Genomic DNA, 55856 nt, shown 5'->3' on the forward strand with positions numbered 1-55856 from the left:
GTCGAGGAAGACGAGTGATAGGTGCGGCCGAACGAGACCCAGCCCAGGTCGAAGTCCGGCTCCGGGCGCATCTTGTCGCCCGAAGCCGGGTCGCAGCCGCCGTCCGGGCAGTCGAGCACTAGCGGGCGGCTGACATAGGCCATCGGCTGCAGGCCGCCGGCGCAGGCTTGTTCGGCGGCGTCCCAGCTCATCGCGACGGTGTTGGGGCAATGCACGTCGCGGCTGCGCTTGATCGACTGGTTCTGGTTCGCGTTCGGACCACAGACACCGTTGAAATTCTTGATGACGTATGCCGCGTTGTACTCGCGCGTCTCGATCGCGCTGGTCTTGTCGTCGACCCAGGTCAGGTCGACCTCCCAACTCGGCGCCAGATTGATCACGGTGTTCGGCGTGCAACCGTCGTCCAGGCTCAACTGGTCCAATCGCTGCCGGATCTGGTCGACCACGCCTTCCAGAGTCGGCCCCGGAGTGTAGTCGGGGTCACTCAAGTGCTCGTAGGTCCACGGCTCGGTGGCCGGAGGGGTCGGTTCGATGCCGTAGTAATAGGCGGTGCGGTCCGGTAGGTGGACCTGACTGACGACCTGGAAGCTCAGCGGGCCGTAGGACGAATACGGCGCAAACAAGGCCTCGATGTCCTGCTGGATCTCGCGCTCGGTCAGGCGCGGGCCCTGGCTGGTCCAGGTGCTGGTCCATTGCTTGCCGGCTTCCTGGGCCTGGGCCGTGCCGCCGAGGGCGGCGGCGGTCAGCAGCAGGCCGGTCAGCCAGGTGCGCGGCACGGCGCCGCGCGGCGGTAGGTTCGGGTGCTTCGTTCCATCGATGGGGGGCATGCGTCGGTTCCTTGGACGGTTCATGCGTGGCGGCCGCGGGGACGGCCAGGGGGAAGATCGAAACGGCGGACACGGCCACGGCGCGCCGCGCGCGGCTCGAACGCGGGCGGCCGCAGTCGCGGCAATGGGCGGCAAAGACGGGAGCGACGCAAGCGCGGGCGATGAACGGCGGGCGTCGAGAGAGCGGGCGGCAAATCCATTTGCGCAGTTCCGGGTTGTTGCGCCTAGCCTAACCAAACGCTTCGCGGAATATGCGACGGCGACTGAATGGGTTTTGGAAGCACGCTGGCGATCACAAATCCCGAGCGAGGCCCCGGCGGCGCCGCCCCGCGGCGCAGCCGGCGCCGGCCGCCGTCCGGGCGCCAGAGCTTCGCGCCGCCGCGCCCGGGCTTCATCGCCGCCACCCCGCCTTCGTCGCCGCCCCGCTTCCGCTCCTACGCCGCGGCACTATGCTGCGCCCATCCCGTTCCGGCGCCATCTCCGTGATCCGAAGCTTCTTCTTCATCCTGCGCCTGGCCTTGGCCTGGGCCGGCCTGTTCCTGCTGATGGCCTTGTTCGCCTCGGTGACCCCGGGGCTGCAGTATCAGGACTCGACCCCGCTGTTCCTGATCTGCGCGCTAGTGGTGGCCTACGTGGTCACCGGCGCCTTCAGCCATGTGCGCCGGGTGCGGCTGATCGCCGGCCATATCGACCGCGGCGCGCTGCACAACCGCCAGCGGCGCGAGATCGAGGTGCCGTTCGAGGCCGGCGAAACCTTCGACCTGCTCGACGCGGCGATCCGCGAGCTGCCGCGGGTGGAGGAGATCGAAAGCGCGCGCGACAGCCTGCAGGTACGGGCCAAGGTGCGCCGGCACAACCTGTACGGCCGCGACCGCGAAGTCCGCGACCTCACCGGCCTGCGCGGTCATGGCCGCAACCAGATCCAGGCTACGGTGACCCCGGGCGAGGACAGCGGGCGGATCATCCTGATCTGCGAGCCGGAGGCCGGCGCCTGGAGCGACTGGTTCCGGGTCGACGGCGGCACCAACCTGGAGAACGCCGAGGCCATCGTCCGCGCCATCACCCGGCGCATCGCCGAGCGCCGCCGCAACGAACGCGCCGCGGTCACCCGCACGGTCACCGAGAAGGAACTGGCGGTGGCCAAACTGAGCCTGCTGCACGCCCAGGTCGAACCGCACTTCCTCTACAACACCCTGGCCAGCGCCCAGTACCTGACCCGCAACGACCCCGCCAAGGCCGACGAAATGCTCGGCCACCTGATCGATTTCCTGCGCAAATCTTTGCCGCGCACCGAGGACGCGCTGTCGACCCTGGGCGAGGAACTGGACCGCTCGCGCGCTTACCTGGAGATCCTCAAGCTGCGCATGGGCGCACGCCTGGAACTGCAGATCGACGTGCCCGACGAACTGCGCGCCATGCCGTTTCCGCCGATGATGCTGCAGACCCTGGTCGAGAACGCGATCAAGCACGGCCTGGAACCCAAGCCCGGCGGCGGCACGGTGTGGATCCTGGCGCGGCGCCAAGAGCAACGCGCGGCGATCACCGTCGCCGACGACGGCTTGGGCTTCAACGCCGCCAACAGCGGCACCGGCATCGGCCTGCGCAACGTGCGCGAGCGCCTGCAACTGGTCTACGGCGACGATGCGCAACTGGCCGTGGTCGCCAATTTCCCGCAAGGCGTCGCCGCCACCCTGAGCGTACCGCTGGCACGGCAAGAGGACACCGCCCATGGCTAAGCCCGCCTTCACCGCGCTGGTCGCCGAAGACGAAGCGCTGCTGCGCCAGGCCCTGGTCGAGGCGCTGGGCCAGGCCTGGCCGCAGTTGCGCATCGTCGCCCAATGCGAAGACGGCGCCGAGGCCCTGGAGGCCTTGGCCGAGCATCGCCCCGACGTCGCATTCCTGGACATCCGCATGCCCGGCCTGACCGGCGTCGACGTCGCCGGCGCCGCCGCCGACGTCAGCCCGCAGACCCGGATCGTGTTCGTCACCGCCTACGACCAGTACGCGATCGACGCCTTCGAGCATGGGGCGATCGACTACCTGCTCAAGCCGGTGACCCCGGAGCGGCTGGCGGTGACCGTGCAGCGGCTACAACAGCAGTCGGGCACCGCCGCCGACAGCGAGGCGATCGCCGAACTGAGCCAGCGCCTGGGCACGCAGCGCAGCAAGCCCGAAGCACCGGCGCTGACCTGGATCACCGCCAGCGCCGGCCGCGAGACCCGGCTCATCCTGGTCGACGACGTGATCTATTTCCGCGCCGACAACAAATACACCACGGTGGTGACCGCCGACGGCGAAGCGGTGCTGCGCAAGCCGATCCGCGAGCTGCTGGAAGTGCTGGACGCCAGCCTGTTCAAACAGATCCATCGCTCGACCATCGTCAATCTGAAAGCGATCGCCTCGATCGTGCGCGACGACAGCGGCAAAGGCACGGTGCGCCTGCGCCAGCGCAGCGAGACGCTCAGCGTCAGCCAGCCGTTCATGGCGCTGTTCCGGGCCATGTGACGGCGGCGACGCGGGCGCCGGTCGCGCGTGCGCAGGCGATGCCCTGCGCGCGAGGCAAGACTTCCCCACTCCAAGGACGATCTCATGCGCAACCTCATGGCCTTGATCTACTACCTGCTCGCGCTGTTCGGCTGCAGCGGCGGCGGCCAGACCGTGGCCCACCGGGTCAGCGTCGACGGCAAGATCGCGATCGACAGCCAGGTGCGCAGCACCGGCGAGATCAGCCGTTTCGAATGCGCCGCCAGCCGCAGCGGCCAATGCCATTACAGCCTGTTCGTCGCCGCGGCCGCGCCCGAACGCTTCGCCGTGGCGGTCGGCGAGCGGCGCGAAATCGTCGGCCTGGCGCCGGGCTTCGGAGTCTGCGCCAGCTTCGACCCGGCGCCGCTGGACCGCGACTGCCGGCCTGCGACCGACTGAGCGCGCCGCGGCGGCAGCGGCGCAGGCGGGTGTGCGCGACTGCGCAGGCAGCCGTCGTGCGACGCGGCCAGACTCGGGCCATGCGCCGGTCGGCGCGGCCCACGTCACCGCATCGGACTCCCCATGTCGCTCTCCTGGCGATCCAAGCTGATCCACCCGCAAGCGCGCTCAGGAGCGGCGCGATTGCGGCAGGTTCGAGCGCGGGGTCTTGGTCGCTGGCTTGACGATCTGCGGCTCTTCGCCGTCGCTCAACGCGCGCAGGCGAACCGAAACGAAATTGCCGTCGCCGAGCAGATCCAGGCTTGCGCTCGGATTGCGCATCAGCTCCTCGCGCTGCAGAAAGGTTTCCTGTCCCGGCGCCGGCGGGAAGCGTTTACTGCACAGCTTCGAGTTCAACCTCAGCACGCTGGTGCCCGACATCCGCCACGGATAACCGGGCACCAGGCGGCTGACGATCGCGCTGTCGAGCCCGACGGTGATGGTTCCGCCTTCGATCGTCCGACACCGGCCGACCGCTATATCGAAAAGCTGCATGCATGACCTCAATGCGTAACTACCGTAAGCACGCTGTTCAAGCGCGCGCTGGCGAGCAGGAAGCGCAACCTGGCTTCGATCGCGTGCAGGTTGGCCAACCGCGGCGATGCGCGCAACGAATACACCACCGCACGCTTGCCGAGCATGGCGCGATAGTCGCGACCGACAGAGATGTTGGTCGTTCCGCTCGCCTCCATCCAGATCCGGCGCAGCTCGATCGGACCTACCGATTGATCGCGGCATAAGGTGAAGTGGAACCACTCCACGTGTTCTTCCATAGCGCTTCTCCACAATCTTCGTTCGAGTATGCGCGCTGAAACGGATGAACGGGCGAAACGAAATAAACCTAGCTATTCGATGAATATGCGCGTATGGTCGATCCGCGACCCGGCAACCGCGATCCATCGACGGCATCGCCCGTCCCTGCCTGACACGGCGCTACAGCGCCATACGAGGCGTTCTTTGCCGCTCTGCACCCGACTTATCGACGTGCCGATCGGCGACGTCGTCTATCGCATTCGCGCCCTGAAGGATCGCCAGCAGTTCCACGACCCCGATCGGACAGCCGAACGCGCCGGCGTTCCCGCTGCGCTGTGGAGCCTGTTCGGACAGTTGTGGCCGGCGGGCGTCGAATTGGCCAGGGAGAGCCTGTCGTATCGGATCGACGGCAGACGGATCCTGGAAATAGGTTGCGGCCTGGGGCTGTCCAGTTTGGTACTGAAGCAACGCGGCGCCGACATCACCGCGAGCGACCGTCATCCGCTCGCCAACGAATTCCTGACCCACAACGCCCGCCTCAACGGACTGAAGCCGATTCCTTACAACGACCTCGCCTGGGAGCGCCCGGAAGACCGCGCCATCGGCAAGTTCGACCTGATCGTCGGCAGCGACGTGCTTTACGAACGCGACCACATCGCAGCGCTGCTCAATCTGATCCGAAACTACGCGACGCCCGAGGCCGAGGTGCTGATTTCCGATCCCGGTCGCGGACAATGCGGCCCGTTTGCCGCTTCGATGTTCGGCGTCGGCTTCACCTTGAGCTCGCGCGGCTACGACATCCCTCACGAACACCGCCGCAATGCCGGACGGATGATGCGGTTCGAGCGCTGAGCGCGGCGTCCTCACCGGCGATCGGCGCGCACCGAACCGGCGCCATGCCGAAATGCGCCGACGGCAAGGCCTAGCGTCCGCCGACGGCGGCGCCGTCCCGGTCCGCGGCGCGTACCGTCACACGGCCGATCCAGTTGCGCGCTCGGCGCGCCAGGCGCGCTGCCTGCGATTCGCCGTCCAGGTCGGATGCGGAGCGCTGCAGCAAGGCCGGGTCCACGGCGTGGAAGGTGTTGACGTTGACCACCGCGTACAGGCGTCCATCGATCTCGCTGGTCGCCACCGGCACCACCCCGCAAATCGCGCAGACATGGAAGTCGGCGGTACGGGTGGCGAAGGCATAGCGCGAGAGACGCTGCGGATCGCGCACGGTCACCTCCAGACTCCCGCTCGGGCAGGCGGTCCACACGCCACCGTGCTTGACGCAGAAACTGCAGGTGCAGGCACGGGCCGGGATCGCGTCCGGCTCCGGCGTCCAGTCCAGGGTGTAGCGGAGGTTGCCGCAATGGCAGGCGCCGTCGATGAGCATGCTGGTGGCCTCGCGGTATCGGCACAGATCAGGTCGGCACAGATTAGCGCGTGCGCCCTGACCGCTCATTCGCCGCGCGCGTCGGCCGACCGGCTTTGCGCGCGCCGGTCCACGCGCCGCCACGGGAGGCGCGCCAGCGCCGACGCCGCAGGACGGGCATCGGCCCGTGGCGGCGTCCGCGCACGGCGAAAATGGCGGCCGCCGGCTGCCGCCGCCCGCCCGGCGCGCCTCAGTCGGTGCCCTGGCCGCGGCCGAACTCGCCCGGCCCGGCGGGAGCGTTCGGCGCCTGCAGGGCGAACACGCAGTCGAAGAATGGCTGCACCTCGCTCCAACTGCGCTTTTCGTCGCGCGCGCGCAGCAAAGCCCGGCCGACCTCGACCACGTTGCCCTTCTCTTCGAAGCGAAGCAGGAACGCCGTACGGGTATCGGCCTGGGCATGGCGGCCGTGGTCCTGGCGGTTATAGGCATGGAACTCCAGGATCGCGCCCGGCGCCGCCACCCGGTCGGCGCCGATCGCGCACTGGCGCAGGCCGCTGGCTTCTTCGCGCTCGACATGGCCGGCCGCATAGCTGTCCTGCAACGCATGCAGCAGCGAACCGAAGGCCACGTCCTGGTAATAGCGGCGCAGGCCGCCGCTGGCGCCCTGGGTGTAAAGATCGAGCACGCGCCATTCGCTCTGGCCGAAGGCTTGCTGGATCGGCGCAATGGGCGAGTCCTTCAGCCGCGTATCCAGATTGTATTCGCCCTGCGCGGTGCGCCAGGCGAACTCCATCCAGCCCATCAGCTTGGCCTTGGTATCGGCCGCGGTCTCGCCGTCGCGGCTGGCCATGGCGTGGAGGAACTGCAAATCGCCGAAATGGCTGCGGTACAACATCGCATCGCCGGGACCGTAGCGTTTGCCGGCCGCTGCCCCCTTGTTGGCGTCGGCGAACAGACTGCCCCAGCACAGGGGCTGGGTCTCGAAGCGAATGGTTTGATCCGTCTTGCAACGCATGCCGCGGGCCTGCCTGGCGGTCATGCGGAACGGAGGATCGTCGTTCCAGCGCACTCCGGCCAACACCGGACCCGGCGCGTCCAAGGCGTCGCGACCGGCGCAATCGCCGTTGCAGCCGTAGATGCGGTTGGTGATTTCCTCGTGCACCGGCTCGGTGAAGGCGACCATCGACCATTGCGCGACCTGTCGTTCGAGAATGATCCAACTGCTGCTGCCGATGCCGGCCAGACGCCGTTCTTCCGCGGTCGAATGGGTCGCCAGCTTGTGCCCCCAAGCCGGCGCCGTCGTCGCCAGCAGCGCGACCGCGCCCCAGCCTCGCATGCTTGCCGCGATCGTCCTTGCCATTCGGCCCCCTGTCGACCGTGATTGCCGGGCGGCTTGCGCCGCCGCCATGTTGTCGCGGGCGCTACGACCGAGGAACGGTGTGCGCTCACGACGACGTAAACGTCGCAGGGCGATGGAAGCGGCCATGGGGTACACCCGCGGTCGGCAGGGGGGCGACAACAAGCTCCCCGCCCCCTTTTGAAGGGGAACAGTATTGTGGCTACCCGTTAGAAAGAGCCCCCTTCGGAAAAGGGGGCTGCGCGCTGCGCCAAATCGAAGCCGGTTCGAAAACCGGCGCGCGGGGGATTTGCTTTGGCTTTGGGCTTGGCTTTGGCCCCACACCGATAGAACTAGGAGCAATCCCCTAGCCCCCTGCTTCAAGGGGGGCAATGCGTTGCGGGCCCGATCGGCCGTCGGGCTCGATGGCTTACTGGCACTGCACCGTGTCGCTGGCCTGGGCGCGGTAGGCGGCCCACATCGCGTCGGCGAAGTCGTCGCCGTAGTAGCCGTCGTCGCGGCCGGCGCCGTGCAGGGCCGGCCAGCGTCCGATGCCGTCGCTCGGGTTGGAATCGAGCGCGCCGCTGCCGCGCGGCTGGTAGGGGTCGGGCTGGGTCCAGGCGCCGTGGTTCACCCAGCGGTCGGCGTAGAGCAGGATCCGGGTGTCGGTCCACACGCAGCGCAGCGACGGCATCAGCCGCAACGCCAGCGCCGCTGCCTTGTAGCCCTTGGCGGTGCAGCAGAACTGGTAGTAGCCGGCCGGCTCCTGGCCGCCGTCGATGTAGCCGTAGGGGTCGCGGCAGTCGCGCGTGCTGGCGCCGGTGTTCTGGTTCTCCCAATACTCGTCGATCGTGCACGGACTGCCGAACAGCACCTGGCCGCTGCCGGCGCCGATGCTCAGCTGCCCGTCCTCCTGGTAGGTGTCGTTCTGGAAGTCGCGCACGCGCGCGGCCATCGCCGCATCGTCCAGCAACAGGGAGCCGAGCGTCAGCACCAGCTTGCGGCCGTGGCGGTGGCCGCCGTCGGCGTAGAAATGCAGGCCGCCGGCCATCGCCGCGTCCAGGTCCAGCGCGTACTGGGCGAAATGCATCGCCAGTTGCCGGCGCTGGGCGTCGTCGTCGCGCACCATCAGCCGCAGCGCGGCCGAAGCGGTGTCGATGGCGATCTGCGCGCCGTAGTCGGGCATGTTCTGCTTGGGATGGATCTGGTCGGCCGACCAGCCGATCTGATGATCGAGCTGGACCCGGCGGAAGCGCTGGGTCACCGTGCTCAGTGCCGGCATGCTCAGCAGCGGCGCGTAGGCCGGCAGTCGGTCCATGCGCAGGCGCGCCACCGGAATCAACGGTTTCTTGGTGCCGAAGTACGGCGGCCGGAACAGGCCGCGGCCGTTGTCGGCCGGCGGCGCCGCGAGCACGGTCAGCACCGCCGCGGTTTCCAGCGAGGTCTTTTCGTCGCCGCTGCGCGAGATCGCCTTGACGATGGACTGGTTCGGCGCGGCCGAGTACGGCAGCACCGGCACCAGGCGCGCGTCGTAGCCGTAGGCGGTGCGGTCGAAGCCATGGCGGCTGACGCTGGTCGGATTGACTTCGAAGCCGTTGCGGCCGCTGCTGAAGCCCGGCGCGATCGACATGATCCGCACCCGGCCCTGGCTGTCGCCGGCCGGCGCCACCCAATAGTCGCCGTTGGCGAACTGGCCGCAGGGATAAGCGCGGTCGAAGGCGAAGGTGATGCCGTACTGCTTCACGCTGCTGCACAGCGCGGGCGGTTCGGCGGCGACGACGGCGACGCGGCTATCGGCAGGCGCGGACGCGGCGGCCGCGCTGGCGGCGGCGCCGAACGAGACCGAGGTCGCGCCGGCGGCAGTCTCTAGGGCGGCACTCGCTTCGGCCTCAGGCGCGGGCGCGGCGTCGGGACGCGGACAGCCGCTCAGCAGCAGGACGCCGGCGAACAACGCGGCGGCGGACAAGCGCCGCCTCGCCGAGGCGAGGACGATGGGTTGGGAACGGTGGCGATTCACGGAATCTCTCTCCTGGGAACACGTCGCCGAGATCGGCGGACGCGCTATCGGAGTGCAGAACCGTCACCGCCGGCGCTGCGCCGGCCACAGAATCACAAAGCCGGAACAATCTGCCGCGCCGGCGCCGAGCCAATCGCCGGCCAATCGTCGACCGGGTCACGCCGGCACAAATCCATTACAAGCCGACGACGCGCGGCTCAGGCCGCATCGACGTCGTCCAGGCGCACGATCGCTTCCAACCCGCCGCCGTCGCGGTTGCGCAGGCTCAGGCGCGCCCCGGCCGAGGCCGCGAGCTGCTGGGCGATCGCCAGGCCCAGGCCGGTACCGCCGCTGTCGCGGTTGCGCGAGCCTTCCAGGCGATAAAACGGCTGCATCACCTGTTCGAGCTGGTCCGGCGGAATGCCGGGGCCGCGATCGGCGACCCGCAGCACCGCCGTGCCGCCGTCGCGGCCCAGCTCGAGTTCGGCGCTGCCGGCGTAGGCCAGCGCGTTGTCGATCAGGTTGGCGACAATCCGCCGCAAGGCGTGCGGGCGGGTGACCAACAGCCGCTCGCTGCGGCCGCTCAGGGCGACCGGACGGCCGGTGTCCTGGTAGTCGTAGACCAGGCTCTGCAGGAACGCGTCCAGGTCGATCCGCAGCGGCGCCTCGGCGGCGCCGTGGGCGCTGCGCGCATAGGCGATGCCTTCGCGCACCAGCCGCTCCATTTCGCCCAGGTCGTCCAGAGTCTTGTCGCGCTGCGGCCCCTCGTCCAGCGCCTCGCAGCGCAGTTTCATGCGGGTGATCGGGGTCTGCAGGTCGTGCGAAATCGAGGCCAGGATCTGCAGCCGCTCCTGGGTGTATTGGGCGATGCGGTCCTGCATGGCGTTGAACGCGGCCGCCGCGCTGACCACCTCGACCGGTCCGGTTTCGCGCAGGCGCGGCCCCTGCCCGGCCGGGCTCAACGACTCGGCCGCGCGCGCCAGCTGCGCCAGCGGCCGCGTCGCCAGGCGCACCGCACCCCAGGTGCACAGCAGCAACAATGCCAACTGCACCGCCAGCACGTAGGGCAGCCAGAGCGCGATCGGCATCGCCGAGGGCTGCACCTGCACGGTCAGGCTTTCGCCGTCGCTCAGGCGCAGATGGATCTGGAACCGCTCCGGCTCGGCCGACACCGCATTGGCCCGCACCGGATAGCGCGGCCCCAGCGCGGCGCCGACCCGGGCCACGAACTCGCGCGCGGTGTCGCTGGCCAGCGGCCCGCCGCTCTGCCCGGGTCCGAGCAGGTAGTGGAAGGTGCGGCGCTTGAGCAACGGCAGCCAGCTCGCGCGCTCCTGCGCCGGCACCCGGTCCAGGATCGCGACCGCGACGGTCACGTCCCGCTCCAGGTTGCTCATCAGCATCGAGGTCGCGGCCTGGTAGCGCTCGTAGAACAACAGCGCGAACGACAGCGCGTGCGCGGTCAACAGCCCGGCGAACAGCACCAGGTACAGCCGCGCCGCGATCGTGCGCGGCAGCAGCCGCCAGCCGCGCGGCGCCGGCGCGTTCACGCCTCACCGCCGATCAGCTCGACCGGCATGCTGAACACATAGCCTTCGCTGCGCACTGTCTTGATGTAGGCCGGCTCGCGCGCGTCGTCCTGCAGCCGCTGGCGCACCCGGCTGACCAGCAGATCGATGGAGCGGTCGAAATGCTCGGCGTCGCGGCCCTGGGTGAGGCTCAACAGCTGATCGCGGCTGAGCACCCGTTGCGGATGGTCGAGGAACACCCGCAACAGGCGGAACTCGGCCCCGCTCAGCGCCACCGCGGTGCCGTCGGGATCGAGCAGATGACGCGCGGTGGTGTCCAGCCGCCAACGGCCGAAGCCGATCAGGCGCGCGGCCTCGCTGATCTGCAGATTCGGCGGCAGCATGCGGGTGCGGCGCAGCACCGCGTTGATCCGCGCGAGCAGCTCGCGCGCGGCGAAGGGCTTGACCAGATAGTCGTCGGCGCCCATCTCCAGGCCGACGATGCGGTCGGTAGGGTCGTCGCGCGCGGTCAGCATCAACACCGGCACCGCGCGGTGCTTGCCGGCGCGCAGGTTGCGGCACAGCACCAGTCCGTCCTCGCCGGGCATCATCAGGTCGAGCACGATCAGGTCGACCGCATCGGCGTCCAGCGCCGCGCGCATCTCGCGGCCGTCGGCGGCGACGCTGGCGCGCAACCCGTTCTTGCGCAGATAGTCGGCGACCATCTGGCGGATCTCGCGGTCGTCGTCGACGACCAGGATGTGATCTACGTGATCCATGCGAGCAACCCTGGAAGTCCTGACGACGGCGCGATTGCCGTTGCGATTATGCCGCGCGCCGCCGCGGCCGTCTCACCCGCGCGCCAGCAGCTCGCGGATCTTGGCGTCGGTGACGTCGTAGTCGCCTTCGCCGATATGGCGGTAGACCACCCGCCCCTGCCGGTCGATCAGGTACAGGGCCGGCCAGAACCGGTTGCGGTACGCGTTCCAGGTCCGGTAGTCGTTGTCCAGCGCGACCGGATACTCGATGCCGTAGCGCTTCACCGCCGCTTGGACGTTGCCGGGTACGCGTTCGGCCTCGTACTCGGGCGTGTGCACGCCGACCACGGTCAGGCCGAGATCGCGGTAGCGCCGATGCCAGTCGTTGACGTGCGGCGTCACCCGGATGCAGTTGACGCAGGCGTAGGTCCAGAACTCGACCAGCACCACCCGGCCGCGCAGTCCCGCCAGGGTCAACGGCGGGCTGTTGATCCAGCGCTCGATGCCGACGAACTCCGGCGCCGGCGTCGGGCGCGCCGGCTCGGCCTGGGCGTCGCCGCGGCAGGCGACCAGCAGCAGGCTCGCCGCGGTCGCCAGCGCCGCCACGGCGGTACGCATCCCATATCGCGGGGCCGGCATGGCTCAGCCCTCCTCGTGCGCAGCCGCCTGCGGCGGGCGTTTGCCGGCGGCTTCGAGAATGAGCTCGGCCACCGCGCCCGGATGCGCCAGCGGCGCGGCGTGGCTGCCGGCGATCGAGCGCAGTTCGGCGCCGATGCGCCGGGCGGTGGCGGTCTGCAACTGCGATGCGATCATCCGGTCCTGGCGGGCGACCAGATACCAGCTCGGCCGTCCCTTCCACGCGGCGTGGGCGACGGTGTCGTCGAAAGCCCGTGCATGGATCGGCAACTGGGCGCGGAACAGCTCGCGCGCGGTGCGTGGCTTCAAGTCCTGGGCGAAGTCTCGCAGCATGCCCTGCTCGTCGATCCGCAGCACGCCGTCGTCGGCGACCAGGTGCGCCAGCCCGGGCGGCGTCGGATAGCCGCGGCCCTGCCCGGCCGTGTTCTGGCCGACGTCGGGCGCGAATGCGGCGACATAGACCAGCGCCGCGACCTTGGCGTCGTCGCCGGCCTCGGTGATGACCGTGCCGCCCCAGGAATGCCCGACCAGGACCACCGGCCCCGGCGCGGCCTGCAGTGCGCGCCGGGTCGCTTCGGCATCGTCGTGCAGCGAGGTCAAGGGCAGGCGCACGCTGACGGTGCGCAGGCCGCGCGCCTGCAGCCGCTTGGCCACCTGGGCCCAGCTGTCCGCATCGGCGAAGGCGCCGTGGACCAGGATCGCGGTGGCGGCGGGCGCCGGCGCCTCGGCGGCGGCAGCGGCGGGCGCGAGGCCGGCACAGGCCAGGGCCAGGCCGAGCACGAGTGCGCCTTGCCGGACGGAAGCGAAAGCGGCGAAGACAGAGCGGTTCATGCTTGAGACTCCAGGTTCGTGGACAGAGGGGACGGCGCGCGGCGCTGCCGCGCCAGGCGGCGCTTGTCGGCTTGCGCCCATTTGCCGACCGCGCGCACCGCGGCGGCGGCGCACAACAGCGCGAACGGCAGCGCGTACAAGGCGTTCATCGGAATGCGCTTGAAGTACGAGAGAGCGAAGATCAGGGCGATGGTCCACACGCCGGCGGTGTGCAGCCGCTTCCAGGCCTGCGCGCTCATGCGCTTGGCCAGGGCATGGAACGAGGTCGCGCTGAGCAGAACGATGAAGGCGTAGCCGATCGAGCCGGGCACGTTGGCCAGCGCGCTGCGGCCGGGCCAGAAGCCCGGATCCAGCTGGCCCAGGCGAACGATCGCGATCGCGTGCACCAGGTGCGAGAACGCGAACGCCAGTCCCAGATAGCGCCGCTCGCGCAACAGCGCGCGAGTCAGTTGGTTCGGCACCAGGCTAACCAGCGACGAGGCGACGAACACGCTCAGGAACAGGGCGAACGAGCTGCGCGCGGTGGCGCGGATCACCGAGCGGACACCGGCGACCGGGTCGGAATGCGCCGCCAGCAGCGCGGCGGACATCAGCAGGACCAGCAGCGCCAGGGCGAAAAACAACGGCCAGCCTTGCAGTCGGAATCCGGATCGGGTTGCGGTCATGACAGAGCTCCTTGAGTGTCGGTAGCGGCGAAAATCACGCCGGCGGCGCGCAGCTGCCGCAGCAGGTCCAGGCCTTGTTCCTGCCAGCGGCGCAGATCGGCGGCATCGCTCAGCCCGGCCTCGGCAGCGAGCGCGGCCAGGTGCCGGCGGCCGCTGGCGCGGCGCTGCGCGATCGCGTTCAACAAGCGATAGGCCGGCGCGGCGAGGCCGGCGAAGCGCACCTCGTGTCCGCGGTCGCGATAGACCAGCAAGGTGGTCGGCTGCGCCGGCGCCTGCGCCGGCAGGAACGCCGGGCCCAGTTCGGCGACCGGCCAGCGGTAGCCCAGTACCCGCGCCAGGGGCGACAGCTGCGGCACGCCGTCGAGCAGATCGGCCTGCGGATCGTCGTCGGGGACGACGGCGTCGCTGAGCGCCAGTTCCTGCTCGATCCATTCGTAATGCGCGAGTTCGGCCAACCAGGCCGGCCACTCGCCGTGCTCGGGCAGGGACCGGATGTAATCGACGAACTCCGCGGCCAGTTGCGGAAACAACGGCGTCCGCGCGCGATGTCCGGCATAGAAACCGCGCACCAGCGCGGTCCAGCGCGGCGCCGGCAAGCTCTGGCGCAGCACCGGGAAGCTGCCGGCCAGCAGGCCTTCGACGGCGTTGAAGAACAACTCGCGGTAGACCCGCAGCCGGCGCGGTTCCAGCCCCGGCGGTGGCGGATTCGCCACCGGGTCGCGCAAGTACCGGGCCAGGGCCCACTGTTGTCGCTGCAGGCGCGCGCTCATCAGGCGGCCTCCGCGACGACCGCGTGGGTGCGCTGCAGGGCGCGGATGCGCTGGGTTTCCTGCAGCAACTCGGCCAGCGGCGGCAGATTGAAATCGCGCTCGAGCAAGGTCGGACGCACGCCGAAGCGGCGGTAGGCCTGGTCCAGCAGAGTCCAGGCGTCCTCGCGCACCGCCGCGCCGTGGGTGTCGATCTTCAGTCCCTCGGCATCGTCGTAGTGGCCGGCGACGTGGTACGAGGCGATCCGCTCGCCCGGCAGCCGGTCCAGGAATTCGCCGACCGCGTAGCCGTGGTTGTGCGCGTTGACGCTGAGGTTGTTGAGGTCCAGCAGCAGATCGCAGTCGGCCTCGGCCAGCACCGCGGCGATGAAGTCCGCCTCGCTCAGCGCTTGGTACGGCGCGGCGTAGTAGGACACGTTCTCGACCGCGATGCGCCGGCCCAGCGCGTCCTGGGCCTGGCGGATGCGCGCGGCGACATGGCCGATCGCTTCCTCGGTGAACGGAATCGGCATCAGGTCGTAGAGATGGCCGTCGTCGGCGCAATAGCTCAGGTGTTCGCTGTACAAGCCGACCCGGTGGCGGTCGAGGAATTCGCGGGTGCGGCGCAGCAACTGCGTGTCCAGCGGCGCGGTGCCGCCCAGCGACAGCGACAGACCGTGCGCGCTCAAGGGAAAACGCGAGCACAGCTCGGCCAGGGCTTCGCCGTAGCGGCCGCCGACGCCGATCCAGTTGTCCGGCGCGCATTCCAGGAAGTCGACCGCGCCGGCGTCCATCGCCAGCAGTTCCGGCAGTAGGCCGCGGCGCAGGCCGAGGCCGGCCGAGCGGGCATCGAGTGCAGTGTCCATCGCAAGTCCTCGGGTTTGTCGCCGCGCGACCCGTGCCGGGCACGGGTCGCGCGACGCTGGGGTTTGCCGCGCTCAGCGGCCGTTGGCGGGCTGCTTGGCGAACAGGCCGGCCGGCATCGGCTTGCCGTTGGCGGCGTAGGTGGCCTTGAGGAACTCGTAGGCCTCGGCTTCGGAAATGAAGCCGTCGCGGTCGCGGTCGATCTTGGCGAAGTCGGCGCCGCGCTGCGGCGCCACGGCGAGGAACTCGGCGCGCGAAACCCGGCCATCGCCGCTACGGTCGGTCTTGGCGAACGAGGCGTCGCCGCACTTGCCCTCGCCGCACTTGCCTTCGGCCTGCGCGGCCTTGGCGCCGGCCTTGCCGCCGCCGCATTTGCCTTCGCCGCACTTGCCCTCGGCCTGCGCGGCCTTGGCGCCGGCCTTGCTGCCGCCGCACTTGCCTTCGCCGCACTTGCCCTCGGCGCCGGCGTGGGCGGCGCCGAGCAGATAGCCCTGCGCCAGCGGCTGCATGGCGAAGGCGGAGCCGCCGAACAAGCCGGTCAGCGCGGTCGCGGCAAGGGCGATGCCGAGCACGCCGGTGGACGCGCGCTTGGCGTGCAGGTCGGAACGGGGCGAGTCGGTATCGGGTTTGCGGGTTTCGGAACGGGCCATGGGATTGCTCCAGTGGAAGCACGGGCGCGCCGTGCGGGAGTCGCTGTTGCGACGGGATCGGGGATGGGGGATGGGCGGAAGCGGGGCGCGCTTCAGGGAGAGGCGGCGGCGAGCGGTTGCGGGCGCCGCAAGCGGCTCTGCGCCAGCAGGACCAGGCCCAGGACGGCCACCGTGGCGCCGAAGGCCGGCAACAAGGGCGCGGTCGACAGGCCTATCGCCAGCGCGGTCCAAGCCCAGGCATTGCGGTCGGCGGCGACCGCGGCCGGTGCGCGGCGTGCGAGCAGCGCGTCCAGGCTGAGCCGGCCGGCGCCGTTGAGGATCAATGGCAGCAGCATCGCCAGGTACAGCAGCGGCAACTTGTAGTTGCCGTAACCCGCGTCGCTGATCGCGTAGCCGCGCCACAGCTCGGCCAGGCTGTCCCAGTGCTGCGGCCAGTGCACCGCGCCGATCGCGACCAGGGTCAGCACCCACAACGCCGCGGCGGCGTAGCGCGTGCCCAGGCCCAGCAGCAGGGCCACGCTGGCGCCGAGCTCCAGGCCGGTCGCCAGATGCCAGTTGAGGTCGGCGCCCAGCCAGGAAAACGGCGGCGGGAAGCGTCCGCTCAGTTCGGCGAACCAGTTCTGCCCGTGCAGCTTCTCGCGTCCGGCTTCGAAGAACTCCCAGGCCAGCAGGGCGCGCAGGCCCAGCGGCGCCAGCCAGCGGCCGACCGCGTCGATGCGGGCCAGGAACGGTGCGCGCGAGGAAGAATCGGGGACGGTCGCGATTGCGGACATGGCGGGCTCCTGGGCGTTGGCGGCTGCGTTTCGGAGCCGCCATTTCGCCCGTGCCCGGTATCCGCACCGTGTCGCCGGGAGCGTGTTTTTGTATCCGGATCCCGGCGCGGGGGGCCGTGGATACATTGCGATACAAACCGGCGCCGGCCACGCCGCAACGGCCGGCGATGCCGCGAGGCTTTGATCCCCGGCTAGCGTTTCGTTAGCGCTGTGCGCAGCCGTCTTTGATCCTTGGCTAACGCGGGCCGGCCTAGGCTGGTCGTGCCGGAGCAGACGCAACCGAAGTCCGGTGCGACTGCGCAACACCCCGGTAGCAGGTCCAGCCCTCGGGCGAGCCAGTCGCCGAGTCAGCGCTCGCCCGTCGCTGGCCTGCTTGGCGGGCCGTGCGGTCCGCCCCGCTTCACTCGCGGCCGCTCAGTAGCCCCGCACCGCTCCGGCCGCACGCCGCGGCGCCGGCGTATCCCTCAGTCACCGCCCGTCCCCAGGAGTCGACCGACGATGGGTATCGACAGCATCATGACCCCCAACCCGGTTTGCGCGCAGCCGGACACCTCCCTGCGCACCGTCGCGCGGATGATGCGCGATCACGACGTCGGCGAGATTCCGATCGTCGACCAGGACCGTCGCCCGCTCGGCGTGGTCACCGACCGCGACATCGTCGTGCGCCTGGTCGCCTCCGGCCAGGACCCGACCCAGATCGCGGCCAGCGACTGCATGACCAGCCCGGCGATCACCCTGGAAGCCGATGCCGAACTCAAGCAGTGCGCCGACCTGATGATGCGCGAACGCATCCGCCGGGTGCCGATCGTCGACGGCGACGGCCGCTTGTGCGGCATCGTCGCCCTCGCCGATCTGGAACGGCGGCAGGAACTGCGCTCCTTGAATACCGAGGTGATGCGCAGCGTGTCGCAGCCGCACTGAGCGCAGTCGCATCGATCGCAGTTGCATCGACCCCAGCGCCACCGCGGCCGGCGGCGCGACGGCCGCGCGCAGGCGCCGCTAGCGGAAGTGGTTAAGCAGAAAACTCTCGGTGGCCTCGATCAGCGCATCGACCTGGCGTGGGCTCTTGCTCAGATTGAACATCCGGTCCATCGGCAGCACCAGCAGTTCGCCTTCGCCGCCGTGGTAGCGGATCAGGCTTTCGGCCAGGGCCGGTTGCGGCGCGCCGATTTCGTCGCGGGTGCCCACGGCGACCATCAGCGGGCCGCCGTAACGGGCGATTTCGGCCGGCGGCGACAGGGTGAACAGGCTGACGAAAAACGGCTGCTTCAAGGCGATGGTGCGCCCGACCGCCAGATCGATGGTGGTCGGCGCCTCCGCGCCGGCCAGGCCCTGGCGGATCTTGTCGCGGCCGAAACGCTGGATGAAGGCCGCGCCGACGTCGACGTCCGGGTTCCACAGCGCCAGGCCGTCGAGCGGATAACGGCTGCGCGCGGCCACCGCGGTCGCGACCGCGCCGCCCATGCCCCAGCCGACCACCGCCATGCGCTGCGGATCGATCTTGCCGGTGCCGGCCAGATACTCCAGCGCCTGCACCCCGTCGATCACGTACGCGTCCAGGCTGCCGTCGGCGAACTGGCCGTCGCTGTCGCCGTTGTAGCGATAGTCGATGCGCAGGCTGGCGATGCCGCGCTCGGCCCAGCGCTGCGCGGCGCGCGCGTACACGCCTTCCTTGACCGCGCCGCCGCGGCGTTCGTCGCGATTGCCGGCGAACTCGGGCAACAGCAACACCACCGGCGGATTGCGGCCGCGCTCCGGCAGGCTCAGGGTGGCCGCGACCTTGCGCCCGGCGACGACGAAGGTCACCGGCAGCTCGCCGGCCCAGGCCGGCCACGCGGCGACGGCCAACAAGGCGGCAAGCGCGGTGCGGAGCGAGGGCTTGGGCATGGACGCGGTTTCCAGATTTCGGCGGAGACCGGCCGCCGCAGCGGACCGGTGTGGACGCGATCGCGCCCCGGCATCGGCGACGCCCCCTCGCAGCGCCGAATGCGCGGGGATTGTAACGGTGCCGGCGGCGGAGCGCCCGATGCGATCGCACACGCGCCCTGCGCCGCCGCCCGATGTTCCGCGCGGCGGCGCGGCCGCATCGGGTTCGCCCCCGCTCCCCGCCGCTTGGTCCCGGTGCGCTTCACGCCGGGCCACCGAGGGTGCAGGCTGCGGCGTTGCGACCCGGTCGGGCACCGCACCGGCCGGGTCCGCGTTTCCGACGCTAACGGCAACGCGCGTACAGTGCCTGCGAGCACCGCATCGCCCTCCCACACCCAGGCCGCATGAGCATCGAAATCCGCCCCGCCCGCTGGCCCCAAGACCTGGACCTCGTCCGCGAGTTGTTCCGCGAATACGCGCACAGCCTGGACGTGGACCTGGCGTTCCAGGACTTCGAGCGGGAACTGGCCGGCCTGCCCGGCAAGTACGCGCCGCCGCAAGGCGAAGTGCTGATCGCCTGGCGCGACGGCCAGGCCCTGGGCTGCATCGGCCTGCGCCCGCTGGCCGGCGGCGACGCCGAGATGAAGCGCCTGTACGTGCGCCCGCAGGCGCGCGGCGAGCAACTGGGCCGGCGCCTGGCCGAGCTCGTCTGCGCGCGGGCGCGCGCCGCCGGCTACGCGCGCCTGTGCCTGGACACGCTGCCGAGCATGGCGCCCGCGCAAGCGCTGTACCGCTCGCTGGGATTCGCGCCGATCGCGCCGTACGCGTTCAACCCGGTGCCGGGCACGCTGTTCCTCGCCCTGGCCTTGCAGGACGGCGCGCCCGCGCCGGCGCCCGAGGCCGGCGCGGGGAAGGACTGATCAGCGCCTGGCCTGGCGTTCGATCGAGTCGGTCACCAAGGCCGCCAGCGCATCGGCCTGGACGTCGTTGAAGATGTCGTTGTGGCTGCGCGAGACCGTGTCGCGGCCGGCGATCACCCACACCGGCTCGCGGGTCTGTTTCAGGCATTCCGCGTCGTTGGCGCCGCGCGCGGTGATCAGGAAACCGGCGCGGCCGGCCGCCACCTTCGCCGGCACGGTGCGCTGGCAGCCGCGCCAGTCGGTCTGCGGACAAGGAGCGCCGACGCCGCAGATTTCCGCGGTGTGGGTCTGCTTCGACTCGCTGAACCCTATCGGTGTGCCCTTGAACGCGAGCCGATGCAGGAACCCGACCGCGGTGTCGCCCTGCGCCTGCAGCACCACCAGCTTGCGATGGCTGCGGTCGAGGAATTCGAGCTGGCGCTTGCTGTAGGCGGTGTCGGCTGCGCTGCCTTCGAGCTGGATCAGCGCCGAGCGTTGCGCCGCCAAGGCCTGCGTGAGGTCGTACCGAAGGCCGTCGAACTCCAGTTCGGACACCGCCGGGTTGAGCATGATGTATTCCGAACCGTCCAGCGCCGGGCCGCTCAGGTTCAGGCGCATGGCCTGGAACAGCGCCGAGCCGCCGAGGCTGTGGCCGATGATCACCAGCGGCCGCGCCGACTGCTGCGCCTGCAGTTCCTGCAACAAGGCCACGATCTCCTTCAGCCCATTGCGCCCGACTTCGGTGGAGGCGCGCTTGCGCGGCCAGATGGTCGGAAAGTCCAGCCATTGCGCCGGCAGGCGCAGGTCGTACTCGTCGCCGCGCCAGCCGACGTATAACCCGTCGACGCTGTCGACCGGTACGCCGGCTTCGCCGAGCCGGCGTTCGAGCTTGGCCAGGAAACCGGTGAAATCGCGCAGGTTGCGGTCGTCCTCGCTGGCGTCGTGGTGCCAGCCGTTGACGAACACCACGATCGGCTCGCGGGTCGACTCGTCGCCGAGCCAATGGCGCAGGCGCTCGCGCTGCTCGGGATGGAACAGGTTGCCCTTCTCGCTGATCTCGATCGTCATCAGCTGCGAGCGGCTGCCGACCTGCCTGGCGTCGTGCACGCCCCAATAAGCCTGGTCGGGATAGGTGACGCAGCCCGCGCCGGCCAGGCCGCCCAGGATGCCCAGGGCCGCCGCGATGATTCGTGCTTTCATGTTTCCCCCGTAGGCCGCTGCGCGGCCGCTTGCCGACGTCCTCGTCCGGCCTGTGCGGCGACGATGCGCAGCCCAGGCTCGATATCGCTAACGTGCGCGCGGTGCGGGAGCGGACAATGGGCTGTGCGGTGGCCACGCCGCGCGCGGGCATCGACGCCGGCCTCGGCGGCGTTCGCCGCGCAACGCGAGCCGGTTCGAAGCGCTCCGGCAGGCCGGCGCCCACGCGCACGCAAGGCGCGCGGCGCCGGGCGCGGCGGATCAGCGCGGCGCCTGCTCCAGCTCGGCGCTCTTGCGCTCGAACTCTTTCACCACCGGATCGTCCGAGCCGTAGTGCTTGGCCAGGAAGGCGCGCAGCGCCTCGCGGTACTCGGCGCGGAAGGTCGGATTGCCGGGGCTGGCGGCCAGTTGCGCCGCGGCCTGGTCGACCGCGGCGCGGTCCTCGATCAGCGCCTGCCGCGCGCCGTAATCGGACCGATCGGACAGGATGACGATATTGCGCTCGAAACCCGGCACGTACTTGGCGACGAAGCGCTCGCCCTGGGGCGGGATCAGGATCGCGTTGCGGACCGGATGGATCGCGGCCGACAAGGTGTCGAAGGCGAGCTCGACCTCGCGCCCGTCGGCGGTCCGCAGCACCGCCGCATAGGCGTAGACCGGGCTGTTGTTGAGCTTGGCGCTGGTGCGCTGGCTGCCGGTCACCACCGCCGAGCCCTCGGTGCCGACTGCATTGAGGAACCAGGCATTGAGGTAGCGGCCGGCGAACAGATTGGCCTGGGCCAGCAGCAGGAAGGCGATGCTGATCCCGCCCCACCAGCCGCGGCCGCGCCGGCGCCCCCACAGCCAGCCCAGCCCCAGCCCCAGCCCGCACAGCAGCACGAAGGCCCAGAACGGGTGGTGGGTGAGGAAGTACAGGACAGCGGACAGGACGGCCATGCGGGGATTTCCGAATCGACTTCCCCGCGCCGGCGCCGGCGCGGGCTGGCGGCTTTGTAACGCGCTGCGCCTGCGCATGCAATGCCGCCCGCAGCCTGCCGGGCGCTGGCGGGGCAAGCCGCGGTCGCGCGCTCGCACCAAAAGCCCCTGGCTCCGCGATAGCAGCCGCGCAAGCCGCGACCGCGCCAGCCCGCACCGTCAACGCCGCTCGTCCCATAGCTCCGAGGTAGGAGCGGCGCAAGCCGCGACCACGCCGCCTTGCATCGGCAACGCCTCGCGCCACGCAATCCACCGCGAGCGGGAGCCCCGCAAACCGCGACCGCGCCATCCATCCCGGCTCGCCACGCTGCGGCGTTCGACACCCCGGTCCGGCCGTCCTCCGCCCCTCCCCGCTCAACCTGTCGAGATGACGAATGTCGATTGCCGCAACCGCCGGACCGTTCTAACGTGGTCCGTCCCGATCGCCCGACGACCCACCGCCCGGCGTCCCGCACGCCGCAGTCCCCTCCGCCCGCGCATGCCCGCGTCCTCGCCCACCGCCGTCCAGATGCTGCAACGGGCGCCCTGCGCCGCGTTGCGTCCGTTCGTGCAGCGCCTGCTGCTGATCGAATGCACCGAGTCGGTGCAAGACACGCATCTGCCCGATACCGCCTCGGCGCTGGCGTTCTCGTTCCGCGAGCGTTGCCTGCTCGAAGACGGCGACGCCGTTCCGGCCGTCGCTTTTACCGGCCTGTACGACCGCCTGCGCGCCCACCGCCATCCGCGCGGCCATGCCGTGGCCTTGGCCAAATTCACCCCGGTCGGCGCCGCGGCCCTGCTGCGCCCGCCGCAGCACGAGTTCGCCGGCGCCACCGTCGCCCTGGACGATCTGTTGGAGAACGACCGGGACGCGCGGCGCTTGAACCAGCGGCTGGCCGCCGCGCCGAACCACGCCGCGCGCCTGGACCGGCTCGAAGCCTATCTGCTGCAGCGCCTGGGCCAGGCCCGGGCCGACCCGCTGATCGGCGCCGCGGTGGCCTGGTTGCAACGCGCTCCGGCCGACGCGCGCATCGACGCCCTGAGCCGGCATATCGGCCTCAGCCAGAGCGCTTTGGAGCGCCGCTTCCGGCGCATCGTCGGCGTGGCGCCGAAGAAGTACGCGACCCTGCTGCGGCTGGAACGGATCCTGGGCCGCTACCGCCCGGGCGCCGACCTGGCCGAACTCGCGCACGCCGCCGGCTACTACGACCAGGCCCATTTCAACCACGACTTCCGCCGCGCGGTCGGCTGCTCGCCCGGCGCGTACTTCGGTACCGCCTGAGTGCGCCGCCTCCGGCGCGGCGGATCCTCGCCCGGCGGATCCTCGCTCGGCTGAGACTCGCCGGCCGAACCAGGCGAGCCGTTTGAGCGAGCCGCTTCAAGCGAGGTTCGTCGGCGGGCTTTTCGGGCGAATCGTCTCTGATGAGCCGGCCGCCTCGGTCGCAGTCGCCACCCAAGCGGCGCCGCGCGCCGAATTTTTACAAGACCCCCGCGCCCGCCGGAATCACAGTACCTCGCGCAGCCGCAGCGCATTCGACCCGACCGAGAGCGAGCGAACGGCAGCGTATGCAACCTTCATCGCAGGCGCCGCATCACAGTTCTCGACCGCCCCATGCGGCCACCGCCTCACCAGGAGCACGCCCCATGAATACCTATGTCCTGCTGTTCCGCCGCAACCGCCAACAGCCGCTCGCCCCTACCGACGAACTGCGCCTGAAGCAGAGCGTCGCCTTCTGGGTCGAGCAGAAGATCGACGCCGGCCACCGCCTCGTCCCGCATTCGCTCAGCCCCGAAGGGCATCACGCCGGTCCGCATTCCGACATCGTCCGCAGCGACGACCTCATGGTCTCCGGCCTGCTGTTCTTCGTCGCCGACAGCTACGAACAGGCCGTGCGCGTGGCCGACTCGCACCCGGCGACGGACTTCGGCTTCAGCGTGGAAATGCGGGCCTGGTCGACGCCGAACCGGGCGGCGGTGGCGGCGGCTAACGCGGCTTGAGGGCTGCGAGCGGCGGACGCGGCGCGCTGAGGGCGGCCGCGTTCGCGGCTAGCCTCGTCTTATTTAGGTTCGATCAAGCTTGGCTGGCGCTTCCGCTCCGCGATCGCCGCAACTCTTCGCTACAAAGAATCCGGACCTGGAGCGAGCTCGGCGCGCCAAAGCTGACGCGACGGGTCTGGATTCAGATAGAAAGCCAAACCTTGGCGGTACTTGAGCTTCGAAATCATCTTGTCGGCGAGAAGCGGCCTGACGCCGTGCGAAAGGACTTCCGTGGATGCGTCCACCACCGCAAACCAATCGGCGAAAGCCGAAACCAGTATTTCCATCCGGGAACTGTTAACGGCTAGCGACGGGTACGGAATCATGTCGTCGAATGCCTCCATCACCAGCCATGGCTTATCGCATGAGATCGAGTACAAGCCATCTTCGGCGTTGATGTCCATGGAACTTACGCCGTCCCCAAGCGCGCCATGAGCCAGCTTCGACAAGATCTCCGCCCCCATGTCGAACGACACGACGATCTTGGCGTGATTTCGCCTTACGTACGAGATCGCCAGGGAATTCATTATATTCAGTGCTCTATGTGGAAAGGCACAGCTGTCGCGTGGCGGACCTTGGCCGACGCCGCCTCGGGGCCGGGTCCGACCGCAGCACAACGCAGATAGAGTTGATCAGCCCGAGCGCGAGCGGACGAGATGCCCCTGGGACGGTCACGTTTGGCGGCACTTCCTGCCCTCCTGGGTCGGGCGCTAAAGACTACTTCAAGCCTTCGTTGGCGCAGACGTAGCACCAACGCCGAAAGCCGCTATCGTAATTTCGGCTATAGCCTCAGATAAATCGTTGTGCGGCAATAAAAAACCTGCCCAGCAAAAATAAGCATTGCGACTTACCAAACAATCTACAAGACATCAGCATCCGAGCAGATAAGCCGGATCTCCCCAACGCCACCAAAATCGACCAGGGCGCGAATCTCGGAGCTCGGCAATCGCTCAAATTCAGCCGCCCAAACAAGTGGCGTTCCGGCCACAATTTTCCCGAAGTCCAACCGAATAGCTAGCTCGTGCACCCAGCTAAACCTCACACTCCGCAAACTCCCATCGCTCGCCTGCAACGTATTTAATACGAGATCCCGACCGGAATTCTCCCAGACCACCCCGTGGAGCTGCGCGTCACACCAGCCCCTCGTGAAATCATCTTCAGTCATTACCTACTTGCCCTACTGGTTTACTCCCAAGAGCTGATTCGGCCCAGGCTGCCCTACGGCAATGTGATGACCGATAATTTTCGCCACTTTCAAGCATGAGATCGGCGACGACATACCCTTCGAAAGCCGCGAGGCCGCACGTTTGACTTCCCTTGAGGATGTCGAGCTATTCCACAACCACAACCACATTCGCATTAGCCCATCCATGCGGATCAAGTGCAGATAAATTCCGCTCGCCGCGTGCTATCGAAGCGAACTCGATCCAACTCGATGGACCCGACGGCGGGTCCTCGCGGATGGTTCGACCAAGACTCCAGCAGCCGCTTCGACTCAAGAAGATCATGGCCCACAAAGAAGACCGAATAGGTTTGCGAGTATTCATCGGCCTCATCGTCGAACGGGCTATCAAAAATCCAGAACCCCGCCCCCTGCTCGCTAGCAAGAATTAGCCGAGGCACATCATAGAATTCTCGATAAGCAACTACCTTCAGCAAAATTCCACGTGGAATCTTCACTTGATCCTTTCCTCCTTCGGCACAGGGTTTGGCTGTGGAGGTCCGAATGAACTGACGCGCCCCCCTTCCGTAATGTTCACGTGACTCCCATTGACTGTACCAGAGCGAGTTGGTTCTGGAGCCACCTCCACAGTGCCTCCATTTGCTCTGACTTCTCCTGCTGTTGTCGGCCGAATGGTGCCATGTGGAACCCCAGCCGCAGCCTCCTCGATCGCCCCCCCCTTGAGACCCAGAAAACTTAGTTCCTGGCTCCGGCATATCACCCTGTCCGCCACGAACAATCACACCGCCGTCGGGAACGTCGCCTGGGGCATGTGGGCCAATCGCACCTCCACTTTCTTCACCTCCATCGGGCTGATTGTATTGCACCGGCACACCCGGGGGTTGACTCAGCATACGCGAGCCAATGTACGCCGCAGTCGCCGCTATCGCGGCTTTTACCGCTGTACGACAGGCGGAACTCTTAGCGCAGAGAAGCCCACCAGTCACAACAATTGGCACAGCTAACGCCTGCCCCATCCTTCCATCAGGGTCAGTAAATCCGAATGGATTGTTATTGGCGTACCAGTATCGGTTGAAGTTTCCGCCGGCACTTACATCGGCAGCCACCGGGTCAACAGAAAGAAATCTACCAATAGCTTCATCGTAGTAGCGCTGCTGCATATAAGTCAGCCCCGACCCGCCATCCATGACGTGCCCGGTATAGCCGACGCCGTCGTAGTTGGGCTTGCCGATCGCCGCGCCGTAGGGCTCCCAGTCGGTACGTTCGATCACCGCGTCCGCGGCGTCCGTGACCGCTGCCGGACTTCCGAGGGCATCGGTGTGCTGGTAGCGCACGATAGCGGGCGTGCCGGCCCAGTCGGTTTCGCGGATAGCCAAAAGCGAGCTGCCGAGGTAGTAATGCTCCAGCGCCTTCTTCGGGCTACCGGCCTCGGTGTAGATCATCTGCCCCGCTTTGTTGTACATCGACAGACGATTGACCACCGCCCAGTCGTCACGCATGGACAGTACGCGGCGACCCAGCGCGTCGTAGCGATAGGCTTCTTTTCCGAATACATGGCGTAGACGATTGCCGTAGTCGAACGCGTAAACCTGACCGTTCTTGTTCTCCAGGTTGCCCTGCACGTCGTAGCCCAGGCCGATCACGCTGGCGCCGCTGGCGTTCTGGATATTGGTCAGTCGGTTGCGGGGGTCGTAGTAATAGCGATGATCCTTCACCCCGCCCAGGGACCAGGACTTGATGTTGTCCAGGGCGTCGTACTTGAAGCGATGCCAGCAGTCGCCGCCGAAGCTGCAGGAACCGGCCGCGGTCAGGCGATCGAGGTCGTCGTAGGCCATCCAGCGGCCGTAGGTCTCGCCGCGGGCGAGATCGAGGATCTCGATGACGTTGCCGTTGGGGTCGTAACGGGTCTGCAGATCCAGCGCGCCGGCGTCGGTGCTGCGCAGCGGCAATTGGCGCGCATTCTGGGTCATCGCGTGGACGATGCCGTTGCCGTAGGTGAACTGCGAGACCGCTCCGTTCGGGTAGTAGCGGACGTTGCTGGCGTAAGTCTGGCCGGTCGTGGCGACCTGCCTTGGCTGCCCCAGGGCGTTGGGGGCGTAGTCGATGACCGTGCCGGTGGGGTAGCTGTGCCAGCGCAGGTGACCATCGGGCTCGTAGCCGTAACCGCTGGACCAGGTGTACCAGCCGGGCTGGGCCTGCGCCTCGGCGGTCAGATTGCGCCGCTTGTCGTAGTTGTAGCTGTTGACGACCGTGCCTTGCCCGGCGCCCTCGTTGCTGGTGGTCACGGTCTTGGCCAGACCGTCGGGGTAGTACTCCCAGCTCTGGTTGCCGCGGCCGTCCGGGAAGCTGAGCGTCTGCAGTCGGTTGCGTCCGTCATAGCTGCGGGTCACCGCGCGTCCGGACGCGGCCGCTTCGCTGCGATTGCACGACGCGGAATCCGGCATGACTGATGATCAAAAATAAGCGCTCCGATCTAGACTCTAGTCAGCGCTCTTCCGCGACATCTCGCGATCCTCAAGGAGTTCGGAGCTTACCTGCCTGACCAATTGCAAGAACTCTTGCAGCGGAACACTTACGGGCACAATTGGCTCGCGGAGTGTCGAAAAAAAATCCAATACCAACTCGACAGACTCGCAATTAATTCGACAAATTATCTGCCCTTCATAACAAATCTCGGCCGCCAAATACTCAAAATCGACCGGAGAAACAAAATCAACAGAAAAACCACTCATTTATCGATCCTCCTGGGATCCAAAAACGTATTAAAAGAGCCATCGGGATTGAATCGGATCCCATGCCCATCCTTTCCAATTCGATACTCAAAACCACCTCCACTAAGTTCAGATCTCCGAGCGTTAGGGCTGGTCAGCACCTCATTTGCTACCGCCCGCGCTTGTTCATTCTTCTGAGCTATAGTGCCAACAGGCTCCTTAAAGTGTTTCGATCGTTGTGCATGTTGCGTGAGTTTGCGAGCACCGACGGTCAATCCGTTCTTGAACGGCTTATCTACTGACCTAACCAATCTAGAAATTCTTGACGCAGCTTGCCTAGCAGTGAACTTCGCCAATCCACTTACAGGCGCAGCAAAATCCTCACCCGGGAAAGATACGGATTGGATCTCTCCACTCCCATGGGGTGCGACGTAGTACGGGTTACAACCACAGAAGATTGCCACCCATAGTCCGCCATCGTTCCTTTGATAATCTACACTCGGACTAGCACTCCCAAAAACTTGTCGGCCGTCGGGATCTACATATCTATAAGGATTGTTATTTCCGTACCAATAGCGGGAGAAATTCTCACCAGAGCTGGAGTTCACACCCACTGGATCAACAGACAAAAAGCGTCCAACACCAGAATCGTAATACCGTTGCTGCATATAAGTCAGCCCCGACCCGCCATCCATGACGTGCCCGGTATAGCCGACGCCGTCATAGTTGGGCTTGCCGATCGCCGCGCCGTAGGGCTCCCAGTCGGTACGTTCGATCACCGCGCCCGCGGCGTCCGTGACCGCTACCGGACTTCCGAGGGCGTCGGTGTGCTGGTAGCGCACGATCGCAGGCGTGCCGGCCCAGTCGGTTTCGCGGATCGCCAGCAGCGAGTTGCCGAGGTAGACATGCTCCAGCGCCTTTTTCGGGCTGCCGGCCTCGGTGTAGATCATCTGCCCGGCCTTGTTGTACATCGACAGCCGATTGGTCGTGCTCCAGTCGTCGCGCGCCGACTGCACGCGCCGGCCCAGGGCGTCGTAGCGGTAGATCTCCTTGCCCAGCACCCGGCGCAGGCGGTTGCCGTAGTCGAACGCGTAAACCTGACCGTTCTTGTTCTCCAGGTTGCCCTGCACGTCGTAGCCCAGCCCGATCACGCTGGCGCCGCTGGCGTTCTGGATGTTGGTCAGCCGGTTGCTGGGGTCGTAGTAGTAGCGCTGGTCCTTGACCCCGCCCAGCGACCAGGTCTTGATGTTGTCCAGCGAGTCATAGCTGAAGCGGTGCCAGCAATCGCCGCCGAAGCTGCAGGAGCCGGCGGTAGACAGGCGATCCAGGTCGTCGTAGGACATCCAGCGGCTGTACGTATCGCCGCGCGCCTTGTCGAGGATCTCGACCACGTTGCCGTTCGGGTCGTAGCGGGTTTGCAGATCCAACGCCCCGCCGTCTGTGCTGCGAGCCGGCAGCTGACGCGCGTTCTGGCTCATCGTGTGGACGATGCCGTTGCCGTAGGCGAACTGCGAGATCGCGCCATTGGGGTAGTACTTTACGTTGCTGGCGAAGACCTGCGCCGCCGAAGCGACCTGGCGGGGCTGGCCCAGTGCGTTGGGCGCGTAGTCGAGCACCGTGCCGGTCGGGTAGCTGTGCCAACGCAGATTGCCGTGGCCGTCGTAGGCGTAGCCGCTGGACCAGGTGTACCAGCCCGGCTGCGACTGGGCCTCGCCGGTCAGGTTGCGGCGCTTGTCGTAGACGTAGGTATTGACGACATTGCCCTGCCCTTGGCCCTCGTTGCCGGTGGTCACCGTCTTGGGCAGGCCGTCGGGGAAGTACTCCCAGGTCTGGTTGCCGCGACCGTCCGGGAACGACAGCTGGTACAGCCTATTGCGCCCGTCGTAGCTGCGGTCGACGCGGCGGCCGGACTGGTAGGCCTCCATGTAGTTGCAGTTGCCCGCATCCGCCATGTTCAGGCCGCTGGCCGACCACTCCACATTGCCGGCGGCGTCGTAGGCGCTGACGGTCGCGCCGGTTTCCGGCTCGATGGTCTTGCACAATTGCTGATGCTGGTCGTAGACGAAGCGGCGGGTGACGCTGACCGGCCCGGGAATGGAGTGGTTGCCGGAACCGTTGAGCAGGTTATTGGCGAGTCCGTAGGGCGAAATACCGTAGATATACAGTTGCTTGTTCGGATGGGCCGCCGTGACCTGCGGGGACAGCGGAAAATTGAACCTGTAGGCCGTGCCCTGGGCGCGGCAGGCCGCGGCGACCGCCGGCTCGCTGGAACGATCGGCACGCATCGAACCCAGGAATACGCCGCCCTGCCCATACGGACCGCGAGCGTAGACATGTATGTCGATGGGCGCGTCCCGGCCGGTGGTGCAGGCCCAACCGAGCACGTCGTAGTTACCGCCGCCGCCGACGGCGACGGTGTCTATCGTGCCGATGACCTGGGTTTGCTCGACGTTGACCGGCACGCCCTGGTAGGTGGTGGCGGTCTTGCCGTTGTTGTCCGTCGCCCGGGCCGTGATCGTGTACTGCCCCGCCGCGCTGGTGGACCAGTTGAGGTTGAAAGGCGCCTGAGTGCTGGTTCCGACCGACTGCCCATTGGCGAAGTACTCGATCGACACGATATGGCCGTCGCTGTCGCTGGCGTTGGCCGACAAGGGAACCACGGCAGGGGTGATGTACGGCCCGCCCGGCACGGGGTTCATGGCGACCTGGGGCGGTATATCGCCGGGCACCATCACCACGACCGACAGATACGACTCGTTCATCGCATGGTTGTGGACGTCGGTCGCCGTAGTCTTGAGCGTGTGGTTGCCCTGTCCCAGGGTCACCTGATAGGGCGCGACGGAGCAGCCCGACGTCCGCAGGAGATTGCCGTTGAGGTACAGATTGACGGTCTTGGGAAAATGATCGTCGTCGCTGACGCACTGGATCGAAACATTCAGCGTGGCCGGCGCATAGAACGGCGGCTCCCTGTCCAGGTAGATCAGGGCTTCGCCGGCGACCGCGCCGCAGGAAGAAACCAACGCCAAGCCGGCCAACAGGTACCGGCGCCAATCGAATTCGAACATCCCCATCCCCTTTGCGTCCTCGAGCGCAGCAGCGCCTGCTTTTCCTGTGCAAATCCCGAATCGGTCGAGCCGCATCAAGGCGGACCGCTGCGTTGGATCTCCGTGGGCTTGCCGAACACGTCGCGGCGGATATAGGTGGTGACATCCATGGGCTGCGCCACCTGCACCGGCAATTCGTAGGAAGGAGCGTCGTAGGCCTGATACCGGGTCAGGGTCGACAAACCGCGTGGGTTGGTGACTTTCTGCTGCATGCCCGGCAGGTATTCGGTGACGGTGCGCAAGACGCCGTGTTCGGAATCCTGGCGAACCTCGGTGACCCGCCCCAGGGCGTCGTAAACGGAGGTGGTTCCAGGCACTACCGAATCGAAGTACGCGATGCCGTCGACGAAGGGATTGCGCGGATACGACGCGAAGGTGACCCGGCCGTCGTGGTCGTAGCGCTTCATGCTCCAGCGCGTGGTCGCCTGCGGGTTGGAGAGGTCCTCCTCCTGTTCGGCGACCGGCCGCCACAAGGCATCGAAATAGGTCGATTTCCTGCGATTGCCGGTGGTCGAGGTATGCCGCCAGTGGCCGGCCGGCAGGCCGTATTCGGAGCCGTTGACCGGCTCGAAGCTCAGAACGGTGTCGTGCCAGACGGTGCTGTCGCCGGTCGGATAGACGATCCGGCTCAGGCGTCCCATCGCGTCGTAGTCGTAATTGGTCGTGTAGCCGTTCTCGTCGGTCGCCGACCGGATCCAGCCGTTGTCGTCCACCGCGGCCGATTCGGTGCTGCCGTCCTGGTAGCGGATGCCCTGCGGCAGGCCGCGCTTCCAGTTCGAGAACGTGGTGACGTTGTTCTTGCCGTCGGCGGCGGTGGCGATGGTGCCGTCGCCGTTGTAGGTCAGAGCTTGCTGCAGCTTGCCGAAGGCATAGCCGCGCAGCGGCAGGTCGGTGGCGCCGTCGAACTCGGTGCGCGAGGTTTCCACGCCGTTGGTGGTCGCACGCTTGGTTTGCCCGAGCACCCAACGGGCCATGCCGTCGTGGAATTCGGTGGTTTCGCTCTTGGCGTAACCCAGGCCATTGGACCGGCTTACCCGCGTCGGCCGGGCGAACGCGTCGAAGCACAAGCCAGTGGCGCCGCCGCAACTCGTATCGACCTGCCAGACGAAGACGACATCGTCCTGGACGATGGTCTTTTTCTTGACGGGAAGCACCATCGAGCTGACCTCGTCGTCGCCGCCGATCAACGCGCCATAGAACCAGTCGAACGGCATCGTATAGTCGCGACTGTACTTGAGGTATTCGCTGGTCTCGGCGCGCAGCACTTTATTGGCCGGGGAAACCACTCTGGTGCCGATCGCCTGCCCGTCGTTGTACTGATAGATGTAGCCGAAATCGTGCAGGGTCAGGCTCGCGTCCGGATTGCGCACCGTCACCGTCTTGGTCTCGGTGCAGGTCGGACAGGGCTGCCACACTCCGCCGCCGCGTCCGGGCCCCATATCGCCGTAATCGTAGGTCCATTCGTACGACACGCCGCCGACGCCGGAGATGACCTTCCGGCTCAACGCGTACAGGTCGAAATAGTCCGAAATCAGCAGCTCGTGCGGTCCGTCGGGGTCGTTGTTGGTGTTCTCCAATGCCGGCACGCAGGCGCTGGCCGGCGTATTGAAGCGGTGCAGCCGGACATAGGGAAACTCGAAACGGCCCAGCGCACCGGACGGGTGCTTGGCGGTCAGGACGAAGGTTTCCGGGGAGAACTCGGGTTCGGCGCAGTACCCGCCATCGACGTCCAGCGACGTGTAATTGGGGTTCAGCCCCCCGTACTGCATCGGCATCTCGTACTGGTAGGTCCACTGCGACGCATCGGGCAGGGTCACGCTGGACAGCAGCGGGAACCGTGCGATGCCCATCGCACCGCCGCCGCCCGTGTACCCGTAGCTCCAGACCCGGCCGTTGGCGCGCGCGCGTTGGATCGTGCTGCCGCCGTCGTATTCCAGATCGATGCGCCGGCCGTCGTCGGCGACGATGCTCTGCAACTGGCCGCCGGTCGAGCCGCCGTAGTTGTAATTGACGCCGTTGCCGAATCGGTCCTCGACCCGGGTCGCCATCAGGTAGACCCTCACCCGCCCGAACGAGGGGCGGAACCGAGTGCCCTTGATCGCCCCGGCGCTGCGCGTGGCGGCGGTGTTGAAGAAATACTTGGTTCCATCGGGCGAGACCCCGACGAAGGCTTCGCCGGGATAGTTGTTCACTCCGTTGCTGACGCAGCGAAACCGGAACCCGTCGCGGGTCGAACGGGTATAGGCGTGGCCGTCGCTGGGCACGGGATTGTTGGTCGTGCGCAGCATCAGGATTTCCTGATCGCCGCTACCGGGCAGGTGCAGGAAGTTGCCGTTCCAGACGTCGCTCAAGCGCTGGTTAGTGGGGACTTTCGGCAGCCAGGTACCCGAACAGCGTTCCTCGCCCGCTCGGCTGGGCTCGATCCACTGCGTGCCGCCGGGAAACATGCCGTAGACATAGGGAACATCGATATCCCAGGCACCGAAGCCGCCGAGGTTCTCGACCTGCTTTTTCGAGTCGACCTTGAACCGCCGGCTCAGGCGCACCGGCACCGAGTGATTGCCGGGAATATCGATGTCGGTCGCGACGAACTCGGTCGAGCCGTTGTAGAGCGAGACCTGCTCGCCGAACAGGTCGCCACCCAGGGCGGACACCATTTCGGTGGCGCGGATGCGCTTTTCGTATTCCACCGGCGGCATCAGGGGCGACTGTGCCCGCAGCGTTCCGGAAAGCAGGCACAGCCCAAGAGCGCTCAGGCCGAGCGCGCCGACTACCGTCTTGTTCAAGTTGACCCCTTCGCCCCCGTGGGCGTCCTTGCTGTTGTCCCGTCCGGCTGGGCGGACCGATGCCTTGAATTCCTGCACGCCTCTCCGCCCGCCTCGCGGGACGCTAGCAAATCCCTGGCGACAAGTGAAGGTGTGAATTGCAACCGGGAATTCTGAACGAAAATATGCCAGCAGCGAGTCTCATCGGGAGGCGATGCCTGCGGTCGTCTTATTTCTGCAATCGGCGCGAAACACAATGGCGCTTCTGCCTCCTAGCCCCGCCCCGCATGCTGGCCACCCTCGTCCGCACCATCGCTGTTTCCGCACTGCTCGCGCCTTCGCTGGCGTTCGCGCAGGCCTACGTCGACATCGAACGGCGCCTCAGCCCCGAGCAACTGCGCGAGGTCGCGCTGACCCCGACCCAGTTGCAGACTTTGAACCGGATGCTGCGCGAGGCCGCGGAGAAAGACGCCGCGACGGCGCCCGCGGCGGTCGCGGCCAACGCCGATCACGAGGCGCCGCGGCGCGGCCCAGTGCAGTACATCGGCCTGGACGACCAGCCGATCAAGAGCCGGCTCAAGCACGACGTCGCCGGCTGGGAGCCGGGCACGGTGTTCGAACTCGACAACGGCCAGCAGTGGAAGGTGCTCAAGGGCAGCATGAAGCTGCGCAAGCCGATGACCACGCCCGAGATCCTGGTCGTGCCCGGCGTGGCCGGGCGCTGGTTCCTGCAGGTCGACGAGGATCTGCCCAAGGCGCGGGTGTACCGGATCGATTGAGCCGCGCCGTTATTGCTCGTCTTCCGGCCGCAGCGGGCTGTAGTGCCAGTCCAGCGAGGCGATCAGGTCGCGGGCGTCCGGGTCGCATTCGCTGCGGTAGTAGTGCTCGTGCGGCGCCGGGATGCGCACCTCGCCTTCGCTGAAGCCCAGTTCGCGCAGGCGGCGGGCGTATTCGTCGGTCGGCCCGTACGCGTACAGGCGATCGTGGCGGTCCCAGACCACGGTGGCGCGCTGCTCCGGCGAGTGCGCCCACAGGTCGTAGCGCCCGTCGGCGCAGAGGAAGCCGGCGTAACGGCCCAGCCAGTCGCGCAGCTCTTCGACCGACAGGGGCGGGCTCTGGTAGCGGCCCGGTTGCGCTTCGCCACGCGGCGTATGCAAGACGTACAGCAAGAAATACGGCGGAGCGAGGCATTCGACCAAGGCCAGGAACAGCGCCGGGTCGCTGGCCGGGGAACCGGCCACCACGGCGCCGCCAGGTTGTTGCGGCAGGACGAAGTGAGCCGGATGGCGATAAGGGCGCCAATCGGTGCCATTGAAATGGGACAGTCGGTGCATGCGCAGGCCGGGTGGCGTTTGTCCCAGCCTGCGCATTTGGTCGGCGGACGTCAATCCGAGCCGACGGCGGTGCAGGCGCCATGGCGTGCGCCTGCGCGGCGATCGCGGTCGCGGCTTACGCCGCTCCTACAAGAGCTAGGGTGGCTCAGAAACTGCGCGCGACGCCGACGAAGGCGCGGAACACGCCGTCGGTGTCGTCTTCGATCAGCGGGCTGTCCTGGATTTCGTCGGGCAGGGCCTGGTAGTTGAAGTCGGCGATCGCGCGCCACTTCTGCGCGAAGGGCTTGGCCAGGGTGACGCCGACGTGGGGCACGGTGGCGCGGCCGGGACGGTAGCGGACCACGCCGCGGGCGACTTCTTCGTCGAGGGTGCCGTAGTAGTAGTCGGCCAGGTCCGCGGACAGAACCGACACGCCGACGCTCGGGGTGATCAGCAGGCCGGCGGCCTGCATCGGATAGCGATAGCTGAGGTCGGCTTCGTAGCCGCCGCTGACGTCGGCGATGTCGGCGCGCAGGTCGAGTTGCAGCTCGCCGGCGGCGCCGCGCCAACTGGCCGAGACGCCGGCGTCGACGGCGTCGTCGCGGTCTTCGAGCAGGTCGCGGTCGATGCCGTGCAGGGCCAGGGCGCGGCGGCCGAAGTCGTCGGCGTCCATCGCGTCCAGGCGCCCGGCGAGGAAACCGTCGAGGACGAAGCTCTCGTTCTGCACCAGGTGGTAGCCGGCGGTGATGCCGCGCAGGTAGAAGCGCTCGCCTTCGTAGCCGAACAACGGCACCACCCGGTTGTGCCGGCCTTCGCCGGCGTAGAGCTCGCTGCGGCCGCCGGCGGCGATGCCCAGGCTCCAGTTCGACGGCGCCAGGTCGGCGCGGTCTTCGCCGGCTTCGCGGACCTGGGCGAAAGCGGCCAACGGCAGGCACAGCATCAGCAACGGCAAGGTTCGTAACATGCGCATATATGGGTCTCGATGGGGGCGCACGGCGCGATCGCGCGGTGTCGTTCGGCCACGCTAGGCGCCGGTTTTTAAGAGTTCTTTAAGCGCGCTGGCGTGCGCGCGGCAAAGCTGTGCGCGGCGACACGCTAATGGCGCGCCAGAGTGAATGCACGGCCAATGGGCATGCGGCGCAGACGCGCCGTGCGCTCGCGCATGGTCGCGCGCGCTCAGGTCTCGCCGGCCATCAGGTCGATCAGCGCGCGCGCCGGTGCCGACAGGCTGCGATGCGGCGGGTAGATCAACGAGAACGGCCGCGAGCGGCCGCGCAGTTGCGGCAATACTTCGACCAGGGATCCGCGTTGCAGGCGATCGGCGACGACGAAGTCGTAGCTTTGGCAGATGCCGACGCCCTGCTCGGCCAGCGAGACCACGCCGAGCACGTCGTCGGACACCAGCAACGGCGCCGGCGGCGTCCAGTCCAGCTCGCGCTCGTCCTCGCGCAGCCACCAGGCAGCGATGCGGCCGGTGCTCGGCATCACGAACGCGATGCAGGCGTGCTCGCGCAGCTGCGCCAGGTCCACAGGCATGCCGGCGCGCCGCAGGTAGTCCGGCGACGCGACCAGGCACAACGCGGCGTCTTCGAGCTTGCGCGCGACCAGGCCGCTGTCGGGCAAGGCGCCCAGCCGCACCGCCAGATCGAAGCCTTCCGCGACCAGGTCGACGTTGCGGTTGGCGATGTTGACCTCAAGCTGCACGCGCGGATGGCGCGCGGCGAAACGCTGCAGCGCCCCCGGCAGGCGGTAGTGGCCGTAGGTGGTCGGCGCGCTGATCCGCACCCGGCCGCTCAACTCGCCGCCCTCGCCCTGGAGATTGCGCTCGGCCTCGTCGATCAGGGCGAATGCGGCGCGCGCCTGTTCCAGGTACAGCCGGCCGGCCTCGGTCAGGCCCTGGCGGCGGGTGGTCCGGCGCAGCAACTGGCTGCCGAGCCGGGTTTCCAGGCGCGCGATCGCCCGGCTGATCACCGAGGGTGTGGTCGCCAGCGCCACCGCCGCGGCGGTCAGCGAGCCATGGTCGACCACGGCGACGAAGGCCTCGACGTCGCCGAGGTGGTCGTAGCGACGGCTCATTTTTGCCTCTTCAGCACGAATGATTTCCCTACTTGGAAGTTTATCGCCGCATAAGCGCGCAATACAGTGGCCGCACTCCCAACGAGGCTCCGCCCATGTCCCCCGCTCCCTCCCGCCCGGTCTTGTTCGTGCTGACCAGCCACGACCGCAAGGACGCCACCGGCCAGCCGACCGGCTACTACCTCGGCGAAGTCACTCACCCGCTGGCCGAGCTCGACGCGGCCGGGATCCCGGTCGAGTTCGCCTCGATCCAGGGCGGCGAGCCACCGGTCGACGGCCTGGACCTCGACGATCCGATCAATGCCCGCTACTGGAACGACCCCGTGTTCCGCGCCGCGGTGGCCGATACCCAACGCCTCGACCGGGTCGATGCCTCGCGCTACTCCGCGGTGTTCTTCGCCGGGGGCCACGGCGCGATGTGGGACTTCCCCGGCAGCGCCGCGGTGGCGCGGGTCGCGCGCGAGGTCTACCAGGCCGGCGGCGCGGTCGCCGCGGTCTGCCACGGCCCGGCGGCGCTGGTGAACGTGGTCCTCGACGACGGCACGGCGCTGGTCGCGGGCAAGCGCGTGGCCGCGTTCACCGACAGCGAAGAACGCGCGGTCGGACTCGAACAGGTGGTGCCGTTCCTGCTCGCCAGCACCCTGGCCGAGCGCGGCGCGCTGCATCAGGCCGCGCCGGACTGGACCGCACAGGTCGTGGTCGACGGCCGCCTGATCACCGGACAGAACCCGCAATCGGCCGCCGGCGTCGGCGCCGCTTTGCGCGAGCGCGTGTTGGCCGACGGCTGACCTCCCCTCTTCTTCCCAGGAATCTCCATCATGAAATCCGTTTCCACCCTGAGCCTCGCCCTGGCTCTGGCGCTCGCCGCCAGCGGCGCCCACGCAGCCGAGGTGCTGGTGGTGCTGTCCGACGCCGACCATCTCGAACTCAAGGACGGCAAGCGCTTCGCCACCGGCTTCTACCTCAACGAACTGATGCAGCCGGTCAAGCGTTTGCTCGACGCCGGCCACCGCCTGACCTTCGCCACGCCGCAAGGCCGCGCGCCGACGCTGGACCGCAGTTCGGTCGATGCGATGCATTTCGGCGGCGACGCCGCGGCGCTGCGCGAGCACCAGGCCCTGCTCGACCGGCTCGCGCTGACCTCGGCCGAACGCTCGCCGGTGCTCAGCCTGGCGCGCATCGAGCAGCAAGGCTACGGGCGCTTTGACGCGGTCTACATCCCCGGCGGCCACGCGCCGATGCAGGACCTGCTGCACGACCCGGCGCTGGGCCGCCTGCTCGCCGACTTCCATGCCCGGGCCAAGCCCACCGCCCTGGTCTGCCACGGTCCGATCGCGCTGTTGTCGACCCTGCCGCAGGCTTCGGCCTTCACCGCCGAACTCGCCACCGGCGGCCGGGCCACCGCGCCGGCGCAGTGGATCTACCGCGGCTACCAGGTCACGGTGATCAGCAACCAGGAAGAAGAGATCGCCAAGCCCCAGCTCGGCGGCGGGCAAATGCGGTTCTATCCGCAGACCGCGCTGGAACAGGCCGGCGTCGTCTATCGCAGCAACGCCCAGCCGTGGACGGCGCAGGTGGTGGTCGACCGCGAACTGATCACCGGCCAGAACCCGGCTTCGGCGATGGGCGTGACCGATGAGTTGCTCAAGCGCCTGAAGTAGGCTGCGCCGCGGGCGCAAGCCCGGACGCAAACGCGAACGGCGGCCCTCGGGCCGCCGTTGGCGCGATGCGGTGCGTTGCGAGCGGTCAGCTCATCACCGCGCGCCGGGTTTCGGCCTGCTGGGCGACGACCTGCTCGGCGTGCGCTGCGGCCGGCGCCGGCGGCGGCGTCGACACGGCGCGGCTCTGGTCGAGGAACACCCGCCGGTGACTCGGGTCTTCGAGCGCGCCCTGGACGACGAAGAAACCGCTGCCGTCGCGTCCCGGCACCACGTGGTCGATCCGCTCCAGGCCGTTGGCGCGCGCGTCCAAAGTCGCGTGCGCGGCGGCATTGCGCATGCCCTGCTCGCCGCGGAATTCCAGGCCTTTTCCGTCGAGTCCCTGCAGTGCGTGCAGCGCCTGATCGTACATCGCGCGGTGCGAATGGCCCGGTTGCGCCCAATCCGCGGCGGCGGCCGTCCGCACCGGCGCCTCCGGCGCATCCAGGGCCGCGCCACGGCGCTCGGGGTAGGCCATTTCCTGCGCCTTGATCACCGCCTCGATGTAGTGCACGTCGATGCCGTGCTTGATCCCGTTGCCCGGGATCATCCGCCGCCAGAACGATTGCGGATCCGGATCGGGCAGTTCGATCTTGTGCCCGACCGCATCGGGCATCGCCCACTTCAGCGGGATGCTGTGCTCCTGCAGGTCGGTCAGGATCTCGTTCTTGACCGCGAAACGGCGGATCTGGCCGTTGTGCGCGACCTCTTGCTTGGCCGCATCGGCATCGATGCCGATCCGCTCCAGGGTCTTGTCGTGTACGCCGGAGGCGTTGAAGGTCACCGCCGGGATGCCGGTGCTGATCGAGGCCGCGCCGGCGAGGCCGCCGCCGAGCGAATGGCCGGTGATCGCGACCTGGTCGCCGAACGCGATCTTCGCCTCGCGCGCCAGGGCGATGGCCTGGTTGTACTGCGCGTCCTCGAAGCCCAGGCCCTGGCGGAAATTGGTCAGCCAGTCCTTGCCTTCGTCGGTGCCCGAATACGCCAGCACGTAACGGCCCTGCTCGTCGCCGTAGATGCGGGCGCGGAAACCGCTGTCCGGGTTTTCCAGCGAGGCCGGGTCGATGCCGGCCTTGAGCAGCTGATCGGCGCTCAGCGGCTTGAAGCCGTCGGCGCCGGGGCCGAGTTCGTACAGATCGTCCATCAGCCGTGCCATCGTCTTGTCGATCGGCTTGGCGTCGAGGCCGCGGACTTGGTCGGCGAACGAAGGCTCACCGTTCGTGCGCTGGGACTGCTCGCTCATGATTCTTTCTCCCTGAATCCCTGGAACCCGGGCGAAGCCGGGCTCCGTATCTTCCTAGGCAGGCTCGCGCCGCACGCCGCATCAAGCGGCGCCGCGCGCGGCCGGATCAACCGTTTTCCAGCGCGTGGCCGCGATCGCGCATCCACGCCACCAGCGCATCGCGGTCGCGACGCGCCGACGCGCTCAGCACGCTCGGCGGGGTCATGAACAGATAGCGCTGGAAGGTCGCGCTCTGGGCGTTGCGCGGCGACGGATCGGCGCCGGCCTGCAGCAATTCCAGCGCGGCGCCGGGCTGGTTGGTCTTGGCCGCCACGTGCAGGGCAGTGTTGCCCATGCGGTCGGCGCGATCGACCGCGGCGCCGGCGATCAGCAAGCGCTTGAACTGCACCGCGCGGCCGCCCATCAGCGCCGAACTCAGCGGGGTCATGCCGGTTTCCGCATGCGCGGTGTCGGGATCGGCGCCGTACTCGAGCAGGATCTCGAGATAGCTCGGGTCGTTGGCCATCGCCGCCATATGCACCACGGTGCTGCCGTCGATCCCGGGCTGGGCCGGATCGGCGCCGAGATCGAGCAGGCTGCGCAACCCGACCGGGCTCTTGTTGAGCACCGCCCATTCGAGCAGGGTCACGTTCTTGTCGCCGCGCACGTGCAGGTCCACGCCTGCGGCCCGTCGACGGATTTCGGCGGCATCCCCCTCGGCCACCGCTTCGGCCAGATCGGCCACGGCCGGATCGGCGAATATTTCGCGCACGTCTACTACCACTGTCATCTTGCACTCCTCCTGAGCACTGCCGGATCTACCCCTGGCGCCCGCCGCGGGCGGGCAACGAACGAATCCAACGACGCGCACGGAGCGTCCCCTGAGCCGCGTCGTCCCCGACATACGGCCACGTACCGTGGCGGGTCGAGCCTAGCAAGAAGCCGATGACCGCGCAGCCTTGGCGGACCTGGATCACAAAACGGCGCGGCGCCGTGGCCGCAAGGACGATGCGTTTACGTATCCGCGCGACGCCGTCGCGATCCGTCCGGCGGCGCCGCGCCGGCGCCGTCAGTCCGCCCGCAGATGCAAGCGGAAACCTTGCGCGCCGGGCGTTTCCAGGCCCGGCTTCAAACGCAGGGACGGCAGTTCGTAGTCGCCTGCGTTCTGCTGCCGGAACGGAATCGGCGGCTGCGTCCACAGGCCGTCGAGGCGTTCGTGCAGTTGCGCGCGCAGTTGCTCGAACTGCGCCGCGTCGACCCGTTCGCTGCGATAGACCACGAACGAAGGCAGTACTTCGAAGCCGGGGTAATGCAGCACGCCATGGGTGATCGGAAACAGGATGTCGTCGATGCAGCCGTTGATGCCGCGCGCGCTGTAATGGTCGCGCCAGCCGCCGGCGGTCACCGACAGCATCGCCCGCTTGCCGTCGAACGAGCCTTCGCCGTAGCGGTCGCCCCAGCGACGGTCGGAATGCTCGCCGACCCCGTAGGCCAGGCCGTAGGCGTAGACGCGGTCGATCCAGCCCTTGAGGATCGCCGGCATCGAGAACCACCACAGCGGAAACTGCAGGATCACCGCGTCGGCCCAACGCAGCTTGTCTTGCTCGCCGCGCACGTCCTCGGTCAGGGCGCCGTCGGCATAGGCGCGGCCGGAGGCGGCGATCACCTGCAGGCGCCGGTCCGGATCGTGCTGCGGAAAGTCGGCGGCGTCGATCGAGGTCTTCCAGCCCTGCGCGTACAGGTCGCTCACTTCGACCTGGTGGCCGGTGGCGAGCAGATGCGCGACGGTCGCGTCCTTGAGCGCGCCGTTGAGCGATCGCGGCTCGGGGTGGGCGTAGACGATCAGCACGCGTTTGTTGCGCGGGGCGGCATCGGTGGAGGCGGTGGAGGCGGTCGACATGGCGGCGTGGCCTGGATGAGGGAAGGCCAGGTTATCGCAGCGCATTACGCTTCAGTGGTTCATTTAAAGAACCTTATTGAGGATTCATAGGAACCAATATCGCCCCATCGAAACGAAGCGGAAGCGCGTTCGCGGGAGTGGCGGCGGCTAGAGAATCGTCGGCGTCCCTACTCCCGTCATGCCCGCGAAGGTGGGCGTACAGGGCTTCATCGAGACACAGCGCTGAAGTCTCTGGATCCCCGCCTACGCGGGGACGACGACTCACGCGTCGGCCGCGAATCGAGAGCCCGCCGCGCAGCCCGCCTCCGGAATGGTCGCTATTGCCGTAGTGGCGGAGAGGAAACGCGCGATTGGCGCAGCCACAAAAAAGCCCCGCGGGTGCGGGGCTCTTTCGAAGCGAAACCGAACCGGGCTCAGGCCCAGAGGTCGTGCAGGACCATGGTGTGGTCGCGGTCCGGACCGGTGGAGACGATCGCCAGCGGGCAGCCGGCCAGCTCTTCCAGGGCGCGCAGGTAGGCGCGCGCGGCCGGCGGCAGCTTGTCCCACTCGGTGATGCCGTGGGTGTTCTCGTCCCAGCCCGGGAACTCCAGGTACACCGGCGTGCACTCGTCCCAGCCGGCCGCGTCCAGCGGCGCGTATTCGGTGCGCTTGCCGCGGTATTCGTAGGCGATGCAGATCTTCAGCGTCTTCATGCCGTCGAGCACGTCGAGCTTGGTGATGCACAGGCCGGTGATGCCGTTGATCGCCACCGCGCGCTTCAGCGCGACGATGTCGATCCAGCCGCAGCGGCGCGGGCGGCCGGTGGTGGCGCCGTATTCCTGGCCGCGGTCGCGGATGCCCTGGCCGACTTCGTCGTCCAGTTCGGTCGGGAACGGACCGCCGCCGACGCGGGTGGCGTAGGCCTTGGCGATGCCGAGCACGTAGTCGATCGAATCCGCGCCCACGCCGGTGCCGGCCATCGCGCCGCCGACGGTGGTGTTGGACGAGGTCACGTACGGATAGGTGCCGTGGTCGATGTCGAGCAGCGAGCCCTGCGCGCCTTCGAACAGCACGCGCTTGCCCTGCTTGCGCAGCTCGTGAAGGATGCCGGCGACGTCGGACTTCATCGGCTCGACGTATTCGCCGAAGGCCAGCGCCTCGTCCAGGGTCTTCTGGTAATCGACCGCTTCCACGCCCAGGTACTGGGTGAGGACGAAGTTGTGGTAGTCCAGCGCGGCGCGCAGCTTCTCGGCCAGCTGTTCCGGGTAGTGCAGGTCGGCGACGCGGATGCCGCGGCGGGCGACCTTGTCCTCGTAGGCCGGGCCGATGCCGCGACCGGTGGTGCCGATGGCCTTGCCGCCGGCGGCCTTTTCGCGGGCCTGATCCAGGGCGATGTGGTAGGGCATGATCAGCGGCGTGGCCGGGCTGATCTTCAGGCGCGAGCGCACTTCCACGCCGGTCGCCTCGAGTTCTTCGATTTCCTTGCGCAGCGCGGCCGGGCTCAGCACCACGCCGTTGCCGATCAGGCACAGCGCGCCTTCGCGCAGGATGCCGGAGGGAATCAGGTGGAGCACGGTTTTCTTGCCGCCGATGACCAGGGTGTGGCCGGCGTTGTGGCCGCCCTGGAAACGCACGACGGCGCCGATCTGCTCGGTCAGCAGGTCGACGATCTTGCCCTTGCCTTCATCGCCCCACTGGGCACCGAGAACGACGACTGACTGACCCATGACCTTCAAACTCCTGCGCTTGCGGTGATAGCGGCGGTGGCCGCCTGGCGTCCGCTCGCGGCCCAGTCGCAGCCGATGCCGCGCCACAGGGCCATGAACGGAAAAAAGCCGGCGGGGATGGCCCCGGCCGGCTTTTGTGCATTATCCGGGTTTCGGGGGGTCAAGGCCACCCCAAATCGGTCGGATCGTCCGGGCGAGCGCTCCGGATCGGTCCGGCGGGCGGGTTTCGTTCATGCTTGCGCCCTCCCCCGCCCCGCCCGCCGGCCCGTCCGTGCGCAGGCCCGCCGGTCAAAACGCGGGCCCGGCGTCATGCCGGGCCCGCCTGCCGCCGGGCGGTCCGACGCGCCCGGCAGCCGCAACCGTCCCGCTCAGCGTCCGCTCTTGCCTGCCTGGCGCGCGTCGACGTAGTCGTCGACGCCGTTCTTGTCCTGGTCCAGGCGGCGGCCGGTGAGCTGGTAGTAGGTGCGCGTGGCCAGCTCGCCGCGCACGTAGGCGCGCTTGTCCGGGTCCCAGTAGGTGGCGTTGGGGTCGACCGTATTGGCGGTGAAATAGACCGTGGTCGAGGGGAACAGGTCGATGTTGGTGCCCGGCCGGCAGTCGGCGGTGTCGGGACCGGCGGTGAAGCGGTCGGCCTGGCCCTTCTTGCAGTCCTCCTCGGTGATCACCTCGTAGACGTGGCGGCGCTGGCCGAGCTGGGCGATCGGCAGGCTCAGGCCCTTGCCGCGCGGATCCAGCTTGGCTTCGCGTACCAGGGTGCGGGTGGTTTCCGGCCAGGGCTGGAACGGCTCGCCGAGGAAGTCGGCGATGCGCCCGCCTACCACCATCTGGTCGAGCGCGAGTACGCGCGGCAGTTCCATCACCTGCAGGTCGCGCACCAGCAGCGGCGTGTCGGCGAGGTTGAACACGCCCAGGTTCAAGGTGCCGCCGATGGTGTCCAGGGTGCCGGCGTCGAAGGCGTGCAGACGCGGATTCAGCGCCATCGCCACATTCGACGAATTGCGCAGGGTGATGTCCTTGATCACGATCGGGTTCGGCGTCGACAGATTGAAGTTGACCCCGGCGAAAGACGCGCCGATGTGGAACTTGACCCCGCCCGGCGCCTGGCCCGGCGCGCCCGGCAGGCCGACGCAGCCGCCGGTGCCCCAGCCCGGATTCGGCGTGCTCCACTTCACCGTATACGGGTAGTAGGTGCCGCCCTGGAAGGTTTCGGACGGGCCGATCGGGCCGATCACGGTCGGGTTGATCCACGGGCTGTTGCAGCCGGCGAAAGCCCAGTCGATCACCGGCGGGGTCGCCGAGGGATACAGCACGCGCAGCTCCAGGCTGTGCGCGGGCGCGGCGTTGGGATTGACCAGGTCCCAGTTCCACATGGTCTGCAGCGACAGACCGACGTTGGCCGCCAGCACCGAGAATTCGTGGTCGCTGAAATGGCGGCGGTAGCCGGCGCGGTCTTCGGCGGTAAGCGCGCCGCCGGCCGGCATCACATGGTGCTTGTAGGTGTCTTCGCCGGGGCCGACGATGGTGTTGTGGGCCAGGCCGTAGTTGTGCCCGGCCTCGTGCGCGGCGGTGCCGCCGATCGAGTTGGCCCAGCGGTCCAGGGTCGAGTTGGCGCCGTTGAGCGCGCCGCCCGGGCCGCCGGTCCAGTCCTGGTAGGTCTTGCCCCAGACGTAGGAATAGTCGACCGCGACCGCATCGCCGGTATCGACCGCCTGGGCCAGGCCGAACAGGCCGTCGGCGATGTCCGACTTGGTCGTCACCGCGACCACGTTGCGGCGCGGGAAGGTCGCCGGCGGCAGGGTCGCGGTCGGCAGCACCTGGACGTTGAATTCGCAGTAGTCCAGCTCGACCACGTGCTTGACCGCGTCGCGCAGCGCGGTGGTGGTGCCGGTGTAGCTGGGCAGGTCGGCGGCGTTGAACGCGGCCGCCGGATTGGTCACCGAACCGGCCGAGAAACCGAACGAGGGGTAGGCGATCGGCGCGGTCGGGAACACCAGGTAGAGTTTGTTGGCCTTGTTGGACGGGTTGTAGGCCGGGCAGGTGGCGGCCAGCGCCGATCCGCTCAGCGACAGCAGGGCCAGGGCGAGTGCGGTCCGACGCAAGTGCAGCGATTCCTTCATGACGCGACTCCGGGTCGTGTGGACGTTCTGGGACGGTGGGATGACTGGCGTCTTGGCGCCGTCGCCGCCGGAGAGATCGGAGGCCGCCTGCGTCGTTCGCCGCCGATGGTTCTAGGACCGCTAGCGGGGTCGGCGACAGGGCGAAAACGGGTCGATACCGGGACGACCGGGGAAGGATTCGCAGTCCCGATCGCGAAACGCGGGCAAAGGTGATGCGCTTCTCCGCGCCCTGTTGACCGGCGTCATGGGCGGCGAACGACGGTGAGCGGGCCGAGCCGACGCTGCGGCGCGGTTCGCGGACGCCTTGCGGCGCGGCCGGCGGCTCAGCCGGCGAGCAGGTCCAGGATCGAACAGGCCATCCGTTGCTTCTTCGGCGGCAGGCGCCGGATCAATTCGAGCATCCGGCCCTCGGTCTCGCTTTGGGCGAAGTCCTGCATCGTGACGGCCATGTCGAAATCGCCGCCGTTGGGCTGCGCGCGTCCGCGTCCGGTAGCCAACCATTCGAAACACGTCCCGGTGGCCAGCGCGACCCGCGCCAGGTGGTCCACGCTGGGCGAAGTGCCGCCCGCCTGCTCCCATTGCGCCACCGCGCTGCGCTGGACGCCGACGCGCCCGGCCAGTTGGGTCTGGGAAAAATTGGCGAACCTGCGCGCACGCCGGATTCGCGTCGACATCGACGACATCGCTCCTCCTTTCGTGTACCGGAGTTCGTGTGACGAAAGTCCTGCCGAGCAGGCAGCGATCATGTCCGCCGCTGCTAGCCAAACGCCGGCGGAGGTCCGGATCGGCCATCGCCCGCGCGGCGATGAAAACGTCGGTCGTGCCGAGCGATGCGGATGCGAACGCGCGGCCTGGCGACGAGGCAAACCGAAGGCCTGCCTGGCCTGCAGCCGACGCCTGCGTTGCGACGCCTTTCCCAACCGACGCCGCGATGCGGCGCAAAGCCAATCGCATGCGGCCCAGGCGGCCCGTGCGCAGGATCGGGAGGGCTTGCGGCGAGGATTCGGGCAGCGCGGGCGGACCGCGCACGCGGCCGGAGCGGCCGCGTGCGCGGTCGATGCGCTATAGGCGACAGGCTCGCCCGCGCTCGGCGCGACCGCTCAGCCGCGCGCGAGCCACAAGGCGACGATGCCGATCGCCACCACTGTCGCCCCGACCAGGCGCAGGTGCCGGTCGGGCAGCATCAGCAGCTGTTCGGCGGCGCGCTTCCAGCCGCGCGGGGCGGCGAACAGGAACAGCCCCTCGAACACCGCCACCAGGCACAGCGCCCGCAGCACTTCGCCGGCCACGGCGCCTCAGCGGTCGGACTTGAGGTATTGCAGGAACGGATCGTCGCGGTCGAGCACGATCACGCTCTGGCCATCGGCGAAGGACTTGCGGTAGCTCTCCAGGCTGCGCTGGAAGGCGAAGAAGGCCGGATCCTTGTTCGCCGCCTCGCCGTACAGGCGCGCGGCCTGGGCGTCGCCTTCGCCGCGCAGGCGCTGCGCGTCGCGCTCGGCCTCGGCCAGGATCACGGTGCGGTCGCGTTCGGCCGCGGCGCGGATCGCCTGCGCCTGCTCCACGCCCTCGGCGCGCAGCTGGCTGGCGACCTGCAGGCGCTGCGAGCGCATCTGGTTGTAGACCGAGGCCAGCACGTTGCTGTCCTGCGGCAGGTCGATGCGCTTGATGCGGATGTCCTTGATCCGGATGCCCAGCGTCGCGGCGCCCTTGTTGATCGCTTCCAGCTGCTTGCCGATCACCGCTTCGCGGTCGCCCTTGACCACGTCGAGCAGCTTCAGCGAGTTGATCTCGTTGCGCAGCGAGTCGCGGATGATCGGCGCCAGGCGCTCGACCGCGACCGACTCGTCGCCGCCGGTGGCCTGGAAGAAGCGGCGCATGTCGTCGATCTGGCCGAGGGCGAAGAAGTCGACGCTGACGTCCAGCTTGTCCGCGGTCAGGTAGCGCTCCGGCGGCGATTCCAGGATCTGCAGGCGGCGGTCGAACACGCGCGCGGTTTCGATCAGCGGCCACTTGAAGCGCAGGCCGGGGCCGATGTCCTCGCGCACCACGGTGCCGAGCCGGAACACGATCGCGCTGTGCCCTTCGGAGACGGTGAACACCGAACCCAGCAGCGCCAGCAGGGCGGCCACCACCGCGGCCACAATGACGGGGAATCTCATCGCATCACCTCATCGCGGGTCTTCGGGCGCGCCGGGCGGCCGACGTAGGGCATGGTGGCCGACTCGGTCGAAGTGACCGGGCTGAGCATTTCCGGCTGCAGCGGCACGCTGACCGGGCCCGGCGTGGTCGGCACCGCGTTGCGGTCGGCCATCGGCACGTACAGGATCTGGCGCGAGTCGCCGCCGACGATGGTGCGGTTCTGCGCCAGCACTTCCTGCACCGTATCCAGCCACAGGCGCTTGCGGGTCACGTCGGGCGCGTTCTTGTACTGCTCGACCAGCAGCGAGAAGCGGGTCGCGTCGCCTTCGGCGCGGGCCACGGTCGAGGTCTTGTAGCCCTCGGCGGTGGTGCGGATGCGCTGCGCGTCGCCGCGCGCTTCCGGGACGATCTTCTTGGCGTAGGCCTGGGCCTCGTTGATCGAGGTCGACTTCTCGGCGTTGGCGCGCTGGGCCTCGTCGAACGCGTCCTTGACCTCTTCCGGCGGACGCGCGTTGGGCAGGTTGAGCTCGGTCAGGATCAGGCCGGTCTCGTAGGCCTTCAGCGAGGCCTGCAGGCGCTGGCGCACCTGGGTGGTCAGCACGCTGCGCGCGCCGAGCACGGTGTCCAGGTCGGAGCGGCCGATCTGCTCGCGCACCGCGCTCTGCGCGGCCTGCTTGAGCACGTCGTCGGGCTTGCGCGAACCGAACAGGTACTGGCGCGGCGACTCGATCCGGTACTGGACGTTGATCTCGACGTTGACCATGTTGCCGTCGCGGGTCAGCACCGGGATGGTTTCGCTGTAGGCCTGGGTCTGGGTCGCGTTGACCTTGCGCACGCTCTCGATCGGCCACGGCGCCTTGAAATGCGGGCCGGGCTGGAGCACGCGCGAGAACACGCCGAAGCGCAGGACCACGCCGCGCTCCTGCTCGGTCACCAGGACGAAGCAGTTGAACATCAGCCACAGGCCGAGCAGCAGCGCGACCCAGCGCAGGATCCCGCCGCCGCCGTTGCCGAACAGGCCGCGCAGCGGCTCGATCACGGCGTCGAGGCCGCGCCCTTGGGGTTTGCGGCGCGGCGGACGCGGGTTGTCGCCGGAATTGTCACTGCCAGGGGTGTTCCAGGCCATGCCTGCTCCTAAGAAGTTGGGCGCCGGGCGGGACGTCCTCTGTCCAGCCCGCTGCACCGGCGGCACGCCGCCGGCCCGCAGCGCCGATGCGCCGCGGGAATCCGCGCGCCGAACCAGCGCGCGCGAACCCGTCGATTCTAGGTGGGGTCCTGAACCGCCTCAAGCAAGGGGCGCAGCGCTTCGCCGTGAGCCTGGACGAACAGGCGCTGGGCGTCGGCCAGGGCCAGGTCGACCTGCAGCAGCCAGCCGTGCTCGTCGGCCTGCTCGGCGCGGACCGCGCCCAGCTCGTGCAGGCGCGCGCGCAAACGCGCGTCCTGCGGGGCGATCCGCAGCTCGCCGGCGATGTGGCGCAGCTGCAAGGCCTCGCCCAGGGCGCCGCGCAACAGCTCCAGGCCCAGGCCCTGGCGGGCCGAGACCCATACCCGGTGGCGCTCCTCGCCGGGCCGGTCGACCCGCGGCGGCACGCCTTCGAGGCGGTCGATCTTGTTGAAAACCAGCAATTGCGGCAAATCGCCGGCGCCGATTTCGTTCAGAACCTCGTCGACCTGGGCGATGCGGTCGTCGCGATGCGGGTCGGCGGCGTCGATCACGTGCAGCAGCAGGTCGGCCTCGCGCGCCTCCGACAGGGTCGAGCGGAACGCCGCGACCAGTTCGTGCGGCAGGTCGCGGACGAAGCCGACCGTGTCGGCCAGCACCACCGCGCCGCCGGACAGCTCGATCCGGCGCACGGTCGGGTCCAGGGTCGCGAACAGTTGGTCGGCGGCGTAAGCCTCGGCGCCGGTCAGGGCGTTGAACAGGGTCGACTTGCCGGCGTTGGTGTAGCCGACCAGGGCCACCCGCGGCAGTTCGCTGCGGACCCGCGCGCGACGCATCTGGGTACGTTGCACCTCGACCTTGTCGAGCCGGCGCTGCAACTGTTCGACCCGCTTCTGCAGCAGGCGGCGGTCGGTTTCCAGCTGGGTTTCGCCGGGCCCGCGCAGGCCGATCGAGCCGCCACGCTGGCGCTCCAGGTGGGTCCAGCCGCGCACCAGGCGGGTGGCCATGTGTTTGAGCTGGGCCAGTTCGACCTGCAGCTTGCCCTCGGCGCTCTGCGCGCGCTGGGAGAAGATGTCCAGGATCAGGCCGGTTCGGTCGACCACCCGGCGCTGCAGGGCGCGCTCGAGATTGCGCTCCTGGCCCGGGCTGAGCGGATGGTTGACCAGGATCAGGTCGGCGCCGCTGGCGTCGGCCGCGGCCTTGACCTCGTCGAGCTTGCCGCTGCCGATCAGGGTCGCCGCATTGGGCCGGTCGATGCGCGCGGTCAGCACCGCGGCCACGGTGGCGCCCGCCGACCGCGCCAGGTCGGCGAACTCCTCCAGCAGGTCCTCGTCCGGCGCGCCGCCGGCGTGGGGCTGGATCAACAGGGCGTGCTCGCCCTTCTTGGAACGTTCGAACATCTAGGGCCCGGGGAACGAGTGGAGAGGAACGAGGAACGAGTCAAGGCGGCCATGCCGTGCCGGCCCCGTCCTCCGCTCTCGTTCCGGATTATTCGGTTTCGTCGCTGCCGTCGCCGCCGTCGGCCGACTGGACATAGCCGCCGCCCGGTCCGACGCGCACGTTGCGCGCGGGCACCACGGTGGAAATCGCGTGCTTGTAGACCATCTGGCTGACGGTATTGCGCAGCAGCACCACGAACTGATCGAACGATTCGATCGTGCCCTGCAGCTTGATGCCGTTGACGAGGTAGACCGAGACCGGCACACGTTCGCGACGCAGCGCATTCAGGAAAGGATCCTGGAGGGATTGCCCCTTAGACATCTTCTAATTCCCCAGCATGTTCTAGTTATTAGGACGGCGCTCCCAGCAACGGGTGCGGGCGCGGCCGTATCGCCGGCTGTTGTCCCCACAGGGCGACCGGCCGATGGTAACGCAAGTGGTAGCAAACATTGCGACCCGGTTCCGGGTTTGCGCGCTCCATTCTAAGCCGCCGGGGCCTGTCCTACGAGCCGAACGCCCGCGAACTGCGTCAATGTGCGTTCCAACTCGACCGCATCGCGCAAAGGGTCGAACCAACGCAGGTCAAGCTCGCCGCGCAACCAGGTCAACTGGCGCTTGGCCAACTGCCGGGTCGCGTAGATGCCGCGCGCACGGAACTCGTCCTCGTCGCCCGCCCCGTCCAGGTACTCCCAGGCCTGGCGGTAGCCGACCGCGCGGATCGCCGGCAGATCCAGCGGGGCGGGATGCGCGCCCAGCTGCGGCAGCGCGCGCAGGCGGCGGACTTCGTCGAGAAAGCCGTCGGCCAGCATCTGGTCGAAGCGGCGCTCGATCCGGGCATGCAGGGTCGCGCGTTCGGTCGGCGCCAGCGCCAGCCTGAGCACCCGATACGGCAGCCGCGGCGCGTGCAGGGCCTCGCGCCGCCAGCGGCTGATCGGCTTGCCGGACAGGCGGAACACTTCCAGGGCACGCTGGATGCGTTGGGCGTCGGTGGCGTGGATGCGCGCCGCCGCCTCCGGATCGACCTGGGCCAGTTCGGCGTGCAGGGCGGCCCAGCCGCGCTGCCCCGCCTCGGCGGCCAGCTGGGCGCGGACCGCGGCGTCGGCCTCGGGCATCGGCGCCAGGCCGCGCAGCAGGGCGTGGAAGTACAGGCCGGTGCCGCCGGCCAGGATCGGCAGGCGGCCGCGGGCGACGATGCCGTCCAGGGCGCGGCGCGCGTCCTGGGCGAAGTCGGCGGCCGAGTACGGCTGCCAGGGGTCGCGCACGTCGATCAGGTGGTGCGGCACCTGCGCCCGCTCGGCCGCGCTGGGCTTGGCCGCGCCGATGTCGAGGCCGCGGTAGACCAGGGCCGAGTCGACGCTGACGATCTCGCCGTCCAGGCGCTGCGCCCAGTCCAGGGCCAGGGCGGTCTTGCCCGACGCGGTCGGCCCCATCAGGGCGATCGCGAGCGGGCGCGGGTCGGCGGAACGGGCCATGCGGCGGAAGCGGAACGGGCGGCGGCGAGAGCCGGCAGCCTCGCACAGCCGCGCGCGCGACGGAAGCCGCGGCGGCGGCGGACGGCTTTCCACATCCGCTGTGGAGAAGCACTGGGGCAAGCCTGTTGATAAGCCGGCGCAGCCCAGGCGCGGCAAGGCTTGGCGGGATTTTGGCGAAAACATCGCCATCCGCCTGCGGTTGTCCACACAGCCTGTGGACAAGCCTGCGGACAGTTTCCGGAACGCGCCCGCAATCCGTTGCCACACAACGATTGCAAGAGGGTTGGCGATAATTTGACCAGCGATTTTCGCTTGACTTCCAAGGCTTTGCGCGCATCCGCGCGATCGGCGCCGGTCCGCGGCGCGCGCACCGGCTGTCCACATTCGCTGTGGACAAGGCTGCGGACAGCGATCCGCGAATCGGGTTTCACGCTATGCGCCGCAAGGCCTGGCAAAGATTGGCGAAAAAATCGCCAGGCCGCTGCGGCGCCTGGAAACACACGCTTGCACCGGCATGACGCGCGCCGTGCGGCTACCGGCGCCGCGCCGCCGTCGGCGGCGATCGCTGCGACGCCCCGCCCTGGCGCCACCGCGCTACCGCCTCGGCGGACGACGCGATTCGGTCGGGGCGCCGTTGTCCACATCGCTTGTGGACAAGCTTGCGGACAGCTGCGGTGGAATCGGGTTTCACGCCTTGCGGGGCAAGGCCTGCAGGATTCTGGACAAAATATCGCCAGGCGCGCGCGAGCCGTTTCGCGCCTGATTTCAGGCCGGCCGCGATGGCGATGCCGCTACGCTGGCGCAACGGCAGTGCGGTGCGACAGCCGCGAGAGCTTGCGTACGCTGTCCACAAACGCTGTGGAAAAACCTGCGGACACACGGCCGGGAGGCGTGTTTCACGCCTTGCGCATCAAGGCCCGCGGAACTTTGGCGATTTTTTGTCCAGGCCGTCGATATCCGGATCCGACGGCGATTCGCGGCGAGCCCTGCCGCTGTCGCGGCGCGGTACCGATCGGGAGCTGCCGCCGGCGCCGGCGCCGGCTTCGCCTCGGGCGCTTGTCCACATCGGCTGTGGACAAGGCTGCGGACACTCGCCGGGGAATCGGGTTTCACGCCTTGCGGGGCAAGGCTTGCGGGATTCTGGACAATTCTTCGCCACGTGCAGAGCAAATCCCCCCTGCCCCCCCCTTTTGCAAAGGGGGCAACGGCGAAAAGCCTGGCGCGGGCGGGAGCGATGCGGGGGAGCTCGCGGCGGCGTAGGCGGCGCGACCGGGGCGGTGAGCGCTCCATATCCGCGGATCGTCGCGGTAACGCGGCTGCGCATGTCCACAGCGGCTGTGGACAAGCTTGCGGACACTTGCGCGCGAATCGGGTTTCACGCCTTGCGCGACAAGGCCTCGGGGATTTTGGACAAATCTTCGCCAGCTCGCGAGGCGATGGATATCGGCGTCCCCGATGGCGATGCGGCGCGGTATCGGGCCCAAGGCTGGGCGCGACCGTCCGCATTGACAAATCCGCCACCGCCACGCGTCGCCGCGATACGGCGCGTGCGCTGTCCACAAACGCTGTGGACAAGGCTGCGGATACGCATCGGCGAAGGCGGTTTCACGCCTTGCGCAGCAAGCCTTGCAGGAGTTTGGCGTTTTTTTGTCCACGAACCGGGACGCGTTCCGCCGGCGGCGCTGCGCCGGCGCGACGCGGACTGTCCGTCGCGGTTCCAAGTCCAACGGCAAGCTGGCGCCGCACGCGCAATCCCGGCCGCGCCTTGTCCACATGCGCTGTGGACAAGGCTGCGGACAGTCGCCCGCGAATCGGGTTTCACGCCTTGCGCCGCAAGGCTTGCAGGATTGTGGCGAAATTATCGCCAGCCTTGCGGATGCGGCCGAGATCCCGGCGCGGCGCCGGCGGAGTCCTCGCTCGACGCGACGGGGCAAGACAGCCGCCGGATCGCGCACATTCCCGCCGCCGGCACGGGAGGGTTCTTGCTCTGCGCCTGTGCGCGACCTATGCCGCTGTGGATCGAGGTCCGGCCATCGTCGCCGCTTCGGCGCCGCTTCAACGCCGGTTCGCCGCTCTGCGTGCGCCGGCTTCGCCCTCGCCGGCCTGTCGGCGGACGCGGGACGCAGCGGGTTCGATATCGCCAGCGACGGCGCGAAACGACCGGTCGAGTGCGCCGACGCGCGGCGCGCCTGCGGGGGCGGCTTACTCGTCGTCGGGCCACTTCAACGAAGGCGCCGACGCCGCCGTACGCCGCGGCGTCGCTTGCGCCGCGACCGCGTGCCATACCTTCAGCGCGTCCACCGTCGCGGCGACGTCGTGCACGCGCAGCAGCGTCGCGCCGCGCTGGGCCGCGATCAGGTGCGCGGCGACCGAGCCGTGCACGCGCTCGCGCGCGTCCTCGCGACCGGTCAGCTCGCCGATGCTGCGCTTGCGCGACAGGCCGGCCAGCAACGGCACGCCGAGTTCGGCGAAGCGCTCGAGTTGGGCCAGCAGGCTCAGGTTGTGGTCCAGGGTCTTGCCGAAGCCGAAGCCCGGGTCGACCACGATCCGTTTCTTGGCGATGCCGGCCATCTCGGCGGCGAAGATGCGCTCGGCGAGGAAGCGGTGCACTTGCGCGACCACGTCGTCGTAGACCGGCTCGTGCTGCATCGAACGCGGCTCGCCCTGCATGTGCATCAGCACCACCGGCACGCCGAGCCCGGCGGCCGCTTCGAGCGCGCCCTCGCGGCGCAGGGCGTAGACGTCGTTGATCATCCCCGCGCCGGCCGCGACCGCAGCCTGCATGACCTCGGGCTTGGAGGTGTCGATGCTGATCGGCAAGCCGGTTTCGCGCGCCAAGCGCTCGATCACCGGAATCGTGCGCCGCAGTTCCTCCTCGACCGGCACCTCGTCGGCTCCGGGCCGGGTCGACTCGCCGCCGATATCGAGCACGTCCGCGCCCTCCGCGGCCAGCCGCAGCGCGTGCGCCACCGCCGCCTCGACGCTGTCGTGCGCCCCGCCGTCGGAGAACGAATCCGGGGTGACGTTGACGATGCCCATCACCCGCGGGCGATCGAGCTTGAGCGGGCGGCCTTGGCAGTCGAGGATCGGAGTCAGGTCGAACATGGGATCGGCAGCTTTGGCTCGGGACTGGGGGTGCGGGACTCGGGACTCGGGACTCGGGACTCGGCAAGAGCGTTCGTCCCGGCCTGAGCTTACGCAAGCGCGGCGCGGCTTTCATCTTGCAGTTCTGGCCGCGGCCCGCTCGCCCTTTGATGCCCGGCCAAAGCAAAACGGCGCCCGGTTTCCCGGACGCCGTTCGGCTCGATGCTTGGATGGCTCAGGCAGCGCCCAGTCTCGCCGAATCCCGAATCCCGAATCCCGAAGAGGGTCTCAGGTCTGCGCCGCCGGGCCGCCGATCGCGCCCGGACGGTTGTCGTCCTTGGGCAGCTTGCCGGCCTTGGCCCAGTCGGCCGGCGGGCCCGGGCGGCGGCCGGCCATGATCTCGTCGATCTGGGCCGCGTCGATGGTCTCGTACTGCAGCAGCGCCTCGGCCATCACGTGCAGCTTGTCGAGGTTGTCCTTGAGGATCTGCGAGGTGCGGCCGTAGGCCTTGTCGAGGATGCCGCGCACGACCTCGTCGATCCTGCGCGCGGTCTCGTTGGACACGTTCTTGTGTTGGGTGACCGAACGGCCGAGGAAGACTTCGTCCTCTTCTTCGCCGTAGGCGATCGGGCCCATCTCGTCGCTCAGGCCCCACTTGGTGACCATGTTGCGGGCCATCTTGGTCGCGCGCTCGATATCGTTGGACGCGCCGGTGGTGACCTTGTCGACGCCGAAGATCAGCTCCTCGGCGACGCGGCCGCCGTACAGCGAGCACAGCATCGATTCGATCGCGACCCGGTTCATCGAGTACTTGTCGCCTTCCGGCAGGTACATGGTCACGCCCAGGGCGCGGCCGCGCGGAATGATGGTGACCTTGTACACCGGGTCGTGCTCGGGCACGACCCGGCCGACGATGGCGTGGCCGGCCTCGTGATAGGCGGTCAGCTTCTTCTCGTCCTCGCTCATCGCCATCGAGCGGCGCTCGGCGCCCATCAGGATCTTGTCGCGCGCCTTGTCGAAGTGCTCCATGCGCACGTCCTTGGCGTTCTCGCGCGCGGCGAACAGGGCCGCCTCGTTGCAGAGGTTGGCCAGGTCGGCGCCGGAGAAGCCCGGGGTGCCGCGGGCGATGGTCATCGGCTCGACGTCGTCGTGCA

At 68.5% G+C, this 55856-nt stretch carries 50 protein-coding genes (2 of these 50 running past the window's edge); 11 read left to right on the forward strand and 39 right to left on the reverse strand.

What is annotated here, in order from left to right; all coding sequences use genetic code 11:
* A protein-coding gene (locus AC3A57_RS11135) for an RHS repeat-associated core domain-containing protein (RefSeq protein ID WP_487578985.1) crosses the window boundary here: on the reverse strand, positions 1-827 show its start. It extends 3838 nt beyond the left edge of the window; the window shows 827 of its 4665 coding nt (coding positions 1-827); the start codon lies at positions 825-827; the stop codon falls past the left edge of the window.
* Positions 828-1309: 482 nt separating this feature from the next.
* Here AC3A57_RS11135 and AC3A57_RS11140 point away from each other — a divergent pair, with 482 nt between their 5' ends.
* The 3 genes from AC3A57_RS11140 (at position 1310) to AC3A57_RS11150 (ending at position 3749) form a co-directional block, all read left to right on the forward strand.
* Entirely contained in the window at positions 1310-2563 is a 1254-nt protein-coding gene (locus tag AC3A57_RS11140) for a sensor histidine kinase (RefSeq protein ID WP_487578986.1), read from the forward strand.
* Positions 2556-3332: a LytR/AlgR family response regulator transcription factor gene (locus tag AC3A57_RS11145; protein WP_487578987.1), complete on the forward strand. Its 777-nt coding sequence runs from the start codon at positions 2556-2558 to the stop codon at positions 3330-3332. Before AC3A57_RS11140 ends, AC3A57_RS11145 begins: the two co-directional genes overlap by 8 nt.
* Positions 3333-3416: 84 nt before the next feature.
* Entirely contained in the window at positions 3417-3749 is a 333-nt protein-coding gene (locus tag AC3A57_RS11150; protein ID WP_487578988.1) for a hypothetical protein, read from the forward strand.
* A 168-nt stretch (positions 3750-3917) separates the two neighbouring features.
* Here AC3A57_RS11150 and AC3A57_RS11155 read toward each other — a convergent pair whose 3' ends face one another.
* Both AC3A57_RS11155 and AC3A57_RS11160 read right to left on the reverse strand, forming a co-directional pair.
* The gene (locus AC3A57_RS11155; protein WP_487578989.1) at positions 3918-4283 is read right to left on the reverse strand and encodes a hypothetical protein; all 366 of its coding nucleotides are present in this window, start codon (positions 4281-4283) and stop codon (positions 3918-3920) included.
* Positions 4284-4291: 8 nt separating this feature from the next.
* The gene (locus tag AC3A57_RS11160) at positions 4292-4561 is read right to left on the reverse strand and encodes a hypothetical protein (protein WP_221671837.1); all 270 of its coding nucleotides are present in this window, start codon (positions 4559-4561) and stop codon (positions 4292-4294) included.
* Positions 4562-4640: 79 nt separating this feature from the next.
* Between AC3A57_RS11160 and AC3A57_RS11165 the strand changes: the two genes are divergently transcribed.
* Positions 4641-5393 carry a class I SAM-dependent methyltransferase gene (locus AC3A57_RS11165; RefSeq protein ID WP_487578990.1) on the forward strand — a complete coding sequence of 251 codons (753 nt, stop codon included), beginning with the start codon at positions 4641-4643 and terminating at the stop codon, positions 5391-5393.
* 70 nt (positions 5394-5463) lie between these two features.
* On the opposite strand, the gene AC3A57_RS11170 is transcribed toward AC3A57_RS11165, so the two are convergent.
* The 12 genes from AC3A57_RS11170 to AC3A57_RS11225 all read right to left on the reverse strand — a co-directional run bounded on the left by AC3A57_RS11170 (position 5464) and on the right by AC3A57_RS11225 (position 16658).
* Positions 5464-5919: a GFA family protein gene (locus AC3A57_RS11170; RefSeq protein ID WP_487578991.1), complete on the reverse strand. Its 456-nt coding sequence runs from the start codon at positions 5917-5919 to the stop codon at positions 5464-5466.
* A 229-nt stretch (positions 5920-6148) separates the two neighbouring features.
* On the reverse strand, positions 6149-7234 hold the full coding sequence (locus AC3A57_RS11175; protein ID WP_487578992.1) for a hypothetical protein: 1086 nt from the start codon (positions 7232-7234) through the stop codon (positions 6149-6151).
* A 430-nt stretch (positions 7235-7664) separates the two neighbouring features.
* The gene (locus AC3A57_RS11180; RefSeq protein ID WP_487578993.1) at positions 7665-9251 is read right to left on the reverse strand and encodes a hypothetical protein; all 1587 of its coding nucleotides are present in this window, start codon (positions 9249-9251) and stop codon (positions 7665-7667) included.
* Positions 9252-9448: 197 nt separating this feature from the next.
* On the reverse strand, positions 9449-10777 hold the full coding sequence (locus tag AC3A57_RS11185; RefSeq protein ID WP_487578994.1) for an ATP-binding protein: 1329 nt from the start codon (positions 10775-10777) through the stop codon (positions 9449-9451).
* Positions 10774-11514, reverse strand: a complete 741-nt coding sequence (locus AC3A57_RS11190; RefSeq protein WP_487578995.1) for a response regulator — start codon at positions 11512-11514, stop codon at positions 10774-10776. The genes AC3A57_RS11185 and AC3A57_RS11190 overlap by 4 nt, the downstream gene beginning before the upstream one ends.
* A 72-nt stretch (positions 11515-11586) precedes the next feature.
* Complete coding sequence (locus AC3A57_RS11195; RefSeq protein ID WP_487578996.1) at positions 11587-12111, reverse strand: thioredoxin family protein; 525 nt, start codon at positions 12109-12111, stop codon at positions 11587-11589.
* A 24-nt stretch (positions 12112-12135) separates the two neighbouring features.
* A complete protein-coding gene (locus AC3A57_RS11200) occupies positions 12136-12960 on the reverse strand; it encodes an alpha/beta fold hydrolase (protein WP_487578997.1) in 825 nt (274 codons plus the stop codon).
* Positions 12957-13625, reverse strand: a complete 669-nt coding sequence (locus tag AC3A57_RS11205; protein WP_487578998.1) for a hypothetical protein — start codon at positions 13623-13625, stop codon at positions 12957-12959. The genes AC3A57_RS11200 and AC3A57_RS11205 overlap by 4 nt, the downstream gene beginning before the upstream one ends.
* Positions 13622-14395 (reverse strand): HvfC family RiPP maturation protein, encoded by a 774-nt coding sequence (locus AC3A57_RS11210; protein ID WP_487578999.1) that lies wholly within the window; start codon positions 14393-14395, stop codon positions 13622-13624. The genes AC3A57_RS11205 and AC3A57_RS11210 overlap by 4 nt, the downstream gene beginning before the upstream one ends.
* On the reverse strand, positions 14395-15237 hold the full coding sequence (locus AC3A57_RS11215) for an HvfB family MNIO-type RiPP peptide maturase (RefSeq protein ID WP_487579000.1): 843 nt from the start codon (positions 15235-15237) through the stop codon (positions 14395-14397). Before AC3A57_RS11215 ends, AC3A57_RS11210 begins: the two co-directional genes overlap by 1 nt.
* 72 nt (positions 15238-15309) lie before the next feature.
* Positions 15310-15885: an HvfA family oxazolone/thioamide-modified RiPP metallophore gene (locus AC3A57_RS11220; protein ID WP_487579001.1), complete on the reverse strand. Its 576-nt coding sequence runs from the start codon at positions 15883-15885 to the stop codon at positions 15310-15312.
* Positions 15886-15977: 92 nt separating this feature from the next.
* The gene (locus AC3A57_RS11225; RefSeq protein ID WP_487579002.1) at positions 15978-16658 is read right to left on the reverse strand and encodes an HvfX family Cu-binding RiPP maturation protein; all 681 of its coding nucleotides are present in this window, start codon (positions 16656-16658) and stop codon (positions 15978-15980) included.
* Positions 16659-17156: 498 nt separating this feature from the next.
* Between AC3A57_RS11225 and AC3A57_RS11230 the strand changes: the two genes are divergently transcribed.
* Positions 17157-17579 carry a CBS domain-containing protein gene (locus tag AC3A57_RS11230; protein WP_487579003.1) on the forward strand — a complete coding sequence of 141 codons (423 nt, stop codon included), beginning with the start codon at positions 17157-17159 and terminating at the stop codon, positions 17577-17579.
* A gap of 78 nt (positions 17580-17657) precedes the next feature.
* On the opposite strand, the gene AC3A57_RS11235 is transcribed toward AC3A57_RS11230, so the two are convergent.
* On the reverse strand, positions 17658-18545 hold the full coding sequence (locus tag AC3A57_RS11235) for an alpha/beta hydrolase family protein (RefSeq protein WP_487579004.1): 888 nt from the start codon (positions 18543-18545) through the stop codon (positions 17658-17660).
* Positions 18546-18928: 383 nt separating this feature from the next.
* Here AC3A57_RS11235 and AC3A57_RS11240 point away from each other — a divergent pair, with 383 nt between their 5' ends.
* Complete coding sequence (locus tag AC3A57_RS11240) at positions 18929-19444, forward strand: GNAT family N-acetyltransferase (protein WP_487579005.1); 516 nt, start codon at positions 18929-18931, stop codon at positions 19442-19444.
* Here AC3A57_RS11240 and AC3A57_RS11245 read toward each other — a convergent pair whose 3' ends face one another.
* Both AC3A57_RS11245 and AC3A57_RS11250 read right to left on the reverse strand, forming a co-directional pair.
* A complete protein-coding gene (locus tag AC3A57_RS11245; protein ID WP_487579006.1) occupies positions 19445-20623 on the reverse strand; it encodes an alpha/beta fold hydrolase in 1179 nt (392 codons plus the stop codon).
* Positions 20624-20881: 258 nt separating this feature from the next.
* Positions 20882-21556 carry a hypothetical protein gene (locus AC3A57_RS11250; protein ID WP_487579007.1) on the reverse strand — a complete coding sequence of 225 codons (675 nt, stop codon included), beginning with the start codon at positions 21554-21556 and terminating at the stop codon, positions 20882-20884.
* Between the two features lie 517 nt (positions 21557-22073).
* Here AC3A57_RS11250 and AC3A57_RS11255 point away from each other — a divergent pair.
* The gene (locus AC3A57_RS11255) at positions 22074-22856 is read left to right on the forward strand and encodes a helix-turn-helix transcriptional regulator (protein ID WP_487579008.1); all 783 of its coding nucleotides are present in this window, start codon (positions 22074-22076) and stop codon (positions 22854-22856) included.
* Positions 22857-23218: 362 nt separating this feature from the next.
* Entirely contained in the window at positions 23219-23572 is a 354-nt protein-coding gene (locus AC3A57_RS11260) for a hypothetical protein (RefSeq protein ID WP_487579009.1), read from the forward strand.
* 119 nt (positions 23573-23691) lie between these two features.
* Here AC3A57_RS11260 and AC3A57_RS11265 read toward each other — a convergent pair whose 3' ends face one another.
* The 4 genes from AC3A57_RS11265 to AC3A57_RS11280 all read right to left on the reverse strand — a co-directional run bounded on the left by AC3A57_RS11265 (position 23692) and on the right by AC3A57_RS11280 (position 33395).
* Positions 23692-24138, reverse strand: coding sequence for a hypothetical protein (locus tag AC3A57_RS11265; RefSeq protein WP_487579010.1), 447 nt, complete (start codon positions 24136-24138; stop codon positions 23692-23694).
* Positions 24139-24988: 850 nt separating this feature from the next.
* Positions 24989-27238 carry an RHS repeat domain-containing protein gene (locus AC3A57_RS11270; protein ID WP_487579011.1) on the reverse strand — a complete coding sequence of 750 codons (2250 nt, stop codon included), beginning with the start codon at positions 27236-27238 and terminating at the stop codon, positions 24989-24991.
* A 284-nt stretch (positions 27239-27522) separates the two neighbouring features.
* The gene (locus AC3A57_RS11275) at positions 27523-30570 is read right to left on the reverse strand and encodes an RHS repeat domain-containing protein (RefSeq protein WP_487579012.1); all 3048 of its coding nucleotides are present in this window, start codon (positions 30568-30570) and stop codon (positions 27523-27525) included.
* Positions 30571-30644: 74 nt separating this feature from the next.
* The gene (locus tag AC3A57_RS11280; RefSeq protein ID WP_487579013.1) at positions 30645-33395 is read right to left on the reverse strand and encodes an RHS repeat protein; all 2751 of its coding nucleotides are present in this window, start codon (positions 33393-33395) and stop codon (positions 30645-30647) included.
* 266 nt (positions 33396-33661) lie between these two features.
* Here AC3A57_RS11280 and AC3A57_RS11285 point away from each other — a divergent pair, with 266 nt between their 5' ends.
* A complete protein-coding gene (locus AC3A57_RS11285) occupies positions 33662-34153 on the forward strand; it encodes a hypothetical protein (protein ID WP_487579014.1) in 492 nt (163 codons plus the stop codon).
* A gap of 9 nt (positions 34154-34162) precedes the next feature.
* On the opposite strand, the gene AC3A57_RS11290 is transcribed toward AC3A57_RS11285, so the two are convergent.
* The 3 genes from AC3A57_RS11290 to AC3A57_RS11300 form a co-directional block, all read right to left on the reverse strand.
* The gene (locus AC3A57_RS11290; protein ID WP_487579015.1) at positions 34163-34708 is read right to left on the reverse strand and encodes a hypothetical protein; all 546 of its coding nucleotides are present in this window, start codon (positions 34706-34708) and stop codon (positions 34163-34165) included.
* A 145-nt stretch (positions 34709-34853) separates the two neighbouring features.
* Positions 34854-35651 (reverse strand): MipA/OmpV family protein, encoded by a 798-nt coding sequence (locus tag AC3A57_RS11295; protein ID WP_487579016.1) that lies wholly within the window; start codon positions 35649-35651, stop codon positions 34854-34856.
* A 212-nt stretch (positions 35652-35863) separates the two neighbouring features.
* Positions 35864-36763 carry a LysR family transcriptional regulator gene (locus tag AC3A57_RS11300; RefSeq protein WP_487579017.1) on the reverse strand — a complete coding sequence of 300 codons (900 nt, stop codon included), beginning with the start codon at positions 36761-36763 and terminating at the stop codon, positions 35864-35866.
* A 95-nt stretch (positions 36764-36858) separates the two neighbouring features.
* On the opposite strand from AC3A57_RS11300, the gene AC3A57_RS11305 reads away from it, so the two are divergent.
* Positions 36859-37551 (forward strand): type 1 glutamine amidotransferase domain-containing protein, encoded by a 693-nt coding sequence (locus AC3A57_RS11305; RefSeq protein ID WP_487579018.1) that lies wholly within the window; start codon positions 36859-36861, stop codon positions 37549-37551.
* 30 nt (positions 37552-37581) lie between these two features.
* Complete coding sequence (locus AC3A57_RS11310) at positions 37582-38424, forward strand: type 1 glutamine amidotransferase domain-containing protein (protein ID WP_487579019.1); 843 nt, start codon at positions 37582-37584, stop codon at positions 38422-38424.
* An 85-nt stretch (positions 38425-38509) separates the two neighbouring features.
* On the opposite strand, the gene AC3A57_RS11315 is transcribed toward AC3A57_RS11310, so the two are convergent.
* The 14 genes from AC3A57_RS11315 to ftsH all read right to left on the reverse strand — a co-directional run.
* Positions 38510-39703, reverse strand: a complete 1194-nt coding sequence (locus AC3A57_RS11315) for a Tle-like phospholipase domain-containing protein (protein ID WP_487579020.1) — start codon at positions 39701-39703, stop codon at positions 38510-38512.
* Between the two features lie 106 nt (positions 39704-39809).
* Positions 39810-40472 carry an ankyrin repeat domain-containing protein gene (locus tag AC3A57_RS11320; RefSeq protein WP_487579021.1) on the reverse strand — a complete coding sequence of 221 codons (663 nt, stop codon included), beginning with the start codon at positions 40470-40472 and terminating at the stop codon, positions 39810-39812.
* A 279-nt stretch (positions 40473-40751) separates the two neighbouring features.
* The gene (locus AC3A57_RS11325) at positions 40752-41582 is read right to left on the reverse strand and encodes an NAD(P)H-dependent oxidoreductase (protein ID WP_487579022.1); all 831 of its coding nucleotides are present in this window, start codon (positions 41580-41582) and stop codon (positions 40752-40754) included.
* 413 nt (positions 41583-41995) lie between these two features.
* Positions 41996-43288 carry an adenylosuccinate synthase gene (locus AC3A57_RS11330; protein ID WP_487579023.1) on the reverse strand — a complete coding sequence of 431 codons (1293 nt, stop codon included), beginning with the start codon at positions 43286-43288 and terminating at the stop codon, positions 41996-41998.
* Positions 43289-43656: 368 nt separating this feature from the next.
* Entirely contained in the window at positions 43657-45405 is a 1749-nt protein-coding gene (locus AC3A57_RS11335) for a hypothetical protein (RefSeq protein WP_487579024.1), read from the reverse strand.
* 323 nt (positions 45406-45728) lie between these two features.
* Positions 45729-46079, reverse strand: coding sequence for a helix-turn-helix transcriptional regulator (locus AC3A57_RS11340; RefSeq protein ID WP_487579025.1), 351 nt, complete (start codon positions 46077-46079; stop codon positions 45729-45731).
* 426 nt (positions 46080-46505) lie between these two features.
* A complete protein-coding gene (locus AC3A57_RS11345) occupies positions 46506-46694 on the reverse strand; it encodes a DUF2065 domain-containing protein (protein WP_487579026.1) in 189 nt (62 codons plus the stop codon).
* 6 nt (positions 46695-46700) lie between these two features.
* Positions 46701-47564, reverse strand: a complete 864-nt coding sequence (gene hflC / locus AC3A57_RS11350; protein WP_221671790.1) for a protease modulator HflC — start codon at positions 47562-47564, stop codon at positions 46701-46703.
* Positions 47561-48670 (reverse strand): FtsH protease activity modulator HflK, encoded by a 1110-nt coding sequence (gene hflK / locus AC3A57_RS11355; RefSeq protein ID WP_487579027.1) that lies wholly within the window; start codon positions 48668-48670, stop codon positions 47561-47563. Before hflK ends, hflC begins: the two co-directional genes overlap by 4 nt.
* Positions 48671-48807: 137 nt before the next feature.
* A complete protein-coding gene (gene hflX / locus AC3A57_RS11360) occupies positions 48808-50106 on the reverse strand; it encodes a ribosome rescue GTPase HflX (protein ID WP_487579028.1) in 1299 nt (432 codons plus the stop codon).
* Between the two features lie 88 nt (positions 50107-50194).
* Entirely contained in the window at positions 50195-50467 is a 273-nt protein-coding gene (gene hfq, locus AC3A57_RS11365; protein WP_064748599.1) for an RNA chaperone Hfq, read from the reverse strand.
* A gap of 161 nt (positions 50468-50628) precedes the next feature.
* A complete protein-coding gene (gene miaA, locus AC3A57_RS11370) occupies positions 50629-51618 on the reverse strand; it encodes a tRNA (adenosine(37)-N6)-dimethylallyltransferase MiaA (RefSeq protein WP_487579029.1) in 990 nt (329 codons plus the stop codon).
* Positions 51619-53820: 2202 nt separating this feature from the next.
* The gene (gene folP / locus AC3A57_RS11375) at positions 53821-54723 is read right to left on the reverse strand and encodes a dihydropteroate synthase (RefSeq protein ID WP_487579030.1); all 903 of its coding nucleotides are present in this window, start codon (positions 54721-54723) and stop codon (positions 53821-53823) included.
* Positions 54724-54990: 267 nt separating this feature from the next.
* Positions 54991-55856 carry the final stretch of an ATP-dependent zinc metalloprotease FtsH gene (gene ftsH / locus AC3A57_RS11380; protein ID WP_487579031.1) on the reverse strand. 1030 nt of this gene lie beyond the right edge of the window, so only the last 866 of its 1896 coding nucleotides appear in the window; its start codon lies beyond the right edge, outside the window; it ends in the stop codon at positions 54991-54993.

The organism is Lysobacter sp. Soil_C_15, from assembly GCF_057657315.1.

What these genes read in the sequence shown, in the direction of transcription:
- AC3A57_RS11215 (WP_487579000.1), bottom strand. Translation starts at nt 15,237, where the DNA reads ATGGACACTGCACTCGATGCCCGCTCGGCCGGCCTCGGCCTGCGCCGC.
- AC3A57_RS11175 (WP_487578992.1), bottom strand. Translation starts at nt 7,234, where the DNA reads ATGCGAGGCTGGGGCGCGGTCGCGCTGCTGGCGACGACGGCGCCGGCT.
- AC3A57_RS11300 (WP_487579017.1), bottom strand. Translation starts at nt 36,763, where the DNA reads ATGAGCCGTCGCTACGACCACCTCGGCGACGTCGAGGCCTTCGTCGCC.
- miaA (WP_487579029.1), bottom strand. Translation starts at nt 51,618, where the DNA reads ATGGCCCGTTCCGCCGACCCGCGCCCGCTCGCGATCGCCCTGATGGGG.
- AC3A57_RS11260 (WP_487579009.1), top strand. Translation starts at nt 23,219, where the DNA reads ATGAATACCTATGTCCTGCTGTTCCGCCGCAACCGCCAACAGCCGCTC.
- AC3A57_RS11285 (WP_487579014.1), top strand. Translation starts at nt 33,662, where the DNA reads ATGCTGGCCACCCTCGTCCGCACCATCGCTGTTTCCGCACTGCTCGCG.
- AC3A57_RS11315 (WP_487579020.1), bottom strand. Translation starts at nt 39,703, where the DNA reads ATGAGCGAGCAGTCCCAGCGCACGAACGGTGAGCCTTCGTTCGCCGAC.
- AC3A57_RS11320 (WP_487579021.1), bottom strand. Translation starts at nt 40,472, where the DNA reads ATGACAGTGGTAGTAGACGTGCGCGAAATATTCGCCGATCCGGCCGTG.
- AC3A57_RS11210 (WP_487578999.1), bottom strand. Translation starts at nt 14,395, where the DNA reads ATGAGCGCGCGCCTGCAGCGACAACAGTGGGCCCTGGCCCGGTACTTG.
- AC3A57_RS11240 (WP_487579005.1), top strand. Translation starts at nt 18,929, where the DNA reads ATGAGCATCGAAATCCGCCCCGCCCGCTGGCCCCAAGACCTGGACCTC.
- AC3A57_RS11305 (WP_487579018.1), top strand. Translation starts at nt 36,859, where the DNA reads ATGTCCCCCGCTCCCTCCCGCCCGGTCTTGTTCGTGCTGACCAGCCAC.
- AC3A57_RS11165 (WP_487578990.1), top strand. Translation starts at nt 4,641, where the DNA reads ATGAATATGCGCGTATGGTCGATCCGCGACCCGGCAACCGCGATCCAT.
- AC3A57_RS11330 (WP_487579023.1), bottom strand. Translation starts at nt 43,288, where the DNA reads ATGGGTCAGTCAGTCGTCGTTCTCGGTGCCCAGTGGGGCGATGAAGGC.
- AC3A57_RS11295 (WP_487579016.1), bottom strand. Translation starts at nt 35,651, where the DNA reads ATGTTACGAACCTTGCCGTTGCTGATGCTGTGCCTGCCGTTGGCCGCT.
- AC3A57_RS11190 (WP_487578995.1), bottom strand. Translation starts at nt 11,514, where the DNA reads ATGGATCACGTAGATCACATCCTGGTCGTCGACGACGACCGCGAGATC.
- AC3A57_RS11145 (WP_487578987.1), top strand. Translation starts at nt 2,556, where the DNA reads ATGGCTAAGCCCGCCTTCACCGCGCTGGTCGCCGAAGACGAAGCGCTG.
- AC3A57_RS11200 (WP_487578997.1), bottom strand. Translation starts at nt 12,960, where the DNA reads ATGAACCGCTCTGTCTTCGCCGCTTTCGCTTCCGTCCGGCAAGGCGCA.
- hflX (WP_487579028.1), bottom strand. Translation starts at nt 50,106, where the DNA reads ATGTTCGAACGTTCCAAGAAGGGCGAGCACGCCCTGTTGATCCAGCCC.
- AC3A57_RS11275 (WP_487579012.1), bottom strand. Translation starts at nt 30,570, where the DNA reads ATGTTCGAATTCGATTGGCGCCGGTACCTGTTGGCCGGCTTGGCGTTG.
- hfq (WP_064748599.1), bottom strand. Translation starts at nt 50,467, where the DNA reads ATGTCTAAGGGGCAATCCCTCCAGGATCCTTTCCTGAATGCGCTGCGT.
- AC3A57_RS11250 (WP_487579007.1), bottom strand. Translation starts at nt 21,556, where the DNA reads ATGGCCGTCCTGTCCGCTGTCCTGTACTTCCTCACCCACCACCCGTTC.
- AC3A57_RS11225 (WP_487579002.1), bottom strand. Translation starts at nt 16,658, where the DNA reads ATGTCCGCAATCGCGACCGTCCCCGATTCTTCCTCGCGCGCACCGTTC.
- AC3A57_RS11150 (WP_487578988.1), top strand. Translation starts at nt 3,417, where the DNA reads ATGCGCAACCTCATGGCCTTGATCTACTACCTGCTCGCGCTGTTCGGC.
- AC3A57_RS11335 (WP_487579024.1), bottom strand. Translation starts at nt 45,405, where the DNA reads ATGAAGGAATCGCTGCACTTGCGTCGGACCGCACTCGCCCTGGCCCTG.
- AC3A57_RS11170 (WP_487578991.1), bottom strand. Translation starts at nt 5,919, where the DNA reads ATGCTCATCGACGGCGCCTGCCATTGCGGCAACCTCCGCTACACCCTG.
- AC3A57_RS11270 (WP_487579011.1), bottom strand. Translation starts at nt 27,238, where the DNA reads ATGCCGGATTCCGCGTCGTGCAATCGCAGCGAAGCGGCCGCGTCCGGA.
- AC3A57_RS11220 (WP_487579001.1), bottom strand. Translation starts at nt 15,885, where the DNA reads ATGGCCCGTTCCGAAACCCGCAAACCCGATACCGACTCGCCCCGTTCC.
- AC3A57_RS11290 (WP_487579015.1), bottom strand. Translation starts at nt 34,708, where the DNA reads ATGCACCGACTGTCCCATTTCAATGGCACCGATTGGCGCCCTTATCGC.
- AC3A57_RS11155 (WP_487578989.1), bottom strand. Translation starts at nt 4,283, where the DNA reads ATGCAGCTTTTCGATATAGCGGTCGGCCGGTGTCGGACGATCGAAGGC.
- AC3A57_RS11230 (WP_487579003.1), top strand. Translation starts at nt 17,157, where the DNA reads ATGGGTATCGACAGCATCATGACCCCCAACCCGGTTTGCGCGCAGCCG.
- AC3A57_RS11340 (WP_487579025.1), bottom strand. Translation starts at nt 46,079, where the DNA reads ATGTCGACGCGAATCCGGCGTGCGCGCAGGTTCGCCAATTTTTCCCAG.
- hflK (WP_487579027.1), bottom strand. Translation starts at nt 48,670, where the DNA reads ATGGCCTGGAACACCCCTGGCAGTGACAATTCCGGCGACAACCCGCGT.
- AC3A57_RS11245 (WP_487579006.1), bottom strand. Translation starts at nt 20,623, where the DNA reads ATGAAAGCACGAATCATCGCGGCGGCCCTGGGCATCCTGGGCGGCCTG.
- AC3A57_RS11310 (WP_487579019.1), top strand. Translation starts at nt 37,582, where the DNA reads ATGAAATCCGTTTCCACCCTGAGCCTCGCCCTGGCTCTGGCGCTCGCC.
- hflC (WP_221671790.1), bottom strand. Translation starts at nt 47,564, where the DNA reads ATGAGATTCCCCGTCATTGTGGCCGCGGTGGTGGCCGCCCTGCTGGCG.
- AC3A57_RS11235 (WP_487579004.1), bottom strand. Translation starts at nt 18,545, where the DNA reads ATGCCCAAGCCCTCGCTCCGCACCGCGCTTGCCGCCTTGTTGGCCGTC.
- AC3A57_RS11205 (WP_487578998.1), bottom strand. Translation starts at nt 13,625, where the DNA reads ATGACCGCAACCCGATCCGGATTCCGACTGCAAGGCTGGCCGTTGTTT.
- AC3A57_RS11160 (WP_221671837.1), bottom strand. Translation starts at nt 4,561, where the DNA reads ATGGAAGAACACGTGGAGTGGTTCCACTTCACCTTATGCCGCGATCAA.
- AC3A57_RS11325 (WP_487579022.1), bottom strand. Translation starts at nt 41,582, where the DNA reads ATGTCGACCGCCTCCACCGCCTCCACCGATGCCGCCCCGCGCAACAAA.
- AC3A57_RS11265 (WP_487579010.1), bottom strand. Translation starts at nt 24,138, where the DNA reads ATGAATTCCCTGGCGATCTCGTACGTAAGGCGAAATCACGCCAAGATC.
- AC3A57_RS11255 (WP_487579008.1), top strand. Translation starts at nt 22,074, where the DNA reads ATGCCCGCGTCCTCGCCCACCGCCGTCCAGATGCTGCAACGGGCGCCC.
- AC3A57_RS11195 (WP_487578996.1), bottom strand. Translation starts at nt 12,111, where the DNA reads ATGCGTACCGCCGTGGCGGCGCTGGCGACCGCGGCGAGCCTGCTGCTG.
- folP (WP_487579030.1), bottom strand. Translation starts at nt 54,723, where the DNA reads ATGTTCGACCTGACTCCGATCCTCGACTGCCAAGGCCGCCCGCTCAAG.